Below are 57,374 nucleotides of genomic sequence, written 5' to 3'. Positions count from 1 at the left end.
AAGCGCGACAGCACCCAGAGCGACAGCAGGGTCGCGATGCCGACGCCAAGGATGGTCACCGAGTGCGCGCCGACGCGGCCGATCTTGCCGCCGAAGAAGCCGGCAATGATGGCGCCGATCAGCGGCGCCAGCACGATGGTCAGATAGACGGTCTCCATGGAAGGATTCTCCGAGCGGTGTCCGGTGGGCTCAGCCCTTGAGCATGTCCAGATCGTCGACGTTGATGGTGCGCCGATTGCGGAACAGGACCACCAAGATGGCGAGCCCGATCGCGGCTTCGGCAGCGGCGACGGTGAGGATGAAGAAGACGAAGATCTGACCACTCAGATCGCCGAGGAAATGCGAGAAGGCGACGAAGTTCATGTTCACCGCCAGCAGCATCAGCTCGATGCACATCAGCAGGATGATCACATTCTTGCGGTTCAGGAACACCCCGGCGACCGAGATCGAGAACAGCAGCCCGCCGAGCAGCAGGTAATCGGAAAGGGCGATCATTCGGAGTCCTCCTTCAGCGCCGGTGCCGCAGCCTGTTGACCCAGACGCGGTGCGGGCGGCATCGAGACCAGGCGAATGCGATCTGGTCCCTTCTTCACCCGCACCTGCTTCGAGGCATCCTGATACTTGGTCTCAGGCCGCCGGCGCAGGGTCAGGCGAATGGCGGCGACGATCGCCACCAACAGGATCACCGCCGCGATCTCGAACGGATACAGATAGGTAGTGTAGAGCTGCAGCCCGAGTTCGACCGTATTGCTGTAGTCGGCGGGCTGCGCCTCGGGCTTCGCAAACAGCTCTAGCCCGAAGTTGGACGGTCCCAACACCAAGAACAGATTCACCACCATGACCAGCGCGATCAGTAACCCGACCGGCAGATAGCGAATGAATTGCCCGCGCAGTGCGGCGATGTCGATATCGAGCATCATCACGACGAACAGGAACAGCACCATCACCGCACCGACATAGACCAGCACCAGCACGATGCCGAGGAACTCCGCCTCCAGCAGCAGCCAAAGGGCGGCACTGCTGACGAAGGCCAACACCAGAAACAGCACCGCGTGCACCGGGTTGCGGCGCGTCACCACCATCCCTGCCGCGACGACGGTGATGGCCGCGAAGACGTAGAAGAGAAATTTTTCGAAGCCCATGGGATTTCCAGCTGACGTGGCTGCTTGGGAGACTGGCTCTCGCGCGCAGTCAGACTATTGACAGTCGATCGTTCAATCGGGCAGCAACATGAGCCGCTGCGCTCGTTACTCGCTGCCCATCGACATCCCGCTGTTTGCCAAACTGGCCTTCAAGTCGGGACGTCGTTGATGGACAGGCTCCTGGCCTTATCCTGATCGCTTGACTCGATTGCCTGTATGAGCAACTCGGGTCTTGATCTCAGCGATAAGGCGCATCCGCGCTCCGTGCTGCTGCGATCCGCGATTCGTATTTATCGCCGATCGCGAGCAGTTTGTCTTTGGTCATGATGTTCTCGCCGCGATTCTCGAAGTGGTATTCATAGATATCGGTCTCGACGATCGAGTCGACTGGGCAGGATTCCTCGCAGAAGCCGCAGTAGATGCACTTGAACAGATCGATGTCGTAGCGTGTCGTGCGCCGCGATCCATCGGCACGCGGCTCGGCCTCGATGGTGATCGCCAGCGCGGGACAGACAGCCTCGCAGAGCTTGCAGGCGATGCAGCGTTCTTCGCCGTTAGGATAACGGCGCAGCGCATGCAGCCCCCGAAAACGCGGCGAGACAGGCGCCTTCTCCTCGGGATATTGCACCGTGAACTTGCGCTTGAACAGGTAGCGCCCGGTCAAGCTCATTCCACGGAAGAGTTCGGCGAGCAAAAGACTGTTGAGATAACTGCGAGCGGCTTGAAGCATGATTCACTCTATCGGCTGTGGACGGGCGCTGAGGTCGCGGTCACGCATCCTGGTAATCCAAGCAAGGACCAGCCTGGCTAGGCGGCCACTGCCGACCACCAGGGCGGCAACTGCGCGAGCACGGCCACCGCGACCACCAGAATCCAGACGATGGTGATCGGGATAAACACCTTCCAGCCAAGGCGCATGATCTGGTCGTAGCGATAACGCGGGAAGGTCGCGCGCAGCCAGAGGAAGACGAACATGAAGAAGAACGTCTTCAGTAGCAGCCAGATCACCCCAGGTACCCATGCCGTCGCTTCATCCAGGCTTGGAATGCCTTGGAAGGGCGACAGCCAACCACCGAAGAACAGCAGCGTGGTCAGCATCGCGATCAACACCATGTTCGCGTATTCGGCGAGGAAGAAGATCGCGAACGCCATGCCAGAATATTCAACATGGAAGCCGGCAACGATCTCGGATTCGCCTTCCGCCACATCGAAGGGCGCGCGGTTGGTCTCGGCCACGCCGGAGATGAAGTAGACCCCGAACAGCGGCAGCAGCGGCAGCCAGAACCAGGTCAGCAGACTGCCGCTTTGACTCTCGACGATCACGCTCAGGTTGAGGCTCCCAGCCGCGACCAGCACCCCCACGAGGGCGAAGCCCATGGCGATCTCATAGGCGACGATCTGCGCCGCGGCGCGCATCGCACCGAGCAGCGCGTATTTCGAGTTCGAGGCCCAGCCGGCGATGATGACGCCGTAGACACCCAGCGAGGTCAAGGCAAGCACATAGAGCAGACCGGCGTTGATATCGGCGAGCACCAAACCGGCGTCGAACGGGATCACGGCCCAAGCCGCGAGCGCCGGCACGATCGCGATCAGCGGCGCGAGCAGGAACAGGCCCTTGTTGGCCTTAGTCGGGACGATGATCTCCTTGACCAGGAGCTTCAGCGCATCGGCGATCGGCTGCAAGAGTCCGCGCCAGCCGACGCGGTTCGGCCCGATCCGTACCTGCATGTAGCCGATGACCTTGCGCTCGGCATAGGTATACCAGGCCACCACTGTCAGCAATGGGACGATGATCGCGATGATCGCGACCAAGCTCTGCAACGGCAGGGGGAGCCAGTTCCATAAGTCCATCATATACTTATACTCCTAGGCCTGGATCTTCTCGAGCCACACCGAACCGATGCAGGGCCCAAGCACTTGGCTACCATCAACGGCGGCCGGAATCCGGGCGCAGCCGAGTGCGATGCGGTCATCCAGGATCACCGGTGCCTGCGCTGCGATTGCAGCCGCTGATGCCGCTACAGTCTCAATGCCTGAGCTAGAATGCGCGCTCGCACGCGCCCCCCTGCCTTGGATCAGCCGCACCTGATCGCCCTCGACCAACCCCAGGTTGGCGGCCTGTTGTGGATTCAGGTGCACCGCCAGTGGCTCCGCCTGGGACGTACGCTGCAGGGCGAGTGCATGGCGCACCAACGCATCGCTTGCATAGATCGGTCGATTGCCGATGCGGCTCAGCTCGGGGCCAGAGGATGCCGGGCGTTCGGTGACGGAGACCAGCGCCGAGGGATCGCCCAGCCGGTTCTCAGGCTTCAGGTCTGCGCAGGCCTGAGCAACTTCATCATGGATATCGCGCGCGCTGTTCTGACTAAAGCCCTCGAGCTCAAGCATGGTCCCGAGAACCCGTAAGACCTTCCAGCCCGGGCGTGCATCACCAGCGGGGGCTACCGCACCCTGGAAGCGCTGCCAGCGCCCTTCGGCGTTCACAAAGGTTCCTGCCGTCTCGGCAAAAGCCGCGATCGGCAGCAGCACATCGGCCACCTCCTCAAGCGCTGTGCTCTTAAAGAGGCTGCAGGCGACCACCTGATTGGCTGAGCGCAGGGCGGCCATCGCCAAGCTCGGATCAGCCAGATCGCGATCCGGCTCCAAGCCCCAGAGCAGATAGCCCTGGCGTGGATCGGTCAACATCGCCTGAGCATCCAACCCCGGACGGTTGACCCTCGTACCCCCTGGTCGGCGATGCGGCAAACTGCCAGCCAATCGGCTGCCGAGGCTATTGGCGGCCTCCGCAAAGAAGCCGAGCTTGCACTCGGCGGCCGCCGCGAGCGCGGCCGCCAGGGCTCGAATTAGCGCGTAATCAGGATCAGACTCGGCCAAGGCGCCGAGCAGCAGGAGACCTTGCCCAGACTGGCCAGCCGTTTGCAGCGCGGTCGCCATCTGTCGATGCCATTCGCTGATCTCGGCAGTCGCCCCCTGCAACGGCTTGCCGAGCACCTGCAACAGGGCGCGTAGCTCGGAGGCCAGCGCCGAAGGCGCGGCAACCCGTTGAATGCTGCTGTGGTTGAGATCGACTGCGTAGGGGTTCAGGAGTCCAATAGTCGCGCCCGCGAGCGCGGCCTTGCGCAGCCGATGCGCCAGCAACGGTTGTTCCTGGCGCGGATCACTGCCGATGAGCAGCACAGCTTGCTGCTGCTCAAGCTTGGCAATCGGCATCCCCAGCCAGGGGAATCTTGGGTCGGCGGCATCGCCCCGGAAATCCTGCTGTCGCAGCCGGGTATCGATATGATCGCTGCCCAACGCGCGCACCAGCTTCTGCAGCAGATACTGCTCTTCCAGCGTCGCGCTCGGCGAGACCAGACAGCCGAGCTGATCCGGCCCTGGCGCTCGCAGCGCCTCAACCGCCGCATGCAAGGCCTGCTGCCAATCGACCACCTGCCATTGACCGTCGCGCTTGAGCATCGGCGCCGTCAGCCGCTCGGGGCTGTTCAGACCCTCGTAGCTGAAGCGGTCGCGATCCGAGATCCAGCACTCATTGACGGCCTCGTTATCGCGTGGATGCACGCGCATCACCTGGCCACCGCGAATGTGCAGATGCAGGTTCGAGCCGACACCGTCATGCGGCGCAATGCTCGGCTCAGTGGTCAGCTCCCATGCACGGGCGGTGAAGCGATAGGGCTTCGAGGTCAGCGCGCCGACCGGACAGAGATCGATGATGTTACCCGAGAGTTCATGCGCCATCGTGTGCCCGACGAAGGTGCCGATGCGCATGTCCTCGCCACGCCCGGTCGCGCCCAGCTCACGCAGCCCGGCGATCTCGGCGCCGAAGCGCACGCAGCGGGTGCAATGGATGCAGCGGGTCATCTCGGTGGCGATCAGCGGGCCCAGATCTTCGTCCTTGACCACACGCTTGCGCTCGCTGAAGCGCGAGACATCCTCACCGTAGCCCATGGAGACATCTTGCAGCTCACACTCGCCGCCCTGATCGCAGATCGGGCAATCCAGCGGGTGGTTGATGAGCAGGAACTCCATGGTGCCGCGCTGGGCATCGAGCGCCTTCTTCGAGCGCGTGAGCACCTTCATGCCCTCGCCGACCGGGGTCGCGCAGGCCGGTATCGGCTTCGGGAAGGGTCGCCCGCCCTGCTCCGCTTCCACCAGGCACATGCGGCAGTTGGCCGCGATCGAGAGCTTCTCGTGATAGCAGAACCGCGGGATCACGATGCCCTCGCGATCGGCCACCGCGATGATCATCTCACCGGGCGCCGCCGTGCAGACACGGCCGTCGATCTCGAGGGTAATCTTGTCGTCCGACATCGATGTAGATCTACCTGCTGAGGTTGCGCCGCAGCGTCATAGGGATTGCGCGAGAACGTCGAGCCAAGGCACGACGCTCAGGCGGCCTCGACCAGCGAACGGCCGTGCTCGACCAGATGCTCGAACTCGGACCGGTAATGCTTGAGGAAACTCTGCACCGGCATCGCCGCTGCATCGCCCAGCGCGCAGATGGTGCGCCCGCCAATCCGACCGGCCACGTTGTCGAGCAGATCCAGATCCTGCGGACGCCCGTTGCCGGCAAGGATACGATCGAGTACCCGCGCTAACCAACCCGTCCCCTCGCGGCAGGGCGTGCACTGACCGCAAGACTCATGCGCGTAGAAGTGCGCCAGATTGGCCAGCACCTTCACCATGCAGGTGCCCTCTGCGATGATGATCACCGCGCCGGAGCCGAGCATCGAGCCGGCCTTGGCGATGGAGTCGTAATCCATGTCGGTGCGCAGCATCACATCACCCGGGACCACCGGGACCGACGAGCCACCAGGGATCACCGCCTTCAGCGCCCGACCGCCGCTCACCCCACCAGCCATCTCGAGTACATCCTTGAACGGGGTGCCGAGCGGGATCTCGAGGTTGCAAGGCCGCTCGACGTGACCGGTCACCGAGAACAGCTTGGGTCCGCCATTGTTCGGCTTGCCCTGCTCCAAGAACCATTTGCCGCTCTTCTCCAGGATCACCGGCACCGAGGCCAGGGTCTCGGTGTTGTTGATCGTGGTCGGCATGCCATAGAGCCCGGCCTGGGCCGGGAATGGTGGCTTGAAGCGCGGCTGGCCCTTCTTGCCTTCGAGCGATTCGAGCAGCGCCGTCTCTTCACCGCAGATGTAGGCGCCGGCGCCTAGATGGGTGTAGAGATCAAAATCGACCCCTGAGCCGAGCAGGTTCTTGCCCAGCATCCCGGCTGCGTAGGCCTCTTCAAGCGCGCCATCGAAGCGTGCGATCGGCTCGTAGAACTCGCCGCGAATGTAGTTGTAACCGACCGTCGCGCCGATGCAATAACCGGCGATCGCCATCCCCTCGATCAGCTGATGCGGGTTGTAGCGCATGATGTCGCGGTCCTTGCAGGTACCGGGCTCACCTTCGTCTGAGTTGCAGACGATGTACTTTTGACCCGGCTTGGTGCGCGGCATGAAGCTCCACTTCAGCCCGGTTGGAAAACCGGCGCCACCACGACCGCGCAGGGCCGAGGTCTTGAGCTCGTCGATGAGCTGGTCTGGATTGGGCTTCTCGCGCAGGATGCGCTCCCATTGCACATAGCCGCCGACGCTGCGATAGCTCTCGAGGGTATAGCGCACTCGTGCATCGAGATGCATGGTGCGGAAGCAAACGGTGTTCTGATTCTCTGCCATAGGTCGCACGCGCTCAGTCGAGGTCGTCGATGATCTTGTCGATGGCCTCCGGGGTCACGCACTCGTGATAGGTCTTGTCGACCATCACCGCCGGTGCGTGCCGGCAGGCACCGAGGCATTCGAACTCCTTGAACGTGAGCTTGCCATCGGCGGTGGTGCCGCCAGGCGCTACGTTATATTTCTTTTCAATGTGGTGCATCAGCTCTTCGGCACCACCGAGCATGCAAGAGACGCTGTTGCAGACGCAGACCTTGTGCCGACCAACCGGTTCGAGATCGTACATCGCGTAGAAGGTCGCGACCTCATAGACCGCCGTCTCGGGCATGTCCAGATAGGCAGCCACCTGATCCATCAGCTCGCGGCTCAGCCAACCGCCATTGTGATCCTGCACCAGGGTCAGCGCCGGCATCACCGCCGACTGCTTCCATTCTGGCGGATATTTGGCGACGTGCTTATCGATCTCGGCGCGCAGCTCAGGCGTGAGCAGCGTCTCCTTGTCGACATCATGGATGACCGCGAGCGGTGTCGTGCGAAAACTCATCAGCGGTCGATCTCCCCAAACACGATATCCATGGTGCCGATGATCGCGACCACATCGGCGAGCATGTGACCCTTGGCCATCTCGTCCATCGCCGCGAGATGCGGGAAGCCGGGCGCGCGCACCTTGAGCCGATAGGGCTTGTTGGCGCCATCGGAGACGATGTAGCAGCCGAACTCGCCCTTGGGCGCCTCGACCGCGGCATAGACCTGACCCGGCGGCGGGCAGTAGCCCTCAGTGAAGAGCTTAAAGTGGTGGATCAGCGCCTCCATGTCGTCCTTCATACCGACCCGAGTCGGTGGCACCACCTTGTAATCATCGACCATCACCGGACCGGGATTGACGCGCAGCCAATCGATACACTGCTTGATGATGCGATTGGACTGACGCATCTCCTCGATGCGCACCAGATAGCGATCGTAGCAGTCGCCGTTCTGGCCCACCGGGATATCGAAGTCGACCTGATCATAGGCCGCATAGGGCTGCATCTTGCGCAGATCCCAGGCGACCCCGGAGCCGCGCAACATCGGGCCGGTGAAGCCCAGATTCTTGGCGCGGTCGGCATCGACCACGCCGATGCCAACGGTGCGCTGCTTCCAGATACGGTTATCGGTGAGCAGGGTCTCGTACTCATCGACCAGCTTTGGGAAGCGCTCGCTGAAGTCTTCGATGAAGTCGAGCAAAGAGCCACTACGAGGCTTGTTGAGCCTACGCATGGTGCGTTTGCCGTGCCACTTGGAGCTCTCCTCGGCAAAGCGCGGCATCTGCTCGGGCAGATCGCGGTAGACCCCGCCCGGTCGGTAGTAGGTCGCATGCAAGCGCGCCCCCGAGACCGCCTCGTAGCAGTCCATCAGGTCCTCGCGCTCGCGGAAACAGTAGAGGAAGACGCTCATCGCGCCGACATCGAGCGCATGCGCCCCAAGCCACATCAGGTGGTTGAGGATGCGGGTGATCTCGTCGAACAGGGTGCGGATGTACTGGGCGCGGATCGGCGCCTCGATGCCGAGCAACTTCTCGATCGCACGCACATAGCCGTGCTCGTTGCACATCATCGAGACGTAGTCGAGCCGGTCCATGTAGCCGATCGACTGGTTGTACGGCTTCGACTCGGCGAGCTTCTCGGTCGCGCGGTGCAGCAGACCGATGTGCGGATCGGCGCGATCGATGACCTCGCCGTCCATCTCCAGCACCAGGCGCAGCACACCATGCGCGGCCGGATGCTGCGGACCGAAGTTCAGCGTGTAATTACGAATCTCAGGCATTGGCTGCGTCCTTGGCACCGGTCACGGCCGGATGCTCGTCACCGAGGTAGCGGCTGTCGTCGCGGATGACCTTGGGCACCAACACCCGCGGCTCGATCTCGACCGGCTCGTAGACCACGCGCGCCTGCTCGGGATCGTAGCGCATCGCGACATGGCCGCTGAGCGGAAAGTCTTTGCGGAATGGATGGCCGACGAAACCGTAGTCGGTGAGGATGCGGCGTAGGTCTGGGTGGCCGTCGAAGAGGATGCCGAACAGATCGAAGGCCTCGCGCTCGAACCAGTCGGCCGCGGACCAGATCGACACTACGGACGGCACCAGTGGCTGAGCCCCGCCCGTGCGCACCACCAGTCGCAGCCTCCAGTTGTGCGCCAACGACAGCAGATGGTAGACCACAGCAAACCGCTCTGGATGATCGATCTCGAGCTCGAGATCACGATCAACGCCGCGGCCGAAGCCGAAGTGCGATGCCTCCGTGGTCGCCCACTCCGAGAGGCCATAGGCGGAATAGTCGACCGCGCAGAGGTCGATCAACTGTTCAAAGCCAAAGTCACTGTGATCCCGCAGTCGGCTAGAGGCTTCGATCAGCGCTGCTGCGGGCAGTTTGAGTGTCAGCTCGCCACGGTCGGCGCTGAGCTCGCCGCCAACCGCCGCAAAGTCCTCGTTCAGTCGCGTCGCCAGGGCGTCGAGACGCGAGTCGCCAGTGGTCATGGTCGGATCAGACATGAATATCTTGAGAGAAGCCTCGCCAAGCGTTGAGGGTCAGCGCGCAATCGTGTTGGTGCGACGAATCTTGTTTTGCAACTGCAGGATACCGTAGAGCAGTGCCTCCGCCGTTGGCGGGCAGCCTGGCACATAGACATCCACCGGCACAATGCGATCACATCCGCGCACAACAGAATACGAGTAGTGGTAATAGCCACCACCATTGGCGCAAGAACCCATCGAGATCACCCAGCGTGGCTCGGCCATCTGGTCATAGACCTTGCGCAAGGCGGGCGCCATCTTGTTGACCAAGGTACCGGCTACGATCATGACGTCGGACTGACGCGGGCTCGGACGGAAGATGATACCGAACCGATCCAAGTCGTAACGCGCAGCGCCCGCATGCATCATCTCCACCGCACAGCAAGCAAGCCCAAAGGTCATGGGCCAGAGCGAACCCGTGCGCGCCCAGTTGATGAGCTTGTCAGCGGTCGTGGTGACCACGCCCTCTTCGAGAATGCCTTCGATGCCCATAACAGTCCCCTAACTCAGCCTTAGCCGTTCCAGTGTCGCGACAGCTTCAAAGCCACCCTTGGTCACGTCACTCCCAGTCGAGCGCGCCCTTGCGCCACTCATAGATGAAGCCGACGACCAGCACGGCCAGAAACACAGACATAGCCACCAGCCCGGTCGTTCCCAATTCCTCTAGGACCACGGCCCATGGGAAGAGGAACGCAATCTCGAGATCAAACAAGATGAAGAGGATGGCGACCAGGTAGTAGCGCACATCAAATTTCATGCGTGCACTCTCGAACGCTTCGAAGCCGCATTCGTAAGGGGCGTCCTTCTCGGGATCAGGCCGACGCGGCCCGAGGAACATCCCAAGCACACGCGGTGCGAAGCCAATAAGGATCGCCACGACCAGGAAGATCAAGATATGAAGATAGTCTTCAAGCATCTGGCGGCGACTCCAACAAATAACCCGTTTTAGGCGACAAAAAACCCGCTGTATGCTAGTTCAGACAACCTTTGGTGTCAAGCACCAGAGACCGCCCAATGCCATAAGATTCAACAGCTTAGCAAAGCCCAGAAGAAAAAAGGCGGTACCCGCATGCGGGTACCGCCTTTTTGTAATGGTGCCGACGGCCGGACTCGAACCGGCACGGCTTGCGCCACTGCCCCCTCAAGACAGCGTGTCTACCAATTCCACCACGTCGGCAAGCTCATTAGTATTATCGCAGATTTTCAGTCTACCCGTGACGACATTATTAGGTTACTCGACAGAAGGTTAATCCTCTTCTGACGCTGAGCCCGGAGACGATTCTGCACTGCCTTCCACCCTCGTCCGATCCGCATCGACCGCCAGCGGCGGAAGATCATTAGTCGCCGCAGGCGACCCATCCGCGGGAACGACCGGCAGATCGCTGGTTGCCGAGGGTGCAGGCGTAGACTCAGGAGACCGCTCTTGCGAAGGGGCTATCGGAGCCGATAGATCCATCCCATCCATCAAGCCGCCCGGCTCGCTCACACGGGCCGCAAAGTAGGCGAGTGCGATACTGGTGACAAAGAACAGCGTCGCAATGATCGCCGTCGACCGCGACAAAAAGGAGCCCGAGCCCTGAGCACCAAAGACTGTCGACGAGGCGCCACTGCCGAAAGCGGCACCAGCGTCAGCACCTTTACCATGCTGAAGCAGCACCAGGGCGACCAGGCCGATCGCAAGAACCAGATGGAGGACGGTCAGGATGAGCTGCATGAGGTGTCTCGGTCCGCCGCGTGAGCCAGTCGGCCACGTCAGCTATCAGTTAGGCGTTCGCGTCGCCGGCCTTGCAGATCGCCAGGAAGTCGGAAGCCTTGAGTGCAGCCCCGCCGATGAGGCCGCCGTCAATATCGGCCTGCGCCATCAACTCAAGCGCATTCCCAGGCTTCATGCTGCCTCCATAGAGAATGCGCACCGCAGCCGCAACCTCCGCGCTCTTCTTGGCAATCCGAGCCCGCAAGAATGCGTGCACGTCTTGCGCCTGCTCAGGGGTGGCCGTGACCCCGGTGCCGATCGCCCAAACGGGCTCGTAGGCAATCACACCCTTGGCGATTGCCTCTGCACCAGCAGACTCAAGCACGGCATCAAGATGACGCGCAACGACCTCTTCGGTCTTGCCCTGCTCGCGCTCTTCGAGTGTTTCGCCGACGCAGAGGATCGGGGTCAACCCCTGAGCCACGACAACCGCATATTTGCGCGCAATGATCGCGTCGGTCTCGGCATTGAACAGACGACGCTCGGAGTGTCCCAGGATCGCGTAAGTGCAGCCAAAATCCCGCAGCATCGCCGCTGAAACCTGGCCAGTAAAGGCCCCGGATTCCTCGCGCGAGCAATCTTGCGAGCCATAGCGGATCGCGGTGTCTTTGAGCAGATCTTCGGCCAAATACAGGTATGGGAATGGCGGACAGACGGCCACTTCCGAGGCCTTGACCTCAGCGAGCCCGGCCTTGATGCCATTCAGCAGCTCGACCGTCTCGGCCTTGCTACCGTTCATTTTCCAGTTGCCTGCAATCAGGGGCTGACGCATGACTGTCTCCCGAATAAATTAGCCGATCATCATAGCGACCAACCTCGGCTCATGCAAGCCACCGGTGAACGAAAGAGGCTTCCGTCTTGCTGATCGGTGGCTTAGACTGTCGGCATGGCAAAAGGCAAGAAGAAACCCGGCACCCCAAGCAGCACCATCGCGCTGAACAAGAAGGCGAAGCACGAGTATCAGATCGAGCAACGCCTCGAGGCCGGGCTCGCACTCGAAGGCTGGGAGGTCAAGAGCATGCGCGCCGGCCGCGTCCAACTCAAGGAGGCCTACGTCAAGATCTTGCATGGTGAGGCCTTTTTGATCGGCTGCCACATCTCCGCGCTCCCCTCCGCCTCGACGCATGTCGACCCAGACCCTACGCGGACCCGCAAACTGCTGCTCAAGCGTACCGAACTCAGTCGCTTGATTGGCCAGACCGAGCGCGCCGGCTACACCCTGGTCCCGCTGGCCATGTACTGGCAACGTGGCCGCGCCAAGCTCGAGATCGGGCTAGCAAAAGGCAAGAAGCTCCATGACAAACGCGCCGATGCGAAAGACCGCGACTGGCAGCGCGAGAAGGAGCGGATCTTCAAGCAGCATTAGGCGCGCTTGCCTGCCCAAGACGCAGACTTTCTGGATACTGGCCTTAGGGTTGCCGCGCGACAGGCTCGGCTTCAAGCCCGCCTGTTGCTTGCGCTGCCTGCACCACAGCCTTACCAAGGCCGCGCGGATCGCTGGCAGCCTTCACCGTTCCGGCGGTCCGATCCCAAACAATCAGCTGCATGTTGCCAAAGTCCTGAGTCAGGGGCACCAAGCGATGCCCCCGCTCATAGAGTTCGCGTTGCACTACCTCGTCAAGCGCGTCAGCCTCAAAGACAAGCTCATCTGGCAGATACTGGTGATGGACGCGCGGAGCCGCCACCCAGTCCTGGGGATCACCGCCCTCAATGGCGGCGAGGATGCCCTGCAGCACCATGCTGATGATACGGCTCCCGCCTGGTGTCCCCAAGATCACGACCGCATCGTCGGAGGTCGCAAAGGTCGGGCTCATGCTGGACAGCATGCGCTTCCCGGGCGCGATCGCATTGGCAGCGCCGCCAACCAGACCATAGGCATTCGGCACCCCGGGCTGAGCCGCGAAGTCGTCCATCTCGTCATTCAGCAGTACACCTGTTGTCGGCGGCACGAAACCGGAGCCGAACGGATAGTTGATACTGAGCGTCGCCGCCACCCGGTTGCCTTCGGCATCGAGCACTGAGAAGTGGGTGGTATCCTGACCTTCGGGTTCAGGCGCTAAGGGCAGACTGGGTGTCGCGCGCACCGGGTCGATCCCGCGTGCAAGACCAGCGGTATAGAAAGGATGCGTCAACCGCTCAACCGGCACTTGGACCCGATCCGGGTCGCCAAGATAGTGCGCGCGATCTCGATAAGCGCGCCGCATCACCTCAACCAGCCGATGCACCCGATCGGCCTCACTGGATGCAGGCCCAAACCGCTCCTCAAGCGCCGCCAGCATGCCGAGCATCTGCACCAGTGCAACACCACCGGACGAGGGAGGTGCAGCGCTCAGGATCTGCCAGCCCTGGTAATGCCCGACGATCGGCTCACGCTCGATCACCTGATAGCTAGACAGGTCCTCCAGGGTCCAGATGCCACCAGCGGCCCGGGTGCCTTCAACCAGCGCCTGTGCGATCGGGCCCTCGTAGAAGCCGGCATGGCCCTGGGTCGCGAGTGCCTCAAGCACCAGCGCCAGCTCGGGTTGACGGATGATCGCACCGAGCTCGGGGACCTCACCTGTATCGAGAAACTGGGCCGCGGCAGCCGGCGACTCGCGCAGCACGTCTAACCGCCAGGCCGCCATCCGCCGATAGATCTCATCGACCGCGAAGCCCTCGCGGGCTAGCCGGATAGCTGGGGCCAAGCTTTCAGCAAGCGGGCGCTTGCCGTAATGCTCCGCGAGGTGAACGAGCGCCGCCGGCTCACCCGGGATACCCGCAGCCAGCGGCCCATTGAGCGAAGCCCCTGCGATCAGTTCACCCGCCTCATCAAGATAGAGGTCGCGATGGGCAGCCAGGGGCGCACGCTCGCGCCCGTCGATCATGACGTCCCTGCCAGTGGCCGCCTGATGCAGCAACCAGAAGCCGCCGCCGCCAATGCCAGAGCTGTAAGGCTCAACCACTGCGAGCGCCGCACTCACCGCTATCGCCGCATCAAAGGCATTGCCTCCAGCAGCCATGATCGCCAGACCCGCATCGGTGGCCGCAGGATGCGCTGTGGCGACGGCCATCGCCGGCACAGGTAACGATGCCTGCATCTTGCCCGACGAGACGCTCGGGTCAGGCCCCTCGGCCAGCCCCAGGGCGGGGATCAACAGCAGCGCAAACAGCGCCAGCTGCAGAGGTCGAGACAGCGGCAAAAAAAGGCCCCCCAAGGGGGCCTTGAGAAGCCGAATCATCGGGCCCGAGTCAGCTGGATTCACCGGTGATGCGCTCGTACTTCGCCCGCAGCTCTTCTTCGGTCTCTTTGTTGTCAGGGTCGACGATGATGCAGTCGACCGGACAGACCTCGACGCACTGCGAGGTCTCGTAATGACCGACACATTCGGTGCAAAGATCCGGCTCGATCACATAGATCTCGTCACCTTGCGAGATGGCGCCATTTGGGCACTCGGGCTCGCAGACATCGCAGTTGATGCATTCGTCAGTGATGATAAGCGCCATAATTCTACTCCTGCGCGTGCAGATATTCGGAACGGAAGTTAACAAAGACCGGGAAAACCCCGTTGTGGGAGGCGAACGCGATGAACGCCCTAACTTCAGGTCAACAGCTCAGGTCAACAGTCTGAAGGCTGCCGAGCCTACCAGCGTCCGTTCGCTGTGGACATTGGGATGGCGCAAAGTTTATCCAAACCGCTGACGCAATGCAGCATGCACGCTCGGTGCGACGAACGCCGAGACATCTCCACCCAAGCGAGCGATCTGCTTGACCAGCGACGAGGAGATATAGGCATACTGCTCGGCTGGTGTCAGAAACAGGGTCTCGATGTCTGGGGCCATGCGTCGGTTCATCCCAGCGAGCTGAAACTCATACTCAAAGTCCGAGACCGCGCGCAGACCACGCATGATGACATGCACCTGGGCAGAACGCGCGAAGTCGACCAGCAGACCCGAGAAGCAAACCACCTCGACATTGCGCATCTGCTCACAGACCGAGCGCACCAGATCAACCCGTTCATCCGCTGAAAAGGTCGGGTCCTTTGCGCTGTCTCGCGCTACGGCCACCACCACCCGATCATACAGCCGAGAAGCACGGGCGATCAGGTCACTGTGACCGTTGGTGATGGGATCGAACGATCCTGGATAGACGACGCTACGCAAGCGGTTTTCTCTGCTCAAGGTTGATCCTGACGCGAGCATAGCAGAGTCAGCACCCGCCAAGGCGCCTCGATCACAGCTTCACCCTCAGGCTGAAAGCCGCTGGCAGCCGATATCAGCGCTCGGGATTAGTCTCCGCCAGCGCATAGCGCACCTGTCCGGCGCGCTTGTCGCGCAACCATCGCCAGTCAGTGGGCAGCACCGGGAGCGCGGTTGCGCTATCGGTCTCGACGTAGACGCGCGCACTGGCAGCCAGCCAGCCACGCTGAGCCAACATCTCCAGCGTCGGCGCCAGCAGGTCAGCGGCAAAGGGCGGGTCCAGGAAGCAAATATCGAACGGGGTCACCGGCGACCGCGTCAGCCAAGCCAGTGCATCCGCGGCGTAGACGCTCAACTGTTGAGCACCAAGCGCGGCCCCATTGGCCCTCAGCATGCCAACAACCGCAGGACTGCGCTCGATCTGGATGACCCTTGCTGCACCTCGAGATGCGGCCTCTAGACCAAGGGCACCGCTGCCCGCAAAGCAGTCCAAGCAGCGACTGCCCTCGATCACAGGCGCCAGCCAGTTGAACAGGGTCTCGCGCACCCGATCCGGCGTCGGGCGCAGCCCAGGCTGGGAGGCGACAGGCAGCCGCCGGCCGCGCCAGCAGCCGCCGATGATCCTGATCCGTCCGGGCTCAGTCACTGCTGCTGTTACCGATTGAGGCGGCTTGAGGCGGCTTGAGGCGCCGATGTAGTTTGGCCCTGAGCAGGCTCAGCAACACCACCTACCGCCACCTGGGCCAGTCGTGAAGGGTCCACCCGGCGCTGGAAGGCGTCGCGGATCTGCTCGGCGGTCAGTGCGCGGATGCGCTCAGGAAAGACCTCGAGATAATCGAGCGGCAGATCATAGAAGCCGATCACCGCCAGATAGCTAACGATTTTGCCGTTGCCGGCGATGCGCAGCGGGAACCCGCCGGTGATGTTTTTCACCGCGGCCTCAAGCTGCTCATCGGTCGGCCCCTCTTCAATGAAGCGCCTTAGGGTATCCAGAAGCACAGCCTGAGCCTTGGCGGCTTGGGCGTTTTGGGTTTGCAGACCCATCACCAGCGGGCCCTTGCCTGCCAGCGGCAAGAAGTAGCTGTAAACGCTATAGGAAAGCCCACGCTTCTCGCGTACCTCCTCCATCAGCAGCGAGACCAGGCCGCTGCCTCCGAGGATATGATTGCCGAGATACAGGGCAAAGTAATCGGGGTCTCCCCGACGCATGCCGGGCTGACCGAGATAGAGATGCGTCTGACTGGAGGGAAACGCGATTTCCTCAACCCGCGCCTGCTCAAGTGCTGGGACCGGCGGCAAGGGCGGCGGCGCCCCGGCGCTGGGCAGCTCAGCGGAGATGCGGGTAGCCATGACCTCCGCCTCGGCACGCTCGAGCGCCCCGACGATGGCAATGGTGGCGTTCTCCGCCCCGTAATAGCGACCGTGAAACGCCTGCAGATCGTCCCTGGTGAGGGCAGCGACAGCCTCAGGCGTACCACTTGGGTCAGATGCGTAAGGATGATCGCCAAAGATCGCTCGATAGAGCGCCTTTTGGCCGATGGTCCCAGGGTCCTGCTCAGCGAGACGCAGCGAGGTCAGTCGGTTCTGCCGCACGCGATCGAACTCGTCCGCATCGAAGGTCGGTGCGCTCAAGACCTTGATCAGTGTCTCCAGCCCCACCTCGAGTGCATCAGGCTCAGTCAAGGAGCGCAATCGCGCGAAGCTGGTATCACGATCAGTCCCGGTCCCCAACTCGGCGCCAACCGCCTCGACGCGTTCGGCGATGGCATCGGCATCGAAGTCACCCGCACCTTCGGTCAGCATCGCTGAGGTCAGCGAGGCAAGACCAGGTTGATCGCCATCACGTGCGCTTCCAGCGTCGAACACCACTCGCAGGTCGACCATCGGCAATTCGTCGGCAGCAACGAACAGCACCTCGGCCCCAGACGGCGTTTGCCAGGTCTGGATCTCGGGAACCGCCTGGACCATCTGCGCCCAGAGCAAACCGAGTCCGATCAAGCCCAGCCGCAGCGGATCAGCGCCGCCTGTCTGGAAAAAGCCTGTCTGGAAATGCCTAGTGAACATTGCGAGCGCCTCCCAACATGGCCGTTGCCGGCGGCGCATCAGCTGCATCTGGCGTATCTGGCGTATCTGGCGTATCTGGCGTATCCAAGGATTGTGGCTCCAGCAGCGCAAGGGTGCGATGCTCGTTGATCAAGTAGCGCTGAGCGACATCTTGTATCTGTGCTGGGGTCACCGCCGACAGCCGCTCGACGGTTTGATCGACCAGCTCCCAGCCGAGCCCCACAGTTTCCAGCTGGCCGAGCAGCATCGCCTGATAGAAGACGCTATCGCGCTCGTAGACCTTGCCGGCAATTAGCTGACTGCGGATGCGCGCCAATTCCTGCTCGCTGACAAGCTCGGACTTGAGCCGTTCCAGTTGAGCCAAGATCGCTGCCTCCAGGGCCTCAACTGAGACCCCCTTGGCCGGCGTGGCATCGATCAACAGCATGCCCGAGAGCCGATTGAAGGCGTTATAGCTGGCGCCAACCGAGGCCGCGACCCGATCACCGCGAACCAGATTACGACTGAAGCGAGCGCTCGAGCCCGCATCCAGCACCGAGACCAACATCTCCAAAGCATAGGGCTCCCAGGGCTGCTCGGCATCCATCAGCGCCGGCGTCTTCCAGCCCATCAGCAGATACGGCTCCTTTGCCGGAGCCGCGACCACAAGCCGCTTCTCACCGCGCTGCTTAGGCTCCGCACGCGGGCGCGGCTGCAGATCCGGGCCAGGCTCGAGCGGACCAAAGTGCTTCTCGGCGAGCGCGAAGACCTCAGCCGGAACGACGTCGCCAACCACGACCAGGGTCGCGTTGTTCGGCGCATACCACATCCGATACCAGTCCCTGAGGGTCTCGACGTCCATCACATCCAGATCAGCCTGCCAACCGATGATCGGATTGCGATAGGGCGAAGCCGCATAGGCGGTGGCGTTGAATTGCTCGAAGGTCAGCGCCTTTGGGTCATCGTCGGTTCGCAACCGGCGCTCCTCCTTGACCACCTCGATCTCTTTCGCAAACTCATCGGTGGGCAATGCCAGGTTGCGCATGCGGTCGGCCTCGAGCTCGAACGCCACCTCGAGCCGATCCGCGGCCAGGGATTGGAAATAGGCCGTGTAGTCCCGGCCGGTAAAGGCATTCTCATCACCACCATTCTCGGCGATGATGCGCGAGAATTGACCAGGCGCCAGACGCTCGGTGCCTTTAAACATCATGTGCTCAAGTGCATGCGAGACACCGGTGACACCACCGTGCTCATAGCTCGAGCCGACCTTGTACCAGACCTGCGAGGTCACGATGGGCGCGCGAGCATCGCGCTTGACGATGACCTTGAGCCCGTTCTCGAGCAGGCGCTCCTGCACCTTGGGGCCGCCAGAGAGGAGGTCGCTGCTGGCAACCTCGTCGTTTGTTTCGGATTTTTCGGCTGTTTCCGCCGCTATCCGCTGCGGAAAGACGAGTATCCCGATGCCCGCGGCAAGGACAGCGGCAAAGAGCTGTTTGATGAAGAGCTGTTTGATCATGAGATAGGATCGGTCGAATCAGCGTAACCTGACTGGAAACTCACTTGTCTGGAAAGTTGGCGACGTACGCGCGTTGTTACAATATGGCGGCCCGGTCACTCTAGCACCGAAATCGCGCGGCCTCATCGACTCGCTCGAGTCATCAGATTCAGTCAACAAGCCTCAGTCAACAAGCTTCACCTAACAAGCACTACTACCAAACAAGTTGTCATAGCACCCATGTTCGGATTCGGAAAGAAAAAACAGCGTCAAGCGGAAGCCAAGGACGCCGACCAGATCGCCGACCAACCGCTGACGCCCAGCGCGCACGGACGAGAGGCTGAGCTGCCCGCGTCGAGCAGACCCTCGTTTGGACTGCTAGACAAGCTCAGGCGGGGAACTGCGCCGGAGTCGACAACGGGCGCAAAGCCAGAGCCGAGGTCGGCGCAGAAGACGACCTCAGAGCCAGCAAGGGCTGAACAGGCGCTCGATGAGCCGCCGCAGTCCCGGCATCAAGGTGTTGATGCGCCCGCCGAGGGCGAGCCCGGCCAGGGCCGCCTTGGCGAGGCCATCGCCCGCGCCACAGCCAAGCGCGAAGAGGATGACGCGCAACAACGGCGCCTGTTTGCCGGACTCAAGGCCGGACTGGCGCGCACCCGGGCGATCTTGAATGCCGATATTGGTGACTTGGTCTCGGGCCGAACCGAGATCGACGAAGACCTGCTCGAAGAGCTAGAGATGTTACTGGTCGCTGCAGATGTTGGCGTGCCAGCCACGCGTCGCATCATCGACGACCTCGCCTATCGGATAAAGCGGCGCGAGGCGCTAGAGCCGGACGCCTTTCTCGCCGCACTGCGACGTGAGCTGTCCGACATCCTGGTCACCAGCACGACACCGGTCAAGCAGCCAGCGCAGGGCCGACCCCAGGTGATCCTCATGGTCGGCGTCAACGGCGCCGGAAAGACCACAACGATTGGCAAGCTCGCGCGGCAACTAAAAGACGAAGGCAATAGCGTCATGCTCGCTGCTGGCGATACCTTCCGTGCCGCCGCCGTCGAGCAGCTACAGAGCTGGGGCGAGCGCAATCAGGTACCCGTCATCGCCCAGCACACCGGCGCTGACCCGGCCTCGGTGATCTACGATGCGCTACAAGCGGCCACCTCACGCGGCATCGATGTGTTGATCGCCGACACCGCTGGGCGCCTGCACACCAAATCGAACCTCATGGAAGAACTGAAAAAGATCGCGCGGGTGATGAAAAAGATCGACCCAGAGGCGCCGCATGAGGTGATGTTGGTGGTCGACGCGACGGCTGGGCAGAATGCACTGCAGCAGGCGTTGCAGTTCAACGAGACCTTGCCGCTCACTGGCATCACCCTGACCAAGCTCGACGGCACGGCCAAGGGCGGCATCATCTTTGCGATCGCCGACCGGCTCAAGGTGCCATTCCGCTTCATCGGTGTCGGCGAGAAGGTGGAAGACCTGCGCCATTTCGACGCCGATAGCTTCCTTAATGCGCTGCTGAGCCCGTGATCCGTTTCGAGCATGTCAATAAGCGTTACCCGGCGCGTGGCGAGGCACTGAAAGACCTCAGCTTCGAGCTCGCCGCTGGTGAGATGACCTTCCTGACCGGCCACTCGGGCGCTGGCAAGAGCACGCTGCTCAAGCTGATCGGCCTCCTTGAACGACCGACCCGCGGCCAGGTGATCGTCGATGGACGCTCACTCGGCGAGCTGCCGCGTCGACGCATTCCTTTTCATCGGCGCCGCATCGGCATGATCTTTCAAGACCACCGGCTCCTCAATGATCGCAGCGTCTATGAGAATGTGGCGCTGCCGCTGGCAGCCGCTGGCCTGCCGAACCGGGAGATCGGCCGCCGGGTGCGCGCAGCCCTCGACCAAGTCGGTCTCCTGGCCTTCGAGCGCGCGCAGCCGGTTGCGCTGTCCGGCGGGGAACAACAGCGGGTCGGAATCGCGCGCGCCATCGTGGGCCGCCCCCCGATCATCCTCGCCGACGAGCCCACCGGCAATCTCGATCCCGAGCTCGCGGGCGAGATCTACGATCTGTTCGAGCGCTTCCATGAGGTCGGCGTCACCCTAATGATCGCCACCCATGATCAGGAGCGGATCAGCCGCATGGCCTATCGCATCCTTCGGTTGCACCAAGGCCGGTTGGTTGCCGACTCTGGGAACTGGTAGATGGCACAACGTCAAACGCGATCTCTGCGTCACCGGCAAGGCAACCGCCATGTCGGCAGCAGCGGCCTGATCCAGCGCCGATTGTCGGCCTGGCTCGAACAACATCGCGAGACCGCGATCTCGACACTGTACCGAATGCTGCAGCAGCCACTCGGCACCCTCATGACCCTGTCCGCGGTCGCGATTGCGCTCGCATTGCCGACCGCGCTCGTCGTCGCCCTCGACAATGTGAAGCGACTCGGCGGCGACTGGCAGCGCAGCGCCTCCGTCTCGGTCTTTCTCGAAGCCGAGATCGATGAAGCGCAGGGGGCGCAGCTAGGACAGCGCTTGCAGCAATTCTCAGAGGTCGAAGCGCTCAGGCTCATCTCGCGCGCTGAGGGATTGAGCGCGTTTCGCGCCTACAGCGGCCTTGGCGCTGCACTGGATCAGCTGAGCGAGAACCCGCTGCCCGTGGTGCTCGAACTGCAGCTTAAGCCCGCAGCGCTCGAGCCTGCCCCATTGACCGCGTTGATTGAGCGCATTGAGGCACTCCCCGAGGTCGACTTCCTGCGCGAGGACGCGCACTGGGCACAACGCTTCCAGGCCATTCTTGCCCTCGTGCAGGCCGCTGTTGCACTGCTCGCGCTGCTGCTCGGGCTTGGTGTGCTGCTTGTGGTCGGCAACAGCATCCGACTCGAGATCGAGAATCGCCGCGACGAGATCCGCATCATGGGCCTAGTTGGCGCCACGCCTCGCTTTGCCCGTCGCCGATTCCTCTATAGCGGCGCTTGGTATGGCCTGTTCGGCGGCCTGCTCGCTGGACTGCTCGTCACCTTGATGGTCTGGCTCCTCTCCGCTCAGGCTACCAGTATCGCCGCCGTCTACCACAAGACCTTCAGCATCCAGGGTCTCGGTCTCGCAGACTTTGGCGCCTTGCTGCTCGGCAGCACGCTGCTCGGCATCATCGGCAGCTGGATCGCGGTCGGCCGCCACCTTGATCTCTGCGACGATCTTTAAAGCCGACTGTCAGCCGATCCTAACGCCTAACGTTGACGCCGATTAACGGAAACGGGCGAACTTGTTGAGTACCAAGGCATCGAAGACTTAACACCAAAACCGGTAGATCAGCGAGGGTATCTTCGGTATTGTCTAGCCTTTGACATAGGAACTTTCCGTTCAAAGCCTGCTCGAAAACCCTGTCGCGACTATTGTGAAACGTCGCCAAGCCTGCTAGCATTATTCCCGAGCAAAACACTAGGGTATTCCATCATGACCAACGACATCGCGGCCATTGGAACGTTATCGACTGGCAACATCGATAGTTACATCTCGAGCGCCTACCAGATTCCCGTCCTAACCGCCGAAGAGGAGCGCTCCCTCGCCATCAGACTGCGCGACAACGGGGACATGATGGCAGCGCGACGCTTGGTGCTGTCACACCTGAGATTCGTCATCCGAATTGCCCGTGGCTACCTCGGCTACGGCCTTCCGCTGCCCGACCTGATCCAAGAAGGCACCGTCGGCCTAATGAAGGCAGTGCGCCGCTTCGATGCCGACGTCGGCGTTCGGCTCGTTTCCTTCGCTGTGCACTGGATTCGCGCCGAGATCCACGAGTACATCCTGCGCAACTGGCGCATCGTCAAGGTGGCCACCACCAAGGCTCAGCGTAAGCTTTTCTTTAATCTTCGCAGCTCGAAGAAGCGCCTTGGCTGGTTCACCAAGCAGGAGGTCGATGACGTCGCCGCCGATCTCGGCGTCAAGCCTGAGACCGTCCTCGAAATGGAGTCGCGGCTCTCGAGCCACGATATGTCCTTCGACGGACACGAGGACGATGACGACGAATCGCCCTCTGCCCCCTCAACCTATCTTCCAGATATGCGGATGGAGCCTGGCACCGCCCTTGAGCGTGAAGACAACGACGACTGGCAGCGTGAGCGCCTGTTCGCCGCACTCGACCAGCTGGATGAGCGCAGCAAGACCATCCTGCGCGAGCGTTGGCTGAACGAACGCAAGCAGACGCTGCACGAGTTAGCCCAGCAATTCAATGTCTCAGCCGAGCGCATTCGCCAGATCGAGAAGAACGCCATGACCAAGCTGCGCGTCCAGCTCGAGCTCTAAAGCCAGCCAGACGCCAGATCTGACAGCTCGAACTCGGATCTGACAGCTCGCTCTGCCAGCGAGCCATCAGGCTCGTCTCCAACAACAACCTGCAAGGGCCCTGCATCGGGGCCCTTGCGCGTTGAGCAAAAACCCAAAGCCGGGCATCATCCAGCGGACGAGAAACACGGGTCCACAGCGTTCGAGTCGAGCGCGGGATTCACCAAACGCTGAGACTGAATGATGCCCCACTCCACGCCCTCGAGACAGCCGCATGCCCGTATCAGCCTGATCGGCTTGCTTGGCAGTCTGCTCCTCGCGCTTCCAGCCCTGACGGCAGCCGCTGTCCCGGCAACACCCTTGATGACGCTCTACAAATTCAACGGCCCGCTTGAGATGCCCTTTTATAGCATCGGGGCCAATGGCCCAGGTAGCCCAGCTGGCAGCCTGGCCCAGGGCACTTCGGTGATCCCCTGCCTTGTCGTTCGAAACGGGCGCGCACTCACTGATGCGAAAGGCACCCCATACGTTGGCTTCGAGGTGGTCGTCGATCCGTCCAAGCACAACGGCCAGGCCGCCACGCGCAAGTTCGAGCAGATCTTCGCCGAGCGCGCGTCACTGAAGGTCGAGAATCATCATTGCGATAGCAGCGTCCGTTACGTACTGAACGTGCGCGACCTCTATGTGCTCAAGAAGCCGCCCTTCTTCGATCCGCCCGGCAAGGGTGACCCCGCGGCCGCCGAGCGCGCCGGCAAGACCGAGCTGGACAAGATCATTCGGGTCTTCCACAACTCCCCCGAGTGCGCCGCTGTCGATCGAGACGCCATCGGGCGGCGCGCCCGGCTCGCCAGCGCTTGGAACCGCTTCATCGCCAAGCACGACGGGCGCTGGGACGCCACCACTCTCGCCCGCGCCAAGCACTTGGACTACAGCATGCGCACCGCCATCTTTGAGGGGCATCTCGATCGCGGCTGCACCGCCTATGGGGCCTGCGAGCGCAACGTCGTCGTGCTCTCGATCCGCAATCGCGGGGTTGGACAATGCCTAAAGCGACAGGGCTGCAAGTTCCCCGGCGACTTCCAGGGCATCTCCTCGGATGTCGGCCAATACAATATCTGGGACGCCTACCTGACCCAGATCTCCGGCCTCACCTCTTGCTATCTGCGCACTGATCTCGCCAACCAGGGCGATTACCCTCTGTATCAGGGCATCTACAGCCAAAGTGTCGGCGACGCCGAGACCATCCTCTACGGCGGCACAGCAGCATTGACAACCCTCTTCCCCGGCAACAGCCTCAATGACCTGACTGAGCTACGCCACTACTACCATCCACCAGCGATGGGCAAATGTTTTCCGCAGCATCAGCGGGTCGAATATATGTCGGGCGCGGTGGCTGAGAAGGGTTCCGACCATGTCTTGATCGCCAATACCCGGATTCAGGTTGACGACCGCGTCGGCAGCGGCTACCGATTCAAAGCATTCCGCTTCGATCAAGAAGGGCCCATCGATGCGGTGCGCGTCGAGGACAATTACCCGGGCTTCATCGTCGATGGCCGAAAGGTCAGCCTCGGTGGTGGTGGTGGCTGCACGCCCTATGGCGTCTCCAGTGGCTGCCGCTTTTCGAACATTGGCCGCTACCGGCGCACCCCAAGCTGGCTCACCGCCGGCAAGCCGCTTGCGCTCAACTGCCGCATTCAGGATCGCGGCGCATCCTGCAGTGGCAGCGGCCGCGAACACTCCGTCACCGTCGGCGGCGCTTGCGACATCGACATGATGCCGGTCTCAGGCGTGCATTGATCCGCGCTACTCTGGGCTCTCGCCCAAGGTCTGATAGTACTGCTTGATGTCTTCGCCGATCGTGGCCGTGATCTGATAGAAGACCTCGTGCGAGACCCGGACTGGCGCATCGTCGACCTGATCGGCCTGGGCACAGGTCTCGGCGATGAGCCGATAGAGATAGTTGAGCACGAAGCGCGGCTGGCGCAGCTTATCAAGGGCGCCGAGGATCTCGCGCTGCGGGATCACTGACGCGAACAGCTGATCGAGCGGATAGGGGTCGGTGGGATCTTCGCGACAGATACGTAAGCGCGCGGACATCATGTCGAACAGCTGCTTATCGCCCCAGCGGAACGGATAGATGATCTTCTGCTTGTCGAAGCGTGCCTCATTGGCCTTCTCCGAACTGGCCTTGCGCACCGCCTCATAGAGCTGCCGCGGTAGCAACATCTTAAAGCTGAGGTTCGGATGCAGTTGCAGGATGCGATTGTTCCAGAGCGGCCAGACGAAGTCCTCCATGCGCTCGCGGTCACCATTGATTAAAGAAGGCTCGTCGACCTTGTCCATCACCACCACGATCTGCTGATAGCCAAGGCTGAGCACGACATCGATGAACTTGGTGGCGAACAGCCGGCGCACATCGTCGTCATCACGCCAACCGGTCCGCTTGACATCCTGGTCCTTGAGGTAACCCTGGGGAATCGAGCGCAGTGCACGCTCGACATCCTTGGCATTGCGGTCCCGCACCAGGATCTCTCGTTCCGCTGCGCGCGCAACGCCGCGATAGAAGGCGCTGCGGACCAAGGGCAACAGGCCCAGCGAGAGCAGTGCGGCGCTGGACTCCTTGAGACTCGCGAAGAAGCCACCAATCAGTCCCCGTGGCATCAAACGCTTGGAGAGTGACGTCATGATGCGGTTATAGCGATCTGGGGGACCGCTGACATAGAAGGCCATCAGCATCATCAGATCATGACGCCGGTATTGCTCCAATTTCTCCAAGTGGAGGTCAGCATCCTTGACCTCCTTAAGCAAGGCCTCCATGCCACAGACCAAGATCGCATCCAGATGTTGGGCAAGGCCAAAATCCTTCAGCGTCACCGCCACCTCGCGGCGCCGATCCTGCTCCCGCTTGCGCTTGAAGGCTTCGAGGAAGCCGTTGAAGTCATCGTAGTGCAGCAGCAGGATGCGCTTCTGCTCCTGATCCCCATCCTGATGCAGGTGGTTGAAGTGCTGGATATTCTTTTCCAACGCTAGGCGCAGGGCTGACTTGCCGCTGCCCTTGACGCCAAAGATCATCGAGGTACCGCGTCCTGGCGGATCTCCGAAAAACTTGTCCCAAGCCTGATGATTGAAGGTGTAGCCGGCCTGGTTGAGCAGATCCTCGAAGACCTTGTCGTTTTGCGCTTCTTCCTCGATGAACGGGTTACGCACCAGTCCATGAGATTTTAGGAACTGAGCCATCGCAATGGACATGGACAGAAATACCTATTTCGACGAATGGCAGCCTGCCGATCGCTGTCGACTAGCCGTCCAGGAGACGGGAGTATCAGACGCGGGCTGGCTCTCGGGGATCAGGGATGAGCGCCACCGACACAGGGAGTTGGCGGCCGCCAGCGCCGATCAGAGCTTTGGCGAGTGCTCGATGATGATGAACAATAGTATGCCAAACGAAACAGCCAGCATAATCAGGCGCGAGGTCATTGACTTCGAAACATAGCCATGGAGCTTGCGCTTGATCTCACAGATAAAACCGCCTTCCGGGGCCTTGCGCATCCGGCACAAGTGCAGCGCTAAACGGGCAAGGAGCCGCCGAGCGATATCAAAGACGGAATACAGAAAGACGACGAGCGCGACAAAGGTCGCGATGCCGAGCAACCAATTTTCGAGATAGCCCATGATGATATTCCAGGATTTAGGTCTTGGACAGGGGTCTCATTGTCTACCCTTTGCCCGCTAGGGTCTATCCTGCCACAGTGTCTCAGCGGTGTCTTTGAGATCTATGGGTCAATGGGCGTTCGCTCAGGCATCAAACGTCAGGCGTCAATGCGCAAACAGCGAGCGCTGTGCGTCTTGCTGAGCTGAATCGATTGCGGATAGGCTAGCGCGCAGTCCGGGATGGCCCAAGGGCAGCGCGGATGAAAGTGGCAACCGGCCGGAGGTGCAGCCGGTGACGGCATGTCGCCCTCGAGCCGGATGATCTGGTGACGCTCAGCCTTATCCATCATCGGCACCGCCGAGAGCAGGGCTTGGGTATAGGGATGGCGGGGCTCATCAAGCACCTCGGCGGCCGTGCCCTGCTCGACGACACGGCCTAGATACATGACAGCGACCTCATGCGCCAGATAGGCGACGACCGAGATATCGTGGGTGATGAACAGGTAGCTGAGCCCCAGCTCATCCTGGAGCCGCTTGAGTAGATTCAGGATCTGCGCCTGCACCGAGACATCCAGGGCGCTGGTCGGCTCATCGCAAACGATCAGCTTGGGATCGACCGCCAACGCCCGCGCAATGCAGATACGCTGGCGCTGGCCGCCGGAGAACTCGTGCGGATAGCGGTCCATCGCCTGCTCACCAATGCCGACCTGCTCTAACAGCACCGCGACCCGACGCCGTCGTGCCGAGCGGCTCTTCTCGAGCCCGAGCGACTGCAGCCCCTCTCCCACGATGTCACCAACCAGCATGCGCGGATTCATCGAGGCGAAGGGATCTTGGAAGATGATCTGCAGATCCTTGCGGTAGCGGCGCATCTGCCCGGCCCGAATCGATGCCAGATCAACCCCCTGGTAGCGCACCTGGCCGCCCGTGGGCGGTTCGAGCCGCAGGATCGCTTTGCCAATGGTCGTCTTACCGCAGCCCGACTCGCCGACCAAGGCGAGGGTCTGCCCGGCCTTCAGGCGCAGATCAACCCCATCGACGGCCTTTACCTGACCGACCCTGCGGCGAAACAGACCACGCTGGATCGGAAAGTGCACCTGCAGGCCATCGGTCGCCAGCAGTGGCTGCGGCTCAGGCTCAGTCACCGATGCGGCCGGAGCCGAGGGCGCCTCCAGTGTTTCGGCATCCGCGGGTTTTGCTTCCGGTTCTGGTTCTGGTTCTGGTTCGACTTGGATGCTGTCTGCTGCAAGCCCCCTAGCGGCTGTCTCCTCGAAGCGGGCCGGCCCCACGGCCCAAAGCAGGCAACGCACCTGCTGCTCAGGATTGGGCTGATACCAGGCAATCGGGGCGTTACGGCAGGCGGATACAGCATCGCCACAGCGCTCGGCGAAGCGACAGCCAACAAACGGCTGATCGAGGGGCGGCACCCGCCCCGGAATCACCGCTAGCTCACCACGGCGCTTGCTCGCGCTGGGCACGCTCTCCATCAGCTTGCGGCTATAAGGATGCGCCGGTGCGGCAAAGAAGGCATCGACGCTGGCCTCTTCGACGATTTGACCGGCATACATCACCGCTAGCCGATCCGCTGTCTCGGCGACCACACCCAGATCATGAGTGATCAGCAACACCGCCATCCCAGTCTGCGCTTGCAGCCCCTTGAGCAGCTGCAGCACCTGCGCCTGGATGGTCACATCCAATGCAGTCGTCGGCTCATCGGCGATCAGCAGCTGTGGATCACCGGCCAACGCGATCGCAATCATCACCCGCTGCTTCATTCCGCCCGAGAGCTGATGCGGAAACTCGCCGGCGCGCTGCGCAGGGTCGGGGATACCGACCGCGCGCAGCAGCTCGACCACGCGCTCGGCAACCGCTGTCTTCGACAAGCGCTTGTGCAGACGCACCGCCTCGGCGATCTGCTCCCCCACCTTGAGCACCGGATTCAGCGAGGTTTGCGGCTCTTGGAAGATCATCGCCATGCGCCCGCCCCGCAGGCTGCGCATCTCACGTTCGGTCAGCGCCAGCAGCTCGTTGCCCTCGAGCTGCACCGAGCCGCCCAGGATGCGGCCCGTCAAGGGCAGCAGCCGCATCAAAGACAAGGCCGTCATCGACTTGCCACAGCCTGATTCGCCAAGCAGGGCCAGGGTCTCACCGCGCCGGATCGAGAAGCCGATGCCATCACAAACCCGCACTGGGCGCTCTCCGCGCCCCAGCTCGACGGTCAGATTGGAGACATGAAGCAAGTCATCGCTCATCGAGACAGGCCCAGGTGGCGGATCATCATTAGATAGGTCTTAGGCAAGGTCGCTCCCAGGCCATAAGGCGCCGACGCAGCACGCTCAGGAGACTGCGCGCAGTCGAGGATCGAAGGCGTCTCGAACCACGTCTGCAAGCAGATTAGCAGCCAGCACCAGCGAGAACATAAAGACAAAGGCGGCCAGGAGCGACCACCAGACCACCGGGTCACGCGCCAGCTCGAGCCGTGCGCTATTGATCATATTGCCCCAACTGTTCATGGTCGGGTCGACACCGATGTTGACATAGGACAGCACCGCCTCCGCCAGCACCAAACCGCTGAAATCCAGGACCAGCGTGATCATCACGATATGCAGGACATTGGGCAGGATATGACGCGCGATCACTCTCGAGTGGCGCACGCCCAGCGCGCGCGCGGCCAAGACGTAGTCGGTCTCACGCAGCTTCAGTGACTCACCGCGCAACAGCCGGCAGAGCCCAGTCCAACTGGTGATGCCGAGGATGATGCAAAGGAACAACAGACGCAGATCGGCGCGCTCGACCAGGCTCTGGAACTGATCGGCATGGTTAGTCATATAGACCTGCAACATCAGGATCGCGGCCGCGATCAGCAGCACGCCAGGGATGGAGTTCAGGGTTGTGTACAGGTACTGGATCACATCATCGGTGCGACCGCCGAAATAGCCGGCCATGATCCCCAGGATGACCGCCGCCGGCAACATCACCAGGGTGGTCAGGGTGCCGATCACCAACCCGGTGCGAATGCTCTTGAGACTCTGATAGAGCACATCTTCGCCCACTTTATCGGTGCCGAGGATATGGTACTTGGCCGCCCACTCCGCGGCGACGAGGCTGAGCAGGAGCATCAGCCCGACCGTGATCAAGGCGACACGCCAAGGGGCCTTGGTCTCGCCGCGCCAGATCGCACCTGCGCTGTCATGGAATGGCTGACGCCAGCGTAAGGCGAGCAGAGCGATCAGAGTCACCATCAGCGCGGCCCAGAGGGTCAGGCCCTTGACCAGCCCGAGGAGTCCTCGCAGCAGGAGATCGACGCCGCGCTGTGACGGATCAGCGAGGTGCGCCCCTCCGTGCTCAAGGCGCGGATAGCCACGGATCAAGCCGCCATCGGGCTGCTCGATCGGCTCCTTGACGAACAGATGGGTCGCAAAGGGGGCCGAGAAGGTCTTCTCCTGGCGCTCGCGCAGACCACTGAGCCAGAGATCAAGCACCGAAATGATCTGGGTCGAATAGGTTGAGGTTGGCTCCTCCGGCGCAGCAACCTCTGCCACGGACTCAATAAGCGGATGAAAATGCAGCGAGTCGAGCAGACCGATGCCGACATAGAACAGGATCACCACCAGTGCGGCAACACCCACCGGCGAGCGTCCCACCTGGCGCCAGGGCCCCCGTAAATGCTCATGGCGCGCGGCATAGAGCCCGAAGCCGACGCCAACCAGAATGAGCAGGAAAATCAGCGCATCGGTGATCAGAATGACCGGCACGGCAGCCTCCTCAAGACAGCCTGACCCTGGGGTCGACCAAGGTATAGGAGATATCGGTCATGATGAGACCGATGATGTAGAGCACCGAGCCAAGAAAGACCATCGCGCGCACGATCGAGAAATCCTGACGACTGATGGCATCGATGGTATAGCTGCCGAGACCTGGAACGCCAAAGAAGGATTCGATGATCAGTGCCCCCATGAACAGCAACGGCAGCACCGCGACCACGCCGGTGAGGATCGGGATCAAGGCGTTGCGCAGCACATGCCGAAACAGCAGGCTGCGCTCGCGCAGACCCTTGGCTCGGGCAGTGCGCACATAGTCGCGGTTGATCTCCTCAAGGAAGAAGGTGCGATAAAGCCGAGTGCTGCTGCCGATACCCGCGACCACCCCCACCACCACCGGTAAGATCAGGAATTTCAGCGCTTCCAGACCAGTGTCATAGCCCGAGATCGGCACCAGATGGAACAGCTTACCGATCAGGAATTGGCCGCCGATGATATAGAACAAACCGGAGATCGACATCATTGCGACCAATAGAACCACGCTACCAAAATCGATATAGGTCGCACGGAAGAACAGGATCATCAAGGCGTAGCTGATTGAGATCGCGAGCCCGACCAGCAAGGTTGGTAGCGCAATCGCCAGACTGGGCCACATGCGTTGGCGAATGTCGAAACCGATATTGCGACCGCTATCGGACTGACCGAAGTCGAACGCAAACAGCCTCAGCGACTTATCGAAGAAGATGGTGTCGGTCAGGGCGCCGAGCCCGCTGGCCTCGGCGTTGAACAGCAATGGCTTGTCGTAGCCATGCTCAGCCTTCCAGGTGTCGATCGCCTCCTGGGTCACGCGTTTGTCGCCAAGCTGCATCCGGGCCATATCGTCAGGCGAATTGACGACGAAGAACAACACGAAGGTGATCAGGTTGACGCCCACCAAGATCGGGATCGCGTAGAGCAGTCGACGCAGGATATAGGCGCTCATTGTGCCCGGCTCCGTTCGCGCCGGCGCGCAACGATCAACGCCGGGATGGCGCCCAGGATCAGGATCACCACCAGCAGCCCGATCGGCCAGAGCACGGGAGGGTTCCAGGCCTTGCGCAGCTGCTCGCGAATCTCGGGGTCAAGTCGGCGGTACTTGAGGGTGTTATTCGCCATCAGATTCGGCTTCACGTTCTCGAGCCATTGATGATGCAGGCTGAAGGATTGCGGATAGAAGCCGAACGACCAGGGCGCGTCATGACGCAAGATGGCGTGCATGCGGTCGATCACTGCCTGCCGTTCCGGACCATCATCCATGTTCTTCATCACCTCGAACAGCTGATCGAATTCCGGGTTCTGGTAGTTTGCCGCGTTTTCTCCGCCATCGACCTTTCGATTGGGCCCGTAGAGCAGAAAGAAGAAGTTCTCCGGGTCCGGGTAGTCTGCATTCCAGCCCCACATGAAGACCTGGCCGGTACCCTTGCGCATCTTCTCCTGAAAGCGATTGTAATCGGTGGCGCGCACGACCAGCTCAATACCCAACTTGGCGAACTGCTTGCGCATCCAGTTCAGGCGCGCCTTGCCGTCGGGGCCCGCGTCCATCGCCTCATAGTAGAGGGTCAAGGGACGGCCAGTCTCAGGATCACGGCCATCCGCATAGCCAGCCTCGGCGAGCAGCGCCTTGGCCTTTTCTAAGGGCTTGCGCACTGCGCGCCCATCTCGCCAGTCAAAGACGTAGGGATTGATCCCGGCCTCGCCATCGCGATGACCGAAGATGCCCGGCGGAATCGGTCCTTGTCCCTCGAGACCGCGGCCATTGGCGAAGATCGAGATGTATTCATCGAAATCGACCGCAATGCTGATCGCCTGGCGCAGCAAACGCGCGCGCTCGGTATCACCGCCGAGCAAAGGGTCGAGCATGTTGAAGCCCATATACCAGATCGAGGTTTGAACCGCCGTCAGCAGCTCGATGCCCTGCTCGCGCATCTCGTCGGTGAGGCCCGCCTCGCCCGCTGCATCGAACTGGATCGCCTGATCGAAGGCATCCGAGCTGATCCCGGAGCTGTCATAGTAGCCTTGGAGAAACTTGTTCCAGTACGGGATGCTTTCCTTCTCGAGACTATAGATGGCCCGATCGATAAAGGGCAGCGGCTTGCCGGCATCGGCGAGCAGACCCGCCGCCTGATCCTCTGGCATGCCCTGAGTCGGATAGCCTTCACCGTGGAAGTTCGGATTCCGGGTCAGCACCATGCGCAGGTTTGGATTATTCTCACTGAGCATGAAAGGGCCGGTGCCGACCGGGTACCAGTCCAGGGTGAGGTTATTCTGCTTCATTCCACGCTGCCCATAGAGGGCTTCGGCCTCCCAGGGCATGGGCGCGAAAAACGGCATGCCAAGCCAATAGACGAACTGCGGGTAACGGCCCTCGAGCCGAATCCGATAGCGGTAGCGATCAATGACCTCGGCGCCGTCGAACTCGACCTGGCGCAGGTCGAAGAATAGCCGCTCGCCCCCCACTGGAGTAGGCGCCATGGCCTCGATCCGTTTGGTCAAGTCCTGAAACCCCAAGATATGCTCGCCCATCAGCCCAGCGATGGGCGAATGCAGCCAGGACGTGGCGAGCCGCTTGATCTGGTAGACATAGTCTTCAGCGATCAGCTCACGAGTGCCGGTCTCTGGCAGATCATCAAGGGCATTGATCCGAGCGACCGCCTGAGGGTCGAGTTGGTGGTAAAGGTAACCACCATCATCGTCTTGGGCGAAGGCTGGATGCGGCTGATAGCGGATGCCGGGGCTAATCTCGATCAGATATTCGCTGATGGCGATCTGGCTCGGATCGGCATCCGCGGGCAGCGGCACCCCATCCGCGTCCAAATAGCGGACCTCGGGCAGCGCAACCGCGGTCAGCGGCACCAGCTCATAGGGCCGCTTCAGAAAGTGATATTGCAGTGGTGGCTCGTAGATCTGGGCAATGAAGGCATACTCGTTCGAGCTATACGAGCGCACCGGATCAAGATGCTTGGGCCGTTCGGTAAAGGCGCCATAGAGGATGTTTTTGCCCGACTGCGACTCAGGATAGGGGTTGTTCCAAGGCGGCTGACCGCAACCGCTCAACAGAAGCAGAATGACCATCGGCAACGGCAAGAAGCGACAGGCTCGCGACATAGATGCTTTCCGCGCTGGCTGAGTTTCTGTAACGTTAAGGGCTGCCTCGAGCATGGGCGGTCCACAGCGCCTCCCATCCTACACATTGTTCGCCTGGAGAGACTATATGGGCTTCTTGTCCGAGAAACGTATCCTGATTACCGGGGTTGCCAGTAACCGCTCAATTGCCTGGGGCGTTGCCCAGGCCATGCATCGCGAAGGCGCGACCCTGGCCTTCACCTACCAAGGTGAGAAGCTCAAGGGCCGCGTCGAAGACTTGGCATCGCAATGTGACGCCGAGTTCGTCCTCCCGCTCGACGTCTCCAGCGATGAGCAAATCCATGACTGCTTCGCCGCGCTCGGCGAACATTGGGATGGACTGGACGGAATCCTGCATTCGATTGCCTTCGCGCCCAAGGATCAGCTCGAGGGCGATTACGTCGACAGCGTCACGCGCGAGGGGTTCGCCGCGGCACAGGATATCAGCTCCTACAGCCTGGCTGCCTTGGCCAAGGCCGGGCGGCCGCTGATGCGGGGGCGCAATGGCGCCATCCTCACCATGAGCTATCTCGGCGCCGTCCGCGCCGTGCCCAACTACAACGTCATGGGGATCGCAAAGGCCAGCCTAGAGGCCAACGTGCGCTATCTAGCCGCCTCGCTCGGCCCGGAGGGGACCCGGGTGAACGCCGTCTCAGCAGGCCCCATCCGCACCCTCGCCGCAGCGGGCATCGCCGATTTCCGCTCGATGTTGAAGCAGGTGGAGGAGCGCACGCCGCTGCGACGCAATGTCACCATTGAAGAGGTAGGTAACGCCGGCGCCTTCCTCTGCTCCGACCTCGCATCGGGCATCACTGGTGACGTGCTCTACGTCGATACTGGTTATCACATCCTCGGTCTTGGCTAGGCTGAGACGCATGGTGGGCGCTCGCCCACCATGAACGTCGCAGCATGCCTCAACCCATGCACCCTTGACCCGGAAGAAGCTGTGCTTGCATCCTCTGGGTGGAGGCGCGCTGTGTATGAGCCTCAGAACGGTTCGTCGGAGCCGACCGGAGTACGCTTGATCTTCGCCCGCGCCTGCATCGCCGCCAACAACGCCTCGACATCAGCCGCCGCCAGCGTCTGGGTCAACATCTGCGACTCGGCCTCCAGCGCGCCCGCATCAAGCTGCGCCAAATCGCCATCCTGAACCTTGGAAAGCAGGACCACAAAGGCGTCCCCGGAGTCAGTCGCGCTGGCGCGACCAACGGACACTTCGCCTTCGGCGGCAGGGCGAGGCAATGAGAACGCAAGCTCCGTCACCTCGGGTGGCAGATCGCTCGCAGTCCGAGCAACCCGCAGATCTTCGACGATCTCGTAGCCTTCCGCGGCCAGGGACAAGGCCTCTCCAGCCTCTACCCGCGCGACGATCGCCTGGGCCTCTGCCTCAGCCGCATCAGCCGCTTGCTGCGCCTCGAGCAATGCGAGGATCTCGTCGCGTACCTCCTCTAGCGGGCGCACCGAAGGCTCGCGATGCTCGGCAACGCGCAGCACCAAGGCCAACAAGGCCTCGGGATCGGGCTCAATCAGCTCGCTGTTGTTGCCGAGCGCCAGCACCTCCTCGCTGAACGCGGCGCCAACCAGGCGCGGATTGGCAAACAGGCCTTCGCCACCACTGCGATCGATCCAGTCGCTCAGCTGCACCTCCAGCCCGAGGGTCTCGGCCGCGGGGATGAGGCTATCCGGTGATTCATAGGTCAGCGTCGCCAGCTGCTCTGCCTGCTCGAAGAAAACACCCTCAGTACTGCCGCTACTCAAATCAGCGATGAGCGACTCCTTTACCGACTCGAAGGGCTGCGGCTGGCCACCACGCACCTCCAAAACCTCGACGAGGTGATAACCAAAGCGGCTGCGCACCGGCTCGCCCAAGGTCTCGGGCTCGAGCGCAAAGACCGCCTGTTCGAAGGCCGCATCAAACGCACCGCGGCTAACCCAGCCTAGATCGCCCCCCTGATCGGCGCTGCCCGGGTCGTCAGAGACCTCGGCCGCGACCGCCGCGAAGGGCTCGCCAGCGATGATCCGCTGGCGGATGATCTGGAGCCGCTCACGCGTCTCTTCGAGCCTTTGTTGATCGGCATCGGCTGGCAGGCTCAGCAGGATATGGCGAACCTTGCGCTCCTCAGGAACCCTGTAGTCATCCCTCTTGAGCTCATAGTGCTCACGCAAGCTGGCCTCGTCGATCGACTGGTCGGGCGCCGACAGCTCAGCCGCATCCAGTAAGAGATAACGAACACGCACCTGCTCCGGCGTTGCAAACCGCTCCGGATGGCTGTCGTAATAGTCGGCAATGGCCTTATCCGTCGGCGGATCGACAGCGGCCTCGACTGATGACTTGGGCACTCTCAGGTAGGAGAGGATGCGCTCCTGATGCACCAGTTGCGCGCTCCGCTCAGCCAAGGCATCGGTGATGAACGCGGTCTCACGGATAGCGCGCGGCAACTGGCTGAGCAGCAGTTCAGTGCGCAAAGACTCTTCATAGGCAGCCGGGCTGAGGCCCTGCAGTCGAAGTACCTGCTCGTACCCCGCGTTCGAAAACGCGCCATTCCGCTGAAAGGCCGGCTCGCTCAGAATGGCTGCGCGAATGGCCTGATCGGAGGTTCGCAGCCCCATGGCTCTGGAGTCTTCCAAGAGCAGGGTTTCGCGGATCATGCGCTCCAGCACCTGCTCGCGAATCCGCAGCTCATCGAACAACGCCGGATCATAGGCATCGCCCAACCGGTCTCTGAGCTGGATACGCGTTCGATTCACCGCCTGATTAAAGGCTCGCTCGGTGATCTCGGTGCCGTTGACGCTCGCGACAACAGGCTCGGCCCCTCCGCCGAAGTACGAGTCGATGCCCCAGAAGGCAAAGGGGATGGTGATAAGGATGACGATGGCCCAGGCGACCCAACCCTGTGCGCGTTCTCGAATCTCCTGCAACATAGCTCGTAGGACTCAGCGTGCGAGGGAATGACAGGACAAATGAAAACGGGGTATCCAGAGCGGATACCCCGTATCAATAAGATGGCGGAGTGGACGGGACTCGAACCCGCGACCCCCGGCGTGACAGGCCGGTATTCTAACCAACTGAACTACCACTCCGCGAAACTGTGGCGTCGTTGTTTTCTCAGAAGCCGAGCGATGGTGGGTGCTGCAGGGATCGAACCTGCGACCCTCGCCTTGTAAGGGCGATGCTCTCCCAGCTGAGCTAAGCACCCCCGATCATCTGTTCCCACATAGGGAGACTGACTCGAAGGTCTATAGACGCATCCTAGGGGATTGGCGCAACGAGCCTGAGGCTCAGCAACAACCGTCCCGAATTAAGCAATCATTGTATCGCGTCTTTCAGCGCTTTACCAGCCTTGAAGGACGGATTTTTTGATGCCGCGATCTGGATGGTCGCGCCGGTCTGCGGGTTGCGGCCCGCCCTCGCCGCGCGCTCTTTAACGCTGAAGGTACCAAAGCCGATGATCGAGACCGAATCACCGTTTTTGAGGGTGACCGCAACGGATTCTGTCAACGCATCCAATGCACGCGATGCTGCCGACTTGGAGATATCAGCCGCCTCGGCCATTGCGTCAACGAGTTCTGATTTATTCATGTGTCCCCCTGGTTGGCGCCGTGCCTTGGCGCAGGTTTGCCTTTTGCGAAATTGCCATCGTAGCCGCAGCCTTAGACCCTAAGCCGCAACTGTCAGAAACGGCCCGGTTTGTCGACCGCAGCCGCCGATTGTTAAGGACGGCCTGAGAGGTGTCAACCCAAAACAAGCAGCCACCGAGGCTCGGCGCGCATTGTGGCGCTGGCTCGGCCATCGCCAATGCACGCCGAGCGCCGGTCAGTGATGTGTACGAACGCCAGACTCGGCGTTTTTGCCGTCTTCGACGGGGGGCGCCGCCTCCTGTGGTGCCTCGTCTCCTTCAGGCCTTGGTGCCGGACGCGCAGCCAGGGCAAGCTCGAGCACCTCATCGATCCAACGCACCGGACGGATATCAAGGTTCTGTTTGATATTCTTCGGGATCTCGACCAAGTCGCGCTCATTCTCGTGCGGAATCAACACCTGCTCGATGCCACCACGGTGCGCCGCGAGCAGCTTCTCTTTCAGGCCGCCAATCGGCAGCACCTCGCCCCGCAGCGTGATCTCACCGGTCATCGCGACACTCGCGCGCACCGGCACCTTGGTGAGCGCCGAGACCAGCGCGGTGCCCATGGCAACGCCAGCGCTGGGTCCGTCCTTCGGCGTCGCCCCCTCGGGCACGTGGATATGGATATCGTATTTCTGATGGAAATCCGGATCAATCCCAAGCGATTCAGCACGCGAGCGCACCACCGTCATTGCCGCCTGGATCGATTCCTGCATCACGTCACCCAACTGCCCGGTAAAGGTGAACTTACCTTTGCCCGGAACCAGCGCGGCCTCGATACGCAGCAGCTCGCCCCCGACCTCGGTCCAGGCCAAACCGGTCACCTGGCCGACCTGATCATGCTCATCGGCGAGACCGAAGCGGAAGCGACGAACGCCTAGGTACTTATCCAGCAATTTGGCGGTGACGGTGATGGTCTTCTCGCGCTTCGTCAGCAAGATCTCCTTGACCACCTTGCGGCAGATCTTCGAGATCTCGCGCTCGAGGTTACGCACCCCGGCCTCGCGCGTGTAGTAGCGCACCAGGTCACGCAGGGCCGCCTCACGGATCACCAGCTCGCCGCTCTTGAGACCGTTGTTCTTCATCTGCTTCGGGATCAGATAACGCTCGGCGATGTTGATCTTCTCATCCTCGGTGTAGCCCGAGAGCCGGATCACCTCCATGCGATCGAGCAACGCCGGCGGGATGTTCAGCGTATTCGCGGTGGCCACGAACATGACCTCCGAGAGGTCAAAATCGACCTCGAGGTAATGATCGTTGAAGGTGTTGTTCTGCTCCGGGTCTAGCACCTCAAGCAGGGCCGAGGCCGGATCACCACGGAAATCCATCGCCATCTTGTCGATCTCATCGAGCAAGAAGAAGGCGTTGCGCGAACCGGCCTTGGACAGGTTCTGGATGATCTTGCCCGGTAGTGCGCCGATGTAGGTGCGCCGATGGCCGCGGATTTCGGCCTCGTCGCGCACACCTCCCAAGGACATGCGCACGAACTTGCGATTGGTCGCGCGCGCAATCGATTGACCAAGCGAGGTCTTGCCGACGCCAGGCGGACCGACCAAGCAGAGGATGGGCCCTTTCAGCTTGCGTACGCGCTGCTGCACGGCCAGATATTCGGTGATGCGCTCCTTGACCTTCTCGAGCCCATAGTGATCGGTATCGAGCACCTTTTCCGCCACGGTAACATCATTGCGAATCCGGGTGCGCTTCTTCCAAGGCACCGAGACCAGGGTATCGACATAGTTTCGCACCACCGTCGCCTCGGCTGACATCGGCGACATCAGCTTCAGCTTGTTGAGCTCCGCGGTGGCCTTCTCCTTCACATCCTTCGGCATCCCAGCCGCTTCGATACGCTTGCCCAGATCCTCAAGCTCGTTGGGCGCATCCTCAAGCTCGCCGAGCTCTTTCTGGATCGCCTTCATCTGCTCGTTCAGATAGTACTCGCGCTGGTTCTTCTCCATCTGCCGCTTGACGCGGCCGCGGATGCGCTTCTCCATCTGCAGGATATCGTTCTCCGATTCCATCAGGCCCATCAGATGCTCGAGGCGCTGCTGCACGTCGACCATCTCGAGCACATGCTGCTTCTCGTCGAGCTTCAGCGACATGTGCGCGGCCATGGTGTCGGCCAAACGGCTAGGCTCATCAATGCTGGCCAGCGAGGTCAAAACCTCCGGCGGCACCTTCTTGTTGAGCTTCACGTATTGATCAAACAAGGCCACCGCCGAGCGCATCAGCACTTCTTGCTCGCGCTCGCTGGCCTCCAGTGTCTCACCGAGCGGCGTCACGGTTGCGCTAAAGGCATCGTCCGTCGATAGATAGCGGCTCGCCTTGGCGCGCTGATGGCCCTCGACCAAGACTTTGACCGTGCCGTCGGGGAGCTTCAGCAGCTGCAACACGTTAGCAAGCGTCCCGACCTGATGCAGATCCTTCACCGAGGGATCATCGACATCGGCATTCTTCTGGGCGACCAGCAGGATTTGCTTGTCGCTGGTCATCGCCGCATCCAGCGCCTTGATGGATTTGTCCCGACCGACGAAGAGCGGAATCACCATGTGCGGATACACAACGACGTCGCGTAGCGGCAGCACCGGGATCGCTTGACCCGATGTCAGTGCATCTAGCACCTGAGAGTCCAAATCAGTCTTGCCCATATTGCTTTGCTCGTCATCTTTCGCTCCTCGAGGCAACCTGCATCCGTTCAGAGGATGCGGAATCGAGAAGGTGGGTTAGCATAAACGCCCTACTGGGAGGGAGGTTAGGGCAGCGTTTAAAGGGTTCAATCGCAGCGCTTCTCCAGGCAACGATCGGAGGACAGACGCCTGCCGAGACATTCATCGGGGCACAGAGACGTGAACAGGAGCAGATCAAGGCGCCCTGTGGCTGGCTCGCGATGGCTGATCCCTAGACTGGCCAAGGGCGCCGCGATGGACAGGGAAGCGGAATCAGCCCGATTCCGCTCTAGCATGGTTAAGGTCGTCAGTCCGACGCGGCGACAGCACGGGGTTGCTCGCCGCCATCGTAGATCACCAGCGGTGGTGTCTCGCCATTGACGACCGAGGCATCGACGACCACCTTGCTGACATCATCGATGGAGGGAAGATCATACATGGTATCGAGCAACACCTGTTCCATGATGGTCCGCAGACCACGCGCACCGGTCTTGCGCTCCATGGCCTTACTGGCGATAGCTCGCAAGGCGTCTTCGCGCAGCTCGAGCTCACAACCTTCCATCTCGAACAAGCGCGCATACTGCTTGGTGAGCGCATGCTTGGGCTCGGTCAGGATACGGATCAGTGCCTCTTGATCGAGCTCCTCGAGTGTCGCCATCACCGGCAGCCGGCCGACGAACTCGGGGATAAGACCGTAGCGAATCAGGTCCTCGGGCTCGACATTGCTCAGCAACTCGCCGATCGCCCGATCATCGTTCTTACTATGAACCTCAGCCGAGAAGCCGATGCCGGTCTTCTTCGAGCGATCTCGGATCACCTTGTCGAGCCCTGCGAAGGCACCGCCGACAATGAAGAGGATGTTACTGGTGTCGACCTGCAGGAATTCCTGCTGCGGATGCTTACGCCCCCCCTGCGGAGGTACCGAGGCGATGGTCCCTTCAATCAGCTTCAGCAGTGCCTGCTGGACACCCTCACCAGACACATCGCGCGTGATCGAAGGGTTGTCCGATTTACGCGAGATCTTGTCGATCTCGTCGATGTAGACGATGCCACTCTGCGCCTTCTCAACGTCGTAGTCACACTTCTGCAGCAGCTTCTGAATGATGTTCTCGACATCTTCACCCACGTAGCCGGCCTCGGTGAGGGTGGTGGCATCAGCAATGGTGAAGGGCACGTTGAGCAGCCGTGCGAGGGTCTCGGCCAACAGCGTCTTACCGGAGCCGGTCGGGCCGATCAGCAGGATGTTGCTCTTGGAGATCTCGATATCTTCCTTGGCATCAGCAACCTCGAGGCGCTTGTAGTGGTTGTAGACCGCGACCGAGAGGACCTTTTTCGCCTTCTCTTGGCCGATCACAAACTCGTCCAGCGATTGGTTGATCTCGCGTGGCTTCGGCAGACGGCTGGTCGCCTCTCCGAGGCCTTCTTGCATCTCTTCCCGGATAATATCGTTGCAGAGCTCAACACACTCGTCGCAAATGAAGACCGACGGACCTGCAATCAGCTTGCGCACCTCGTGCTGACTCTTGCCGCAGAACGAGCAGTACAGAAGCTTTCCTTCGTCGCTCTTTCCATGGGTGTTTCCGCTCATAGATCGTCTCTCCGGGATAGGCGCTGCGGGGGCCGGAAGGTAAAGAAAAGGGGGATATCAGGCTGAAGCGAGTTGGCCGCCGGGCTTCTGTCGATCATAACCTGCCGAGTGCAGATGGCAACCGCGCATCTAGACCTAGGTCAGGATATAAGTCATTGCAAGCGGGTTACCAACTCCTGATTGACTAGCAGCAGAGCAATCAGGCCCACCTGGGCGCAACAGAGCGCCAAGGTGTCTGTCCGCCTTGACCTCAGTCAGCGGGCTTGGAACGTGCATCAAGCACCTGGTCGATCAGACCGTAGGCAACGGCATCCTCACCGCCCATAAACCGGTCACGCTCGGTATCGTCGGCGATACGCTCGATGGGCTGCCCGGTGTGGTGGGACAGGATCTGATTGAGCTGCTCGCGGGCGTGCAGGATCTCGCGCGCGTGGATGTCGATATCCGTCGCCTGGCCCTGGAAACCACCCAACGGCTGGTGAATCATGATCCGCGAGTGCGGCAGGCAATAGCGCTTTCCAGCCGCACCTCCGGTCAGCAACAACGCGCCCATGCTCGCTGCCTGGCCAACGCACATGGTGCTGACCTCCGGGCGGATGAACTGCATGGTGTCGTAGATCGCCAAGCCAGCGGTCACCGACCCGCCAGGCGAGTTGATATAGAAGTGCACGTCCTTATCGGGATTCTCCGACTCCAGGAACAGCAACTGCGCGACGACCAGATTGGCGACGTGATCGTCAACCGGACCGACCAGAAAGACCACCCGCTCCTTCAGGAGTCGGGAAAAGATATCGAACGAGCGCTCGCCGCGCGCGGTCTGCTCAACCACGATGGGGACGAGTCCTAGCGCCTGTGGGTCGGTGCGCCGATCAGCATTGTCGATGTACATGTTTATCCGAAGCTCAGCTGGGAAAGGAGGGATCAGCGGACGTCGTTCTACTGCTGAGACGCCAGCTCGCTGAAGCTGATCGGCTCGTCGGTCACCTCGATCTGATCCAGTACATGCTCAACAACCAGGTCTTCGAGCACCATGGACTCGACCGTCGCTAACCGTTCACGATCAGCATAGTAATAGTCAATGACTGCTTTGGGATCATCGTAGGACGCCGCCGTCTCTTCAACCGCGGAACGGATGCGGTCGGCGCCGGGCGATAGCGCATTCGCCTTGACCACCTCGCCGACGATCAGCCCCAGCGCAACCCGACGCCTAGCGTTGTCGGCGAAGAGCTCGTCCGGCAATTCGATGCCGGCGCCACCGCCGCCGAGTTGCTGCTGCATCTGTTGGCGCAACGACTCAACCTCCCGGGCGACCAAGGCCGAGGGGACGCTGATCGGATTTGCCTCAAGCAGCAGGTCCATGACCTGATTCTTGACCCGAGCCTTGATCCGCTCCGATCGCTCGCGCTCTAGGTTTGCGCGCACATCGGCACGGAAGCGCTCGAGATCGCCATCGTTGACACCAAACTCGGTGATGAACTCGGCATCCACCTCGGGCAAGCTCGGCGCCTCGACCGTCTTGACCTTCACCTTGAACGCTGCCGGCTTCCCGGCCAAGGACGCCTGCGGATAGGTCTCTGGGAAGCTGACCTGCACCGAACGCTCGTCGCCCGCACTCGCGCCGATCAGTTGGTCCTCAAAGCCGGGAATGAAGCGGCCAGCGCCGATCTCGATGCGAACCTCCTCACCACGTCCGCCTTCGAAGGGCTCGCCATCGACCTGCCCATCGAAATCAACTGTAAGCCGATCGCCGGTCTCAGCAGTCCGCTCGACTGACTCCCAACGCTTGCGCTGCTGGCGCAGACGCTCGATCGTCTCATCGACGTCAGCCTCGGTGAGATCGACCTGTGGCCGAGCCAAGGAGCGGCCCTCGAGTGAGGCCAGTTCCACATCGGGAAGCACCTCAAACTCGGCGACATAGGCGTAGCGCCGAGCAGCCAGATCGAGATCGGGCTCAATCTCAGGCCGCCCAGCCGGTCGCAGCTCGGATTCGGCGATCGCCTGTGGGTAACTGGCCTCAACGCGTTCGCTAAAGACCTCCAGGCGCATCGAGTCGCCATAGCGCTGGCGCAGCAGGCGCATCGGCACCTTGCCCGGCCTGAACCCAGGCAGACGAATCGAGCGGGCATGATTTTGCAGCCGTTTTTCGATCTCCTGCTCGATCTCCTCAGTAGGAAGCTCGACCTTTAATCGCCGCGTGAGACCGTCCCCAGTCTCGACCGATACTTGCATTGTTCGTCTCCAGCCATGGTGCAACGGGCACCAGGAAAACAGGCAAAAATAGCACTAAAGGCGCCATGAGACCAAGCCCAGACGCGACCATTCATCAGCATCTAGCCAGAATCGACCAGCTGCAACGGGGGCCTGGCCCGCAATCGCTTTGCCGCATCATATTCCTCGTCGGTCATCTGGCTGCCGACGATATTACGCAGCCATTCGGCGTCCTGATCGCCTTGATCGATGGCGAGCGATAGCCAGTAGTGCGCCTGCGCGAGATCGATCCTGACGCCCCGGCCCTCAGCATAGATGAGGCCAAGCGCATAGAAAGCATCCACCTCGCCCCGCGCTGCCGCCTCACGCACCCGCTGCACGACAGCGGGATCATTGCGTAACAGAATCAGGTCTTTGAGGTAGCTATTATCGGTCATTAGCACTCGCTGCACGCCAACTCTCCGCCCGCCAAGAAGATCGAGCGGTTTGTGTTAAGGCTTGCATGTCAAGACTTGCATGAAAAAGGCGGGGAAGCCCCGCCTTGACTACCGAGCCGCAGACTGAGCCTGCCAGATCAGTCTGCCAGCTCGGCCTTAGTTCAGCCCTAGTTTAGCCTTTGGCCCACTTTGAGAAGTGATCGGTACTCTTCTCCTCGCCATCGGCATATCCAGCCTCGTAGGCCTCGGTCAACCGCTGCTCCTCGCGCTTCGGATTCTGCAAGAAGCCGCATTGCCAACCCTGGATATATTCGTCATCGACGCCGAGCTGCTCCATCTTAGTGACAGCGTCGTAGTAAAACTGGTTCATGTCCACTCTCCGGTCAACTGTTGAGATTCGGTTGCAAATCTTATGGTTGCGGCTGCCAGCACAGGTCTGCCAGCCGCCTGATCCAAGCCCTTGACGGGAGCGCACCGGACCGGTTACCGAAGCGCCTCGCGCGCAGGGGATCTCCACAACGCGCACTCGCCCGAATCTGGCTTAACGGATAAGAATACCGCTTCTTACTAATGCATACCAGCACCAGAGGCACTCGCCCACCCTTCCCGCGACTGTCTGCAGCCCGGTGCTTGCGATTGCGCGAGAAACAACCCAACCTCTAGCGGGGACAGCGCCGCGCCAGGCCATGCAACCCAGGCCATGCAACCGCATCGGCAAGCGGCACCCAGCCCGATTGACGACAGGAGAATCCCCCGCCATGCGTCCCGCCCAGTTGCTATCCGTCCTTGAGCGCGAGCTCACCAGCGCCGCGGAGGGGCATCACACACCCGTGATGCTATGGGGGCCACCCGGGGTCGGAAAATCACAGATGATCGCGCTGGTCGCCGAGCGTCATCAGGTCCCCGTGATCGACATCCGACTCTCGCAGATGGAGCCCAGCGATCTTCGCGGCATCCCGTTTCGGGTCGACCAACATGTCGAATGGGCGATCCCCGCGCTGCTGCCCAACGCCGAGCGCCACGGCGAGGCCGGTATCCTCTTCCTTGACGAGATCACCTCGGCCCCGCCGGCGGTCTCGGCCGCCGCCTATCAGCTCATCCTCGATCGCCGACTCGGCGAGTATCAGGTGCCGACACACTGGGCGATCTTCGCTGCCGGCAACCGGCAAGGCGACCGTGGTGTGACCTATAGCATGCCGGCGCCGCTGGCCAACCGCTTTTCGCACTTCGAAGTCGACACCCACCTCGACGACTGGGTCGCTTGGGCCTATGCCAAGGCAATCGACGAACGCGTAATTGCCTTCCTGCGCTTCCGCCCCGAGCTGTTGTTCGATTTCGACCCGGCTCACAATCCGGTTGCCTTCCCCTCACCGCGCTCTTGGGAGTTCGCGCATCGGGCGCTGCAGAAGTTCCAAAATGATCCACAGCTCCTCCAAGGGACACTGCAGGCCTGTGTCGGCCCGGCAGCCGGAATCGAGCTCGCCGCCTTCGTCGCCAGCATCGATCAGATGCCCGATCTCGATGCCATCTGCCGTGGTGAGGCCGTCCCGGTGCCGAGCGAGATTGACCTACAGTACGCCATCGCCGCTGCATTGGTCGGCAAGGCGATCCGCGCGCGGGGCAGCGCCGACCAGGCGACCCTGATCGGCAACATCCTGGTCTACGCCGGCCGCTTTCCGCAGCGCGAGATGGGAGTCATGCTGGTCTCTGATCTGCATCGCGCCATCGGCAGCGACCTGTTTGAGGTCCCGGCCTTCGCCGACTGGGCGAATGCCATCGCCGATGTCATGCTCTACAACTAACGGCTCGAACCAGACCATCCATGGCTGCAGACTTTATCGGCGATCTCCAGACGCATCCTCAGGGCGAATGCCCCAGCGAGGGCGCCCCAACCCTCGACGCTCAGGATCTACAGGCAATCGAGACCAAGCTCTCGTCCGCCCGCACCCGGCTGATCCTGGACAAGCCATTCCTCGGCGCGCTAGTGCTGCGCCTACCCATGCAGGCGGCCAGCAGCGACTGGTGCCCGACCACCGCGACCGATGCCCGCGCCTTCTATTACAATCCGACCTATATCGACGCACTCACGCTCGACGAGACCCAGTTCATGTTGGCGCACGAGGCGCTGCACTGCGCGCTCTCGCACTTTGCGCGCCGACAACATCGCATCAAGCACCGCTGGGACCTGGCCTGCGACTATGCGATCAATCCCCTGCTGGTCGATGACGGACTCAAGCCGCCCCCGAACGCGCTGCTGATGCCGATGTACAAGGGCATGACCGCCGAGGAGATCTATCCACTGATCGACGACAACGACCAGTCCGAGACCCTCGACACCCACGCCTATGATGCTGACGCGGAGGGCCAGGGACAACATTCGGGCATGGACGAGCATGATCTTGAGCGCCAACAACAACAAACCCAGGCTGAGGCAGGCGCGCAGGGCCAGGGCACGCCAACGAGTGGCCAAGCATCCCAACCGGGCCGGGAGCAAGGTCGGCAAACACCTGAGACCCAGCAGGCACAGGCAGAGACCGCCCCGCCACCACTGACCCCGGACGAGCAAGAAACGCTGCAGGTACAGTGGCAGCAACGCATGGCCGGCGCTGCGCAGCAGGCGATGCAAGCCGGGCGACTGGGCGGCGAGCTCAAGCGGATGATCGACCATCTGCTGCAGCCACAGCTACCTTGGCGCATGCTCCTCGCGCGTTACATGAATGGCCTCTCGCGTCACGACTACAGCTGGTCACGACCGTCCCGCCGCGAGGGCGCGCACATCTTGCCGAGCCTACGCAGCCAGCGCGTCGACCTAGTCGTCGCCGTCGACACCTCCGGCTCGATCAAAGACGCCGAAGTCGAAGAATTCATCAATGAAATCGACGCACTCAAGGCCCAGGTGCAGGCACAGGTCACCCTGTTGCCCTGCGACAGCGCACTCTGTCCGGGCGCGCCCTTCCGTTTCGAGCCCTGGGAACGCTTCGAGCGCCCGCGCGCGCTGCAAGGTGGTGGTGGCACCAACTTCAGGCCAGTGTTCCAGTGGGTCCAGGACCAGGGAATGCGCCCGGACCTGTTGGTCTACTTCACGGACGCCCAGGGCGCCTTCCCGGAGCAGGAGCCTAACTATCCGGTGATCTGGCTGGTCAAGGGTCGAACCCCAGTGCCCTGGGGTCAACGGGTCCAGCTGAACTGATGCCTTGAGCACGGGGGCTGAATGGCTGGACTGCAGAGCGGATCGATCCAGAGTAAGAGCCCTCTAAGGCGACATGATGCATCCTGTCGAATGTAGCCCACCCAGCTTTGGCCCACCCAAGACTCGAGGCCGCCGAGGCTCGCCGATCCGAGCCGTTAGCTGGCTCGGGCTTGCGCTGTTGCTGGTCATGCTCCCTAGCCTCGGCCCTGCGGACCCCTTGGCGTTGCCGGACTTCGGCAGCTCCGCCGACAACCTGATGTCGCGCGCCGAAAAGCGCGATCTCGGACAGGAATTCATGAAATGGGTGCGCAAGGCCCTGCCAATCTCCGCTGATCCAGTCCTCACCGACTACCTTCAAACCCTGGGCCAACAGCTGGTCGCCGCAAGCGGTCATCCCGGCCATTACAGCTTCTTCCTGATCGAGAACCCCACGGTCAACGCCTTCGCTGGCCCCGACGGTCGCATTGGCGTCTTTGCCGGACTCATCCTGGCTGCACAGACCGAAGGCGAGCTCGCAGCGGTGCTAGCCCATGAGCTTGCGCATGTGAGCCAAGACCATCTGATGCGCAGCTTCGAGACGCAACGCCAGATGGCGCTTCCGGCCACGGCCCTGTTGCTCGCCGCCGCCGTGCTCGGCGCCACGGTCGACGCCAATATCGGCGCAGCCGGTCTCATGGGTATCCAGGGCGCAGCAGCGCAGCGGCAGATCAACTTCACCCGCGCCAATGAGGAAGAGGCCGATCGCATCGGCATCAACACCCTCGCCCGCGCCGGCCACAACCCCTATGCGATGCCGGGATTCTTCCAGCGTCTCGCCAAGACCACCCGCGTCTCGCAGAGCGAGGCCCCTGAGTTCCTACGCACTCATCCGGTGACCACCAGCCGCATCGCCGACGCCATGAACCGCGCGCGTCAGCACGGACTGCGCCAGCGCCCGGACAGCCTGCGCTTTCATCTTGCGCGCGCCAACCTGCGCCAGGGCAGCGAGTCCAACCCTTCACGCGCGGTGGAGCACTTTGCGAAGACGCTGGAGCAAGGGCGCTACCGCGACGAGACCGCGCAACGCTACGGTTATGCGCTGGCGTTAACAAGGGCCGGCCAACTCAAGGCGGCCCGCACTGAGCTTAGGCCGCTGCTTGAGGAGCATCCGAGTCAAACCGAGCTCCTAGTCTTGCGCGCCGAGATCGATCGTCGAGCTGGCAATGCACAGCAGGCCGTCGAGGACCTCAAAGGCCCGGTCGGGCTCGCACCTGGAAACTGGCCGCTGAATCAGGCCTATGCGGAATCGCTGATGGCGGCTTCACGACCGGCCGAAGCGCTCAGGGCACTGGAGCGCTTTGTTGCGCTGCGGCCCGGGATCGCACCCATCTATGAGCTCATGGCCGACGCAGCGGGACAATCAGGACAGCGTGCCCTGAACTATCGTTACCGTGCCGAATACCTCTACGCGAGCGATGAGCTTGAGCCGGCAATCCGGCAGCTCGAGCTCGCACTCCGCTTGGACGACATCGATTTCCATCTCGCCTCCCGCTTGCAGGTCCGCCTGAGCGAGCTGCAAGCCCTGGAGCGAGCCCGCAAGGCCCGAAACTGAGATTAAGCGCCCTCGTGAGCCATGCCCGCCGAGCACCGTAGACACATCGGGGTTTCCACAGTAGCCAGGCCACAAACGCGGTTTTCAGTGTCCGACAGATACGCTAAGCTAAGGCGATGGGGTACGCTGCGAACAGCAGCCGCCGACAGGACAGTCACAACGCCGGCCATGCAGGCTCTAGGCGCACCCATTGATGCGGAATGACGCAGTAATAAGATCGACGACTTCAAGCCCCCAAAGGCTCCAACTCGTGTTCGCCAACCCGTGTTCGATAGAGGAGATGTTTCCATGATCGACGCAAAACGTAGAACCCTACTCAAGGGCTCCCTAGGCGCCAGCGCCATCGGCGTTGCCGTGAGTGCCGGCCTGCTGACCCCCAGCACCCTGCTCGCGAACTGGCCTAAAGATGCCTTCGCTGCCACCGACACCGACGCGGCACTGAACGATCTGCTCGGCAGCGCCACCACTGAAACCAGCGATCAGGTCAAGATCAAGGCCCCGGACATCGCCGAGAACGGCGCTGTGGTCCCGGTGACGGTCGAGACCGACGTCGAAGGTGCCAAGTCGATCGCAATCATCGCGTCAGGGAACGGCACCCCACTGATTGCCTCATTCGATCTGGGTGCTGACGCTGTTCCGTTCGTCTCTACCCGCATCAAGATGGCCAAGACCGCTGATGTAGTCGCCGTTGTGCAAACCGAGGGTGGTCTACTCAGCGCCGCCAAACCGGTGAAGGTTACCATTGGCGGTTGCGGCGGCTAACGCTCAGGCGACCTGGCTTTAACCATCGGATAACGAACTGAGGTAAGACAATGGCAGGCAATATCAAGATCCGCGCCAAGAGCAGTAACGGTGTCACCACCGTGAAGGCGCTGATGAGCCACGAAATGGAAACCGGACTGCGCAAAGACAAGGCGACCGGCGAGCCCATCCCCGCGCACTTCATCCAAGAAGTCACCGCGAAATGGAAGGACCAGGTCGTGATGACCGCCTTCTGGAGCGGCGGCGTCTCGAAGAACCCCTATCTGTCGTTCAAGTTCAACGGCGGAGAGAAGGGCGAAGCGGTCGAGATCAGCTGGGTCGACAATCAGGGGCAAAGCGAGAGCGGCACTGCCGACATTAGCTGATCCCAGCCGAAAGCCAAAGCCCCGTGGAGCGACGGTCGACGGGGCTTTTTTGCGCCAGCAGCCCTCAGTCAGTGGCTGCAGTCTGACGCTGGCGGCGTGCAATTTCGATTGCAGAGACATCCCGCAATGACCCGGTGTAGAGTTTCCGCCCGCCGCTCGGACGCCGACGGAAGCGCCGATAACTCCACAGATACTGATCCGGGCAGACAGCAATACACTGCTCGATGCCGCGGTTGAGCGCAGCCGCCGCCGTCAGATCGTCCGCACTCTCGATTCCCTCCGGAGCCCTCAAGCAGTGGATGCGAAAGCCTGCCGCACGCGGAAGGCGTTCGGCAATCATGAAGATCACCGGTGCACCGCTGCGGCGCGCGAGCCGATTCACCAGCAGCATCGTGTAGGCTGGCACCCCAAATAAGGGAGCGAACAGGGCACCCTTCTCTTCCCGCGGCTCCTGATCGGGCAAGATGCCGACGTTGTCGCCGCGCTCGAGGGCGCCGAGCAAGACCCGAATGCCGCGCGCAGTGATCGGCGCCAGGGTTGCGCCAGCACGCCGTCGGGACGCCACAATCAGATCATCAAGCAGCCGCTGTGGCTTATAGAAGATCGCTGTCGGTCCCTGCGTCGAGAGGTAGAGCCCGGCCAGCTCCCAGGCGCCGATGTGGGGTGATAACACGATCAGCCCCTGTCCCGGCTTGCGTTCCAGCAGCTCAATGCCACGCACCTCGCGGATCAGCGACAAGGCCTCCGCCGGCGGACGCAGCCAAAGCAGCGCCGTCTCAAACAAGGTCTTACCCAACTCGCGCAGACTCCGATTGCGCATCCGCACCAGCTCCGCAGCTGGCCGCTCCGGTGCATAGAGGCCGATGTTGATCAATGCATTGCGCCGCTGGCGGTTCGGAATCAGCGCGATCCCCCAGCCCACCAAGGAGCCCATTCGGTGCAGCGTTGGCAACGACAGTCTGGCCAGGAAGCGCACCAAGGCCCTTGCGACGCGCTCGCGCCAACCTCCTTGGCCAGGCGGTGGTGTCGCAATCCTAGCCCTGGCCGCAGTTGCAGCCGGAGTTACGGCAGGGGGCGCAACCTTCGCAGACACGGCCAAGGAATACTTTGCTAACTGACGGGATTTCACAAGGGGTGTCCAAGACTCGACGAGACGCAAGTCGTTTATCCTAACCTGACAACCAGCGCAGGACAGCGCATTGAGATCAACAACCACCAACAGCAGGAGCCCCCATCATGGGCAAGCCTTTACCGACCCCCCTCTCTCCTGAGCAGGCACATCGACTGCTGCAAGATGATCCGCAGGCCTTGCTGGTCGATATCCGCTCGACCATGGAATTCCTGTTTGTCGGCCACCCCAGTGGGGCCGTGCATGTGCCCTGGATCGACGAGCCGGACTGGACCGTCAATCCACAGTTCCTCACCGAGATTCGCAAGCGCCTGCTCGGCGGCGCCATCTGCACCCCAGAAGAGTCCTGTGCATCCGTCGTCCTGATCTGCCGTAGCGGCAAACGCTCTCTCGAGGCCGGCAAGGCCTTGCTTGAGGCCGGGCTACCAAACGTGTTTCATGTCGATGAAGGCTTTGAGGGCGAACTCGACGAGCAGCATCACCGCTCCACCACCGGCGGCTGGCGGTTTCGCGGCTTGCCTTGGGAGCAGTGTTAAGCGAGCAAGGTCACAACCAGGCCTGTGCCGACGCCAGGAAATCAGACGTTGGCCTGATTCACCGAGTGCAGCGGATCGAGCTGCACCTTGGTGCCCTGAACGGCGCTCTGAACGGTACCCTTAACAGCCCCCTGAACCTTGGACGTATTGAAAGGCCGTTTCGCACGCCGAGCGGCCTCCGCCTCTGTGCCACGCTCGACTAGATCGTGCAGACTGATATTATTGAGGTAGCCGTAGATCCGATCGCTGAGGTCCATCCAGAGATCATGGGTCAAGCAGGGGCCGTCGCCCTTGCAGTTATGCGCACCACCACAACGCGTCGTGTCGACATTTTCATCGACAGCCGTGATCACCTCAGCGATATGGATCGAGCGCGCCTCGCGCGCCAGATTATAGCCGCCGCCTGGCCCTCGCACGCTCATCACCAGCCCGTGCTTGCGGAGCTTCGCGAAGAGCTGCTCCAGATACGACAAGGAGATGCCCTGGCGCTGAGCGATATCCGCAAGCGCAATGGGCCCTTTTCCCTGATGAATGGCTAGGTCAAGCACAGCAGTCACCGCATAGCGCCCTTTCGTTGTCAATCTCACGTCGATTTCTCCTCGCTGATATCCTCGTCAGATGACATCCTATGATAGCCGACAATGACCATCAATTATTCTCCGGCTCAGAGCTGAGCGCTGCCGGGTCAAGCACGCAGTCATCAAGGTCGTTGAGATGCTCGAAGTGCCGGGTGATCCCATGTTCTTCAAGCGCCCGTGACATCGCCTCCATGCGTCGGTCCATGATGTGGATGTGGTCAAGCATCCGATTCACCGCGTTCGCGACGGGATCGGGCGCATCGCGGGTCGCGCCATAGGCATCGAAGCCCATGCGCTTGGCGGTATCCGCACGCCGACGCGTCGCCGCATCCGCAGCATGTTCGATGACGCGCCCCGGTACACCAACCACTGTCCCCCCGGCTGGCACAGGCTTCAGCACCACCGCGTTGGAGCCGATACGCGCACCATCGCCGATCTCAATCGGACCCAACACCTTCGCGCCAGCGCCCACCACCACATCGCGACCGAGCGTGGGATGGCGCTTTCCCTTCTGCCAGCTCGTCCCCCCTAGGGTGACTCCGTGATAGAGGGTGCAGTCATCGCCAACCACCGCAGTCTCGCCAATCACCACCCCCATGCCGTGATCGATGAAGAAGCGCCGCCCTAGGTCAGCACCCGGATGGATCTCGATGCCGGTGAATAGCCGGGCCAGATTCGACAGCACCCGCGCCAGCCATTTGAAGCCCCGTTTCCAGAGCCGGTGGGACAGGCGATGCATCATCACCGCGTGCAGGCCTGGATAGGTCGTCAGCACCTCAAACGCATTACGCGCGGCCGGATCACGCTCGAACACGCAGGCGATATCTTCTCGCAGCCGCTTCAACATCAGGCCATCTCCCTTCTGAGTTCAGTGCCTTAAGTTCAGTGCCTAGGTGCCGATCAGCGACGAAACCGATCTGGCCGCTTGCGCCCCGCAGCCGCGGACAGGATGCCGCGCAGGATATTCAACTCGGTCCGATCCGGGCGGGCGCGATTGAACAGCCGGCGCAGGCGCCGGCGCAGGGTACTGGATTGCGCTGGATCGGCGAATCCAATCTGCTCCAGCGTCTGCTCCAGATGGCCATAGAAGCTCACCATCTCATCAGCCGTCGCCAGGTCGCTTCGCACGGCCTCAGCAGACAGCGGTGCCTCTTCCTCGAGTCGCGCGCGCTGCGCTCCAGAAGCCAGCATGCACCCACTTGCCTGCAAGGCCCCAGTGGCCTGCCAGTGCAGCGTCGTGCGCCGCAGCTCGTAGGCAAAAACCTGGGCCGCAGCGGCAATATTGAGCGAACTGTAATCCGGATTGGTGGCGATGCGCGTTAGCAAATGGCAATGCGACAGCTCATCGTTGGTCAGCCCCGAGCGCTCGCGTCCGAGCAACAGCGCGACCTCGCCCTCAGCCGCCTCTCGCAAAAGCTGCTCAGCACAGCCCACTGGGTCCACCTCGGGCCAGGCCAGTGAGCGCGCCCGAGCGCTCGAGCCGATCACTAGTCGACAGCCGGACAACGCCTCGGCCAGGGAGTCACAGGTGCGGGCGCGCGCTAGCAGATCATCCGCCCCTGCCGCGCGCGCCAGAGCCTCAGCATCCAGCGGCTGCTGTGGCCGCACCAACACCAGCTCTGTCAGCCCCATGGTTTTCATAGCGCGCGCGACCGCGCCGATATTCGCGCTCAGGCTGGTCTCGACCAACACGAATCGGACCCGGCTCAGCCGCAGCTCGTCGTTCACATCAGCTCTCTCGGGCACGTCAGCAGTCTCCGGGGTGAAATATCCTCTCGCCGAACAAGGATCTAGAACCGGCGGCGCCAATGGATTGAAGGGGCCGTCTGCGCATTGGCGTCCCTCACGTCAGTTCTTCAGAGTTTTCTGACCTTGTCAATCTTCTCTCTCAGGCGCGGATGCAGTATCGTGCGCACCATGGATGCCATGTTAAATATTGCTGTACGCGCCGCTCGCCAAGCCGGGCGCATCGCCGTGCGCTCGTACGAGCGCGGTGTCGAGCTCCGGGTCAACGAGAAGGGCCGCAACGACTTCGTCAGCGAGGTCGACCGTGCCTGCGAGGCCGCCATCATCGAGGAGCTGCGCGGCAAGTTCCCAGACCACGCCATCCTCGCGGAGGAGAGCGGCAGCAGCAAGGGCCGCAACGGCAGCGACGAATACCAGTGGATCATCGATCCGCTCGACGGCACCACCAATTACCTACACGGCTTCCCGCAATGGTCGATCTCGATCGGCCTCCGCTACCGTGGACTGATGGAACAGGCCGTGGTCTACGACCCGCTGCGCGAAGAACTCTTTACCGCCAGCCGTGGCAGCGGCGCCATGCTCAATGACCGCCGCATCCGGGTTAGCGATCGGCGCGGCCTCAGCGGCGCCTTGATCGGCACCGGCATCCCGTTTCGAGACCAATCGCAGCTGACCACCTACCTCAGCATGATGGCAGCCATGATCCGCGATACCGCCGGCATCCGCCGGCCCGGCTCGGCGGCACTGGATTTCGCCTATGTCGCCGCCGGCCGGCTCGATGGCTTCTGGGAGCTCGGACTCTCGCCCTGGGACTTCGCCGCCGGCGCCCTGCTCGTCGCCGAAGCCGGCGGCACGGTCACCGACCTTGCCGGCGGCGATCGCTTCTTTGAAACCTGCAACCTGGTCGCCGGCGGGCTCAAGGTGCACCGCGCTATGATCGAGCGCCTTAAGCCCTTCCGCAGCGCTGACCTCCCGGCTTGACCCCTTGGTTTCCGCCATTTTAACTGTACCGATCATGAGATCCTGTCCAATCCGCTTAATGTAATGCCTACACTGGAAAAGCAGCTAGGCTTAAAGCTGCGGCGATAGGCACTCCGGCGCAAAAAACCCAGTCTGCGACAGCGTTCAACGACACCAGCGCCATCTTGGCAGCGCATAAGCTTCCGATCTAAAGTCAATGGACCAGCGAATTTTTGAGCTCTACTGGCGTGGCGATCTGAAGATCGCGCTGACCCCCCCTGATGTCGAGGGTTCCGCGCTACAGAATCGCATTCAGGCAATCCACTTCCTCAATGAGGCCTTCGCGCTGTTTTATCGCTGCCGGCAAGGGATCGCGCAATGCAGCCATTCCACTATGCGCAAGCGCATGACACAGACGCTGGAAGCTGCGGCTAGCAACGGGCCAGGACGTCACAACTGTGATGACCTCAAGGAGGCCATCGAGCATGCACTCGCACTCAAGATGCGCAATGGCTACCAGGCCCCCTATCAATGGCGAGACTCAACGCTACAGTCCTATCAGAGCTTCGGCTTTCATCAACAGATGGCCTTCACGGCCGTTGGCGGCCGCAGACCCACGGTTTGGCAGCAAGGCGATGTGATCTCCGCCAAGGCCGCCGTGCGCTTCCTGGAGGAGATCGACCAGCATGTCAGTGAGTTGCAGGCGCGATTCGCGCGTTAGCTCAGAAGGCTAGGCGCATACCGGCACCAACGCTGTAGCCATCGATATCTTTGTAGCCGAGGACTTTTTGGTAGTAGATGAACGCCGATTGACCGCGCGCGAACTGCGCCGACAGACCCAGTTGCAGGTTGAAGTAATCGCTATCAGGGGCGTCGCCGCTGATTGAGTACTGCGTATTCGTCGGGTCTTGGATATAGCTCCCATTGACGACCTGGATGTCATCCTTGTACTCATGCACCCAGTCTAGCTGTAGCTGCGGCACGAGAACACCCCAGTCTTGACTAAGTGCATAAGAAAGCTGTCCGCCGAGGCTTGAGGTGAATGACTCATAATCTTGACTGGAGATGCGCGATGCCCAGCCGCTACCAACCTCGGTTGGGCGTGACATGCGCTCGCTATAGCTGTCGACGTCTGCGCTAATGTACTCAAGCCCAAGGCGCGGCCCAAAGGTCAGTGCGCCGCGACTGAAGTCGTAACCGGCGTTGAGCGCGAGGTTCCATTGATGACCGTCGAATTTCGCAGAGGCTGTCTGGTCGACATCCGCAGTCCCAGGAATGAGGTAGCGGATATTGCGCTTTTGATCGTAGTCGCTCCAGCCATAGCTGATGATGCCATCGACGAAGAGGCTTTCGCCTTGATACCAGGTACCATAAAGACTGAGGCTGTAGCTATCGGTATCGAGGCTGCCTCCTGCGGCGTCGATGTCGGTATTCGTCTGTCCCCAGCCAAAGGCGCCGCCGAGAATGAGCGATTCGCTGAGACGATAATCGATGCCGGCGGTCAAACCGCCTGAATCTGACTCAAAGCCTTCCTCGTTCTGCGTCCGGTCTTTATCGATGCGTCCTAGCGATCCGTTGATAAAGATACCGAGCCGGCCTGAGGCGAGCAGTCCCCCGGCATCAGCACTTGCTGCGCCCCCTTGTGCATTGCCAAGCCCCCCCAGCGCGCGCTGCAACTGCTCACCGCTGAGTGGCTGGCCATCGACGGTCATGGTTAAACCGCCTAGACTCAGACCAAGGGCACCACTGCGTAGTGCGGCAAGCCGAGTATTGAGATTCTGCCCCTGTACTGAGACGCTTTGCAGCGCCGAATTAGTTGGTACAGCGGTCTGGTCTGCGGTGATCTGCGAGATGGCCGCTGCGGCGTCAACGGTATCGCCACCGAGGGCAGCGCCGACGACCGCATTACAGTCACGCTGCAGATCACTACCTGCGACGCCTTTAGGGCACACAGTGGCAATCGTAACGACCGTCGAATATTGGTTTGGATTGGTGATGAACTTGTTAAAGGTCTCCTCAATCTCCCTAGTAATCTCCTCGGGCGTTGGCGTTGGCGTTGGCGTTGGCGTTGGCGTTGGCGTTGGCGTGTTATAGCTTTCTGCTATGACCTGAGTCCAGCCTGGAAAAGCCACAGGTAGCAAGCAAGCACCGCCAACTGTTGCTGCGACTACTCCCCGTAAGATACTTCGATGTTGCGGTTTCATGATGAGCCCTCCAAATTAAAGGTAGCTAAGCAAAATTAACCCCTGCAATCGACCAATCAGCAAGGGATTCATGTTCGACCAACCAGCCCTTTTAAGGTGACGAAATTCACCTGACTGCAA

The 57,374-nt window shown here is 61.6% G+C and carries 54 protein-coding genes and 3 tRNA genes (1 of these 57 running past the window's edge); 15 read left to right on the top strand and 42 right to left on the bottom strand.

Annotated features, from left to right (window positions below; genetic code table 11):
- From nuoL to tpiA, 15 genes are all read right to left on the bottom strand, one after another.
- Positions 1-158 carry the 5' portion of an NADH-quinone oxidoreductase subunit L gene (nuoL, locus tag VBE63_RS08180; protein WP_323682516.1) on the bottom strand. 1,837 nt of this gene lie to the left of the window's left edge, so the window shows 158 of its 1,995 coding nt (coding positions 1-158); it begins with the start codon at positions 156-158; the stop codon falls past the left edge of the window.
- A gap of 31 nt (positions 159-189) precedes the next feature.
- Positions 190-495: an NADH-quinone oxidoreductase subunit NuoK gene (gene nuoK, locus VBE63_RS08175; RefSeq protein ID WP_201245846.1), complete on the bottom strand. Its 306-nt coding sequence runs from the start codon at positions 493-495 to the stop codon at positions 190-192.
- Positions 492-1,142, bottom strand: a complete 651-nt coding sequence (locus VBE63_RS08170; protein ID WP_323682515.1) for an NADH-quinone oxidoreductase subunit J — start codon at positions 1,140-1,142, stop codon at positions 492-494. The genes nuoK and VBE63_RS08170 overlap by 4 nt, the downstream gene beginning before the upstream one ends.
- A 238-nt stretch (positions 1,143-1,380) precedes the next feature.
- Positions 1,381-1,872 (bottom strand): NADH-quinone oxidoreductase subunit NuoI, encoded by a 492-nt coding sequence (gene nuoI, locus VBE63_RS08165; RefSeq protein WP_323682514.1) that lies wholly within the window; start codon positions 1,870-1,872, stop codon positions 1,381-1,383.
- 77 nt (positions 1,873-1,949) lie between these two features.
- Positions 1,950-2,996 carry an NADH-quinone oxidoreductase subunit NuoH gene (nuoH, locus tag VBE63_RS08160; protein ID WP_323682513.1) on the bottom strand — a complete coding sequence of 349 codons (1,047 nt, stop codon included), beginning with the start codon at positions 2,994-2,996 and terminating at the stop codon, positions 1,950-1,952.
- A gap of 12 nt (positions 2,997-3,008) precedes the next feature.
- Positions 3,009-5,450 (bottom strand): NADH-quinone oxidoreductase subunit NuoG, encoded by a 2,442-nt coding sequence (nuoG, locus tag VBE63_RS08155; RefSeq protein ID WP_323682512.1) that lies wholly within the window; start codon positions 5,448-5,450, stop codon positions 3,009-3,011.
- A gap of 77 nt (positions 5,451-5,527) precedes the next feature.
- Entirely contained in the window at positions 5,528-6,817 is a 1,290-nt protein-coding gene (nuoF, locus tag VBE63_RS08150) for an NADH-quinone oxidoreductase subunit NuoF (protein ID WP_323682511.1), read from the bottom strand.
- A gap of 13 nt (positions 6,818-6,830) precedes the next feature.
- A complete protein-coding gene (gene nuoE / locus VBE63_RS08145; RefSeq protein ID WP_323682510.1) occupies positions 6,831-7,358 on the bottom strand; it encodes an NADH-quinone oxidoreductase subunit NuoE in 528 nt (175 codons plus the stop codon).
- A complete protein-coding gene (locus VBE63_RS08140; protein ID WP_323682509.1) occupies positions 7,358-8,617 on the bottom strand; it encodes an NADH-quinone oxidoreductase subunit D in 1,260 nt (419 codons plus the stop codon). The genes nuoE and VBE63_RS08140 overlap by 1 nt, the downstream gene beginning before the upstream one ends.
- A complete protein-coding gene (locus VBE63_RS08135) occupies positions 8,610-9,341 on the bottom strand; it encodes an NADH-quinone oxidoreductase subunit C (RefSeq protein ID WP_323682508.1) in 732 nt (243 codons plus the stop codon). Before VBE63_RS08135 ends, VBE63_RS08140 begins: the two co-directional genes overlap by 8 nt.
- A 36-nt stretch (positions 9,342-9,377) precedes the next feature.
- Positions 9,378-9,854, bottom strand: coding sequence for a NuoB/complex I 20 kDa subunit family protein (locus tag VBE63_RS08130; RefSeq protein WP_200247712.1), 477 nt, complete (start codon positions 9,852-9,854; stop codon positions 9,378-9,380).
- A 67-nt stretch (positions 9,855-9,921) separates the two neighbouring features.
- Positions 9,922-10,278, bottom strand: a complete 357-nt coding sequence (locus VBE63_RS08125; protein WP_323682507.1) for an NADH-quinone oxidoreductase subunit A — start codon at positions 10,276-10,278, stop codon at positions 9,922-9,924.
- 176 nt (positions 10,279-10,454) lie between these two features.
- Positions 10,455-10,539, bottom strand: a tRNA-Leu gene (locus tag VBE63_RS08120).
- A gap of 69 nt (positions 10,540-10,608) precedes the next feature.
- The gene (gene secG, locus VBE63_RS08115; protein ID WP_323682506.1) at positions 10,609-11,076 is read right to left on the bottom strand and encodes a preprotein translocase subunit SecG; all 468 of its coding nucleotides are present in this window, start codon (positions 11,074-11,076) and stop codon (positions 10,609-10,611) included.
- 49 nt (positions 11,077-11,125) lie between these two features.
- Positions 11,126-11,887: a triose-phosphate isomerase gene (gene tpiA, locus VBE63_RS08110; RefSeq protein ID WP_323682505.1), complete on the bottom strand. Its 762-nt coding sequence runs from the start codon at positions 11,885-11,887 to the stop codon at positions 11,126-11,128.
- A gap of 114 nt (positions 11,888-12,001) precedes the next feature.
- On the opposite strand from tpiA, the gene smpB reads away from it, so the two are divergent.
- On the top strand, positions 12,002-12,481 hold the full coding sequence (gene smpB, locus VBE63_RS08105) for an SsrA-binding protein SmpB (protein ID WP_323682504.1): 480 nt from the start codon (positions 12,002-12,004) through the stop codon (positions 12,479-12,481).
- A gap of 43 nt (positions 12,482-12,524) precedes the next feature.
- On the opposite strand, the gene ggt is transcribed toward smpB, so the two are convergent.
- From ggt to VBE63_RS08075, 6 genes are all read right to left on the bottom strand, one after another.
- Entirely contained in the window at positions 12,525-14,333 is a 1,809-nt protein-coding gene (gene ggt / locus VBE63_RS08100; RefSeq protein ID WP_416274520.1) for a gamma-glutamyltransferase, read from the bottom strand.
- Positions 14,334-14,343: 10 nt separating this feature from the next.
- Entirely contained in the window at positions 14,344-14,598 is a 255-nt protein-coding gene (locus VBE63_RS08095; RefSeq protein WP_201245860.1) for a YfhL family 4Fe-4S dicluster ferredoxin, read from the bottom strand.
- Positions 14,599-14,778: 180 nt separating this feature from the next.
- A complete protein-coding gene (gene coaD, locus VBE63_RS08090) occupies positions 14,779-15,255 on the bottom strand; it encodes a pantetheine-phosphate adenylyltransferase (RefSeq protein WP_323682522.1) in 477 nt (158 codons plus the stop codon).
- A 112-nt stretch (positions 15,256-15,367) separates the two neighbouring features.
- The gene (rsmD, locus tag VBE63_RS08085; RefSeq protein WP_323682503.1) at positions 15,368-15,937 is read right to left on the bottom strand and encodes a 16S rRNA (guanine(966)-N(2))-methyltransferase RsmD; all 570 of its coding nucleotides are present in this window, start codon (positions 15,935-15,937) and stop codon (positions 15,368-15,370) included.
- 8 nt (positions 15,938-15,945) lie between these two features.
- Positions 15,946-17,355 carry a M16 family metallopeptidase gene (locus VBE63_RS08080; RefSeq protein ID WP_416274519.1) on the bottom strand — a complete coding sequence of 470 codons (1,410 nt, stop codon included), beginning with the start codon at positions 17,353-17,355 and terminating at the stop codon, positions 15,946-15,948.
- Complete coding sequence (locus VBE63_RS08075; protein ID WP_323682502.1) at positions 17,345-18,850, bottom strand: pitrilysin family protein; 1,506 nt, start codon at positions 18,848-18,850, stop codon at positions 17,345-17,347. Before VBE63_RS08075 ends, VBE63_RS08080 begins: the two co-directional genes overlap by 11 nt.
- A 219-nt stretch (positions 18,851-19,069) precedes the next feature.
- Here VBE63_RS08075 and ftsY point away from each other — a divergent pair, with 219 nt between their 5' ends.
- From ftsY to VBE63_RS08050, 5 genes are all read left to right on the top strand, one after another.
- On the top strand, positions 19,070-20,362 hold the full coding sequence (gene ftsY, locus VBE63_RS08070; RefSeq protein WP_323682501.1) for a signal recognition particle-docking protein FtsY: 1,293 nt from the start codon (positions 19,070-19,072) through the stop codon (positions 20,360-20,362).
- On the top strand, positions 20,359-21,027 hold the full coding sequence (gene ftsE / locus VBE63_RS08065) for a cell division ATP-binding protein FtsE (RefSeq protein WP_323682500.1): 669 nt from the start codon (positions 20,359-20,361) through the stop codon (positions 21,025-21,027). Before ftsY ends, ftsE begins: the two co-directional genes overlap by 4 nt.
- On the top strand, positions 21,028-22,023 hold the full coding sequence (gene ftsX, locus VBE63_RS08060) for a permease-like cell division protein FtsX (RefSeq protein WP_323682499.1): 996 nt from the start codon (positions 21,028-21,030) through the stop codon (positions 22,021-22,023).
- A gap of 252 nt (positions 22,024-22,275) precedes the next feature.
- Positions 22,276-23,124 carry an RNA polymerase sigma factor RpoH gene (gene rpoH / locus VBE63_RS08055; protein WP_323682498.1) on the top strand — a complete coding sequence of 283 codons (849 nt, stop codon included), beginning with the start codon at positions 22,276-22,278 and terminating at the stop codon, positions 23,122-23,124.
- Positions 23,125-23,343: 219 nt separating this feature from the next.
- Positions 23,344-24,900, top strand: a complete 1,557-nt coding sequence (locus tag VBE63_RS08050) for a hypothetical protein (RefSeq protein ID WP_323682497.1) — start codon at positions 23,344-23,346, stop codon at positions 24,898-24,900.
- 6 nt (positions 24,901-24,906) lie between these two features.
- Here the strand turns inward: VBE63_RS08050 and VBE63_RS08045 are convergent, their stop codons facing one another.
- From VBE63_RS08045 to VBE63_RS08020, 6 genes are all read right to left on the bottom strand, one after another.
- A complete protein-coding gene (locus tag VBE63_RS08045; RefSeq protein WP_323682496.1) occupies positions 24,907-26,352 on the bottom strand; it encodes a hypothetical protein in 1,446 nt (481 codons plus the stop codon).
- Positions 26,353-26,499: 147 nt separating this feature from the next.
- Complete coding sequence (locus VBE63_RS08040) at positions 26,500-26,775, bottom strand: hypothetical protein (RefSeq protein WP_323682495.1); 276 nt, start codon at positions 26,773-26,775, stop codon at positions 26,500-26,502.
- Between the two features lie 137 nt (positions 26,776-26,912).
- On the bottom strand, positions 26,913-29,006 hold the full coding sequence (locus VBE63_RS08035) for an ABC transporter ATP-binding protein (RefSeq protein ID WP_323682494.1): 2,094 nt from the start codon (positions 29,004-29,006) through the stop codon (positions 26,913-26,915).
- 84 nt (positions 29,007-29,090) lie between these two features.
- Entirely contained in the window at positions 29,091-30,509 is a 1,419-nt protein-coding gene (locus VBE63_RS08030; RefSeq protein ID WP_323682493.1) for an ABC transporter permease, read from the bottom strand.
- Between the two features lie 10 nt (positions 30,510-30,519).
- Positions 30,520-31,497 (bottom strand): ABC transporter permease, encoded by a 978-nt coding sequence (locus VBE63_RS08025; RefSeq protein WP_323682492.1) that lies wholly within the window; start codon positions 31,495-31,497, stop codon positions 30,520-30,522.
- Positions 31,494-33,659: an ABC transporter substrate-binding protein gene (locus VBE63_RS08020; protein ID WP_323682491.1), complete on the bottom strand. Its 2,166-nt coding sequence runs from the start codon at positions 33,657-33,659 to the stop codon at positions 31,494-31,496. The genes VBE63_RS08025 and VBE63_RS08020 overlap by 4 nt, the downstream gene beginning before the upstream one ends.
- Positions 33,660-33,765: 106 nt before the next feature.
- On the opposite strand from VBE63_RS08020, the gene VBE63_RS08015 reads away from it, so the two are divergent.
- Positions 33,766-34,542, top strand: coding sequence for an enoyl-ACP reductase (locus VBE63_RS08015; protein WP_323682490.1), 777 nt, complete (start codon positions 33,766-33,768; stop codon positions 34,540-34,542).
- Positions 34,543-34,664: 122 nt separating this feature from the next.
- On the opposite strand, the gene VBE63_RS08010 is transcribed toward VBE63_RS08015, so the two are convergent.
- The 10 genes from VBE63_RS08010 to VBE63_RS07965 form a co-directional block, all read right to left on the bottom strand.
- Positions 34,665-36,599, bottom strand: coding sequence for a SurA N-terminal domain-containing protein (locus VBE63_RS08010; protein WP_323682489.1), 1,935 nt, complete (start codon positions 36,597-36,599; stop codon positions 34,665-34,667).
- Between the two features lie 82 nt (positions 36,600-36,681).
- A tRNA-Asp gene (locus VBE63_RS08005) sits at positions 36,682-36,758 on the bottom strand.
- 40 nt (positions 36,759-36,798) lie between these two features.
- Positions 36,799-36,874, bottom strand: a tRNA-Val gene (locus VBE63_RS08000).
- A 110-nt stretch (positions 36,875-36,984) separates the two neighbouring features.
- The gene (locus VBE63_RS07995; protein WP_323682520.1) at positions 36,985-37,326 is read right to left on the bottom strand and encodes an HU family DNA-binding protein; all 342 of its coding nucleotides are present in this window, start codon (positions 37,324-37,326) and stop codon (positions 36,985-36,987) included.
- A 165-nt stretch (positions 37,327-37,491) separates the two neighbouring features.
- Positions 37,492-39,942 carry an endopeptidase La gene (gene lon / locus VBE63_RS07990; protein WP_323682488.1) on the bottom strand — a complete coding sequence of 817 codons (2,451 nt, stop codon included), beginning with the start codon at positions 39,940-39,942 and terminating at the stop codon, positions 37,492-37,494.
- Between the two features lie 325 nt (positions 39,943-40,267).
- Positions 40,268-41,548 carry an ATP-dependent Clp protease ATP-binding subunit ClpX gene (clpX, locus tag VBE63_RS07985; RefSeq protein ID WP_323682487.1) on the bottom strand — a complete coding sequence of 427 codons (1,281 nt, stop codon included), beginning with the start codon at positions 41,546-41,548 and terminating at the stop codon, positions 40,268-40,270.
- Positions 41,549-41,798: 250 nt separating this feature from the next.
- Positions 41,799-42,437, bottom strand: a complete 639-nt coding sequence (gene clpP / locus VBE63_RS07980; RefSeq protein ID WP_323682486.1) for an ATP-dependent Clp endopeptidase proteolytic subunit ClpP — start codon at positions 42,435-42,437, stop codon at positions 41,799-41,801.
- A gap of 47 nt (positions 42,438-42,484) precedes the next feature.
- Positions 42,485-43,777, bottom strand: coding sequence for a trigger factor (gene tig / locus VBE63_RS07975; protein WP_323682485.1), 1,293 nt, complete (start codon positions 43,775-43,777; stop codon positions 42,485-42,487).
- Positions 43,778-43,878: 101 nt separating this feature from the next.
- Positions 43,879-44,193 (bottom strand): sel1 repeat family protein, encoded by a 315-nt coding sequence (locus VBE63_RS07970; RefSeq protein WP_323682484.1) that lies wholly within the window; start codon positions 44,191-44,193, stop codon positions 43,879-43,881.
- Between the two features lie 172 nt (positions 44,194-44,365).
- On the bottom strand, positions 44,366-44,563 hold the full coding sequence (locus VBE63_RS07965; RefSeq protein ID WP_323682483.1) for an Alvin_2107 family globule sulfur oxidation protein: 198 nt from the start codon (positions 44,561-44,563) through the stop codon (positions 44,366-44,368).
- A gap of 388 nt (positions 44,564-44,951) precedes the next feature.
- Here VBE63_RS07965 and VBE63_RS07960 point away from each other — a divergent pair, with 388 nt between their 5' ends.
- From VBE63_RS07960 to soxZ, 5 genes are all read left to right on the top strand, one after another.
- Complete coding sequence (locus VBE63_RS07960; RefSeq protein WP_323682482.1) at positions 44,952-45,995, top strand: MoxR family ATPase; 1,044 nt, start codon at positions 44,952-44,954, stop codon at positions 45,993-45,995.
- 20 nt (positions 45,996-46,015) lie between these two features.
- Positions 46,016-47,383: a DUF2201 family putative metallopeptidase gene (locus VBE63_RS07955; protein WP_323682481.1), complete on the top strand. Its 1,368-nt coding sequence runs from the start codon at positions 46,016-46,018 to the stop codon at positions 47,381-47,383.
- A gap of 73 nt (positions 47,384-47,456) precedes the next feature.
- A complete protein-coding gene (locus VBE63_RS07950; protein ID WP_323682480.1) occupies positions 47,457-48,974 on the top strand; it encodes a M48 family metalloprotease in 1,518 nt (505 codons plus the stop codon).
- 288 nt (positions 48,975-49,262) lie between these two features.
- Positions 49,263-49,736 carry a thiosulfate oxidation carrier protein SoxY gene (gene soxY / locus VBE63_RS07945; RefSeq protein WP_323682479.1) on the top strand — a complete coding sequence of 158 codons (474 nt, stop codon included), beginning with the start codon at positions 49,263-49,265 and terminating at the stop codon, positions 49,734-49,736.
- Between the two features lie 50 nt (positions 49,737-49,786).
- The gene (gene soxZ / locus VBE63_RS07940) at positions 49,787-50,101 is read left to right on the top strand and encodes a thiosulfate oxidation carrier complex protein SoxZ (protein WP_323682478.1); all 315 of its coding nucleotides are present in this window, start codon (positions 49,787-49,789) and stop codon (positions 50,099-50,101) included.
- A gap of 64 nt (positions 50,102-50,165) precedes the next feature.
- On the opposite strand, the gene VBE63_RS07935 is transcribed toward soxZ, so the two are convergent.
- Complete coding sequence (locus VBE63_RS07935; protein WP_323682477.1) at positions 50,166-51,077, bottom strand: lysophospholipid acyltransferase family protein; 912 nt, start codon at positions 51,075-51,077, stop codon at positions 50,166-50,168.
- A 260-nt stretch (positions 51,078-51,337) separates the two neighbouring features.
- On the opposite strand from VBE63_RS07935, the gene VBE63_RS07930 reads away from it, so the two are divergent.
- Positions 51,338-51,766 carry a rhodanese-like domain-containing protein gene (locus tag VBE63_RS07930; RefSeq protein WP_323682476.1) on the top strand — a complete coding sequence of 143 codons (429 nt, stop codon included), beginning with the start codon at positions 51,338-51,340 and terminating at the stop codon, positions 51,764-51,766.
- Positions 51,767-51,807: 41 nt separating this feature from the next.
- On the opposite strand, the gene iscR is transcribed toward VBE63_RS07930, so the two are convergent.
- The 3 genes from iscR to VBE63_RS07915 form a co-directional block, all read right to left on the bottom strand.
- On the bottom strand, positions 51,808-52,353 hold the full coding sequence (iscR, locus tag VBE63_RS07925; protein ID WP_323682475.1) for a Fe-S cluster assembly transcriptional regulator IscR: 546 nt from the start codon (positions 52,351-52,353) through the stop codon (positions 51,808-51,810).
- Between the two features lie 61 nt (positions 52,354-52,414).
- A complete protein-coding gene (cysE, locus tag VBE63_RS07920) occupies positions 52,415-53,191 on the bottom strand; it encodes a serine O-acetyltransferase (RefSeq protein ID WP_323682474.1) in 777 nt (258 codons plus the stop codon).
- 53 nt (positions 53,192-53,244) lie between these two features.
- Complete coding sequence (locus VBE63_RS07915; protein ID WP_323682473.1) at positions 53,245-54,090, bottom strand: RNA methyltransferase; 846 nt, start codon at positions 54,088-54,090, stop codon at positions 53,245-53,247.
- A 171-nt stretch (positions 54,091-54,261) separates the two neighbouring features.
- Here VBE63_RS07915 and VBE63_RS07910 point away from each other — a divergent pair, with 171 nt between their 5' ends.
- Both VBE63_RS07910 and VBE63_RS07905 read left to right on the top strand, forming a co-directional pair.
- The gene (locus VBE63_RS07910) at positions 54,262-55,071 is read left to right on the top strand and encodes an inositol monophosphatase family protein (RefSeq protein ID WP_323682519.1); all 810 of its coding nucleotides are present in this window, start codon (positions 54,262-54,264) and stop codon (positions 55,069-55,071) included.
- A gap of 196 nt (positions 55,072-55,267) precedes the next feature.
- Positions 55,268-55,771: a hypothetical protein gene (locus VBE63_RS07905; RefSeq protein ID WP_323682472.1), complete on the top strand. Its 504-nt coding sequence runs from the start codon at positions 55,268-55,270 to the stop codon at positions 55,769-55,771.
- 1 nt (position 55,772) lies between these two features.
- Here VBE63_RS07905 and VBE63_RS07900 read toward each other — a convergent pair whose 3' ends face one another.
- A complete protein-coding gene (locus tag VBE63_RS07900; RefSeq protein WP_323682518.1) occupies positions 55,773-57,182 on the bottom strand; it encodes an autotransporter outer membrane beta-barrel domain-containing protein in 1,410 nt (469 codons plus the stop codon).
- Positions 57,183-57,374 lie beyond the last annotated feature (192 nt).

The sequence above is a fragment of the Lamprobacter sp. genome, from assembly GCF_034860625.1.
Lineage (GTDB): Bacteria > Pseudomonadota > Gammaproteobacteria > Chromatiales > Chromatiaceae > Lamprobacter.
Note: the sequence above shows the minus strand (reverse complement) of the source record. Positions and strands in the feature narration are given on the sequence as shown.

Coding starts and splice junctions, on each gene's coding strand:
- smpB (WP_323682504.1), top strand. CDS start 12,002: ATGGCAAAAGGCAAGAAGAAACCCGGCACCCCAAGCAGCACCATCGCG.
- VBE63_RS08095 (WP_201245860.1), bottom strand. CDS start 14,598: ATGGCGCTTATCATCACTGACGAATGCATCAACTGCGATGTCTGCGAG.
- ggt (WP_416274520.1), bottom strand. CDS start 14,333: ATGATTCGGCTTCTCAAGGCCCCCTTGGGGGGCCTTTTTTTGCCGCTG.
- soxY (WP_323682479.1), top strand. CDS start 49,263: ATGATCGACGCAAAACGTAGAACCCTACTCAAGGGCTCCCTAGGCGCC.
- VBE63_RS08035 (WP_323682494.1), bottom strand. CDS start 29,006: ATGAGCGATGACTTGCTTCATGTCTCCAATCTGACCGTCGAGCTGGGG.
- VBE63_RS08080 (WP_416274519.1), bottom strand. CDS start 17,355: ATGTTCACTAGGCATTTCCAGACAGGCTTTTTCCAGACAGGCGGCGCT.
- nuoG (WP_323682512.1), bottom strand. CDS start 5,450: ATGTCGGACGACAAGATTACCCTCGAGATCGACGGCCGTGTCTGCACG.
- nuoE (WP_323682510.1), bottom strand. CDS start 7,358: ATGAGTTTTCGCACGACACCGCTCGCGGTCATCCATGATGTCGACAAG.
- VBE63_RS08075 (WP_323682502.1), bottom strand. CDS start 18,850: ATGATCAAACAGCTCTTCATCAAACAGCTCTTTGCCGCTGTCCTTGCC.
- VBE63_RS08025 (WP_323682492.1), bottom strand. CDS start 31,497: ATGAGCGCCTATATCCTGCGTCGACTGCTCTACGCGATCCCGATCTTG.
- nuoI (WP_323682514.1), bottom strand. CDS start 1,872: ATGCTTCAAGCCGCTCGCAGTTATCTCAACAGTCTTTTGCTCGCCGAA.
- nuoF (WP_323682511.1), bottom strand. CDS start 6,817: ATGGCAGAGAATCAGAACACCGTTTGCTTCCGCACCATGCATCTCGAT.
- tpiA (WP_323682505.1), bottom strand. CDS start 11,887: ATGCGTCAGCCCCTGATTGCAGGCAACTGGAAAATGAACGGTAGCAAG.
- clpX (WP_323682487.1), bottom strand. CDS start 41,548: ATGAGCGGAAACACCCATGGAAAGAGCGACGAAGGAAAGCTTCTGTAC.
- tig (WP_323682485.1), bottom strand. CDS start 43,777: ATGCAAGTATCGGTCGAGACTGGGGACGGTCTCACGCGGCGATTAAAG.
- VBE63_RS07905 (WP_323682472.1), top strand. CDS start 55,268: ATGGACCAGCGAATTTTTGAGCTCTACTGGCGTGGCGATCTGAAGATC.
- secG (WP_323682506.1), bottom strand. CDS start 11,076: ATGCAGCTCATCCTGACCGTCCTCCATCTGGTTCTTGCGATCGGCCTG.
- VBE63_RS07960 (WP_323682482.1), top strand. CDS start 44,952: ATGCGTCCCGCCCAGTTGCTATCCGTCCTTGAGCGCGAGCTCACCAGC.
- VBE63_RS08045 (WP_323682496.1), bottom strand. CDS start 26,352: ATGTCCATTGCGATGGCTCAGTTCCTAAAATCTCATGGACTGGTGCGT.
- ftsX (WP_323682499.1), top strand. CDS start 21,028: ATGGCACAACGTCAAACGCGATCTCTGCGTCACCGGCAAGGCAACCGC.
- VBE63_RS07930 (WP_323682476.1), top strand. CDS start 51,338: ATGGGCAAGCCTTTACCGACCCCCCTCTCTCCTGAGCAGGCACATCGA.
- VBE63_RS08170 (WP_323682515.1), bottom strand. CDS start 1,142: ATGGGCTTCGAAAAATTTCTCTTCTACGTCTTCGCGGCCATCACCGTC.
- VBE63_RS07965 (WP_323682483.1), bottom strand. CDS start 44,563: ATGAACCAGTTTTACTACGACGCTGTCACTAAGATGGAGCAGCTCGGC.
- VBE63_RS08015 (WP_323682490.1), top strand. CDS start 33,766: ATGGGCTTCTTGTCCGAGAAACGTATCCTGATTACCGGGGTTGCCAGT.
- ftsY (WP_323682501.1), top strand. CDS start 19,070: ATGTTCGGATTCGGAAAGAAAAAACAGCGTCAAGCGGAAGCCAAGGAC.
- VBE63_RS07970 (WP_323682484.1), bottom strand. CDS start 44,193: ATGACCGATAATAGCTACCTCAAAGACCTGATTCTGTTACGCAATGAT.
- cysE (WP_323682474.1), bottom strand. CDS start 53,191: ATGTTGAAGCGGCTGCGAGAAGATATCGCCTGCGTGTTCGAGCGTGAT.
- lon (WP_323682488.1), bottom strand. CDS start 39,942: ATGGGCAAGACTGATTTGGACTCTCAGGTGCTAGATGCACTGACATCG.
- VBE63_RS08135 (WP_323682508.1), bottom strand. CDS start 9,341: ATGTCTGATCCGACCATGACCACTGGCGACTCGCGTCTCGACGCCCTG.
- VBE63_RS08140 (WP_323682509.1), bottom strand. CDS start 8,617: ATGCCTGAGATTCGTAATTACACGCTGAACTTCGGTCCGCAGCATCCG.
- VBE63_RS07910 (WP_323682519.1), top strand. CDS start 54,262: ATGGATGCCATGTTAAATATTGCTGTACGCGCCGCTCGCCAAGCCGGG.
- nuoH (WP_323682513.1), bottom strand. CDS start 2,996: ATGATGGACTTATGGAACTGGCTCCCCCTGCCGTTGCAGAGCTTGGTC.
- VBE63_RS07955 (WP_323682481.1), top strand. CDS start 46,016: ATGGCTGCAGACTTTATCGGCGATCTCCAGACGCATCCTCAGGGCGAA.
- VBE63_RS08130 (WP_200247712.1), bottom strand. CDS start 9,854: ATGGGCATCGAAGGCATTCTCGAAGAGGGCGTGGTCACCACGACCGCT.
- VBE63_RS08020 (WP_323682491.1), bottom strand. CDS start 33,659: ATGTCGCGAGCCTGTCGCTTCTTGCCGTTGCCGATGGTCATTCTGCTT.
- VBE63_RS08050 (WP_323682497.1), top strand. CDS start 23,344: ATGATGCCCCACTCCACGCCCTCGAGACAGCCGCATGCCCGTATCAGC.
- VBE63_RS07950 (WP_323682480.1), top strand. CDS start 47,457: ATGATGCATCCTGTCGAATGTAGCCCACCCAGCTTTGGCCCACCCAAG.
- clpP (WP_323682486.1), bottom strand. CDS start 42,437: ATGTACATCGACAATGCTGATCGGCGCACCGACCCACAGGCGCTAGGA.
- nuoK (WP_201245846.1), bottom strand. CDS start 495: ATGATCGCCCTTTCCGATTACCTGCTGCTCGGCGGGCTGCTGTTCTCG.
- soxZ (WP_323682478.1), top strand. CDS start 49,787: ATGGCAGGCAATATCAAGATCCGCGCCAAGAGCAGTAACGGTGTCACC.
- rpoH (WP_323682498.1), top strand. CDS start 22,276: ATGACCAACGACATCGCGGCCATTGGAACGTTATCGACTGGCAACATC.
- VBE63_RS08010 (WP_323682489.1), bottom strand. CDS start 36,599: ATGTTGCAGGAGATTCGAGAACGCGCACAGGGTTGGGTCGCCTGGGCC.
- VBE63_RS08125 (WP_323682507.1), bottom strand. CDS start 10,278: ATGCTTGAAGACTATCTTCATATCTTGATCTTCCTGGTCGTGGCGATC.
- VBE63_RS08040 (WP_323682495.1), bottom strand. CDS start 26,775: ATGGGCTATCTCGAAAATTGGTTGCTCGGCATCGCGACCTTTGTCGCG.